This is a genomic window from Pseudomonas sp. NBRC 100443 (assembly GCF_030268185.1).
Classification (GTDB): Bacteria; Pseudomonadota; Gammaproteobacteria; order Pseudomonadales; family Pseudomonadaceae; genus Pseudomonas; species Pseudomonas citronellolis.
Genome location: NZ_BSQE01000022.1, coordinates 1 through 52,119, shown reverse-complemented (window position 1 = coordinate 52,119; position 52,119 = coordinate 1). Strand labels below are relative to the sequence as shown.

Sequence of the window (52,119 nt, the reverse complement as noted above, 5' to 3'; positions counted from 1 at the left end):
CGTTCTGCCCAACGGTCCCCTCTCCCGCTTGCGGGGGAGGGTTAGGGTGGGGGTGCGGAGTTCGGGCCAAGCGCTGGAGTGAAGACGAAGTCCGTAACCCTCTCCCCAGCCCTCTCCCTGAAGGGAGAGGGGGCCGTCCGTGCCGGCTGGGAGAGCGGCTTTAGCCGGAAATTACGGTGGGGCCGGCTGACTGCGTGGCCCCTCGTTCTGCCCAACGGTCCCCTCTCCCGCTTGCGGGGGAGGGTTAGGGAGGGGGTGCGGAGTCCAGGCCAAACGCTGGAGCAGCGGCGAAGTCCGTAACCCTCTCCCCGGCCCTCTCCCTGAAGGGAGAGGGGGCTTTCCGTGCATCGGGGAAGACTCGAGTACGCCGGCCAGCCCAGCAGGAGCCCGGCCGGCTCCGCGTTTACAGATGCGCCTCGGCGAACTCCGCCAGCACCGAGCGCGGTACCCCTTGCAGGGTCACGTGCACGCCGTGGGGGAAGTCCTTGAAGCGTTCGGTCAGGTAGGTCAGGCCGGAGCTGGTGGCCGACAGGTAGGGGGTGTCGATCTGCGCCAGGTTGCCCAGGCAGATCACCTTCGAGCCATTGCCCGCGCGGGTGATGATGGTCTTCATCTGGTGCGGGGTGAGGTTCTGGCATTCGTCGATGAGGATCAGGCTCTGCTGGAAGCTGCGGCCGCGGATGTAGTTCAGCGATTTGAACTGCAGCGGCACCTTGCTGAGGATGTAGTCGACGCTGCCGTGGGTGCATTCGTCGTCCGAATGCAGCGCTTCGAGGTTGTCGGTGATGGCGCCCAGCCAGGGTTCCATCTTCTCGGCCTCGGTGCCGGGCAGGAAGCCGATGTCCTCGTCCAGGCCCTGCACGCTGCGGGTGGCGATGATGCGCCGGTAGCGCTTGGTGACCATGGTCTGCTCGATGGCCGCGGCCAGGGCCAGGATGGTCTTGCCCGAGCCCGCGGCGCCGGACAGGTTGACCAGGTGGATGTCCGGGTCGAGCAGCGCGTACAGCGCCAGCGACTGGTACAGGTCGCGCGGGCGCAGGCCCCAGGCCTCCTGGTGCAGCAGCGGCTCCTGGTGCAGGTCGAGGATCAGCAGTTCGTCCTGCTGGATGCCCTTGATCCAGCCGACGAAGCCCTGCTCGTCGACGATGAACTCGTTGATGTGCACCGCCGGCAGGTTGTCGGTGAGCTGCACGCGGTGCCAGGTGCGGCCGTGGTCCTGGCGCGTCTCCACCTTGCTGACGCGGTCCCAGAACGAGCCGTTCAGCGAGTGGTAGCCACGCGGCAGCAGGGCCACGTCGTCGATCAGTTGGTCGGTGTGGTAGTCCTCCGCCGCCACCCCGCAGGCGCGCGCCTTCAGGCGCATGTTGATGTCCTTGGTGACCAGCACCACCCGGCGGCTGCTGTTGCGGCTCTGCAGCTCCACCAGCTGGTTGATGATCTTGTTGTCGTTGAGGTGCTCCGGCAGCCAGGTGATCGGCTCGGCGCGCTTGCTCATGAGGATCGACAGGCTGCCGCAGGGGCCGCTCTTGCCACGCTGGATGGGAACCCCGTCCTCCACCTGCTCCGGGCTCGCCTCGCCCAGCACCTGGTCGATCAGGCGGATGGCCTGGCGGCATTCGGCGGCGACGGAGTGCTTGCCGGTCTTGAGCTTGTCGAGTTCCTCCAGCACCGTCATCGGGATGGCGACGTGGTGTTCCTGGAAGTTGAGCAGGGCGTTGGGATCGTGGATCAGAACGTTGGTGTCGAGGACGTAGAAGATCGGCTGGGTGGTGCTGGAACGTCCGTGGTCATCCATACGCGTGTCACCTCATTCTGGGGGCGTTACGACGGAATGCCGTGACAGCGCTCCGCCGTGCGGTGAGACGCCGGCTCTCGATGCCGGGGCTCGAGAGAGGTGCAAGCAAGGGACGGGCCGGGGCCGCCACCTGTCTGCAGGGTTCGGCGGTCTACGGCTCCAGAAATACAGGAAAAATTGTGACGGTAGAAAGTCTTTTTCCTTATCAGACGAATTTTTTTCGCCGGCTGACGAAATACCTTGGCGCGGCTGCGTTACGGCGCTAATTTTATTAATCCGATCATCGGCTTATCCGCACCCGACGGTCTCCCCGCGCCCCTCCTCATTGGCCCCGCCTATCGTCCCCATGGGTGGAGCCGGCCCCGGCAACTCCCTACAATCGCCCGACGCTTCGAGGAGACCGCACGATGCTGATGGTGATTTCCCCCGCCAAGACCCTGGACTACGAGACCCCGCCGGTCACCGACCGCCACACCCTGCCGCTGCACCTGGACGATGCCCAGGAGCTGATCGGCGTGCTGCGCGAGATGACTCCGGCGCAGATCGGCAGCCTGATGAGCCTGTCGGACAAGCTCGCCGGCCTGAACGCCGCGCGCTACGCCAGCTGGCACCCCGACTTCAGCCCGGCCAACGCCAAGCAGGCGCTGCTGGCCTTCAAGGGCGACGTCTATACCGGCCTGGCCGCCGAGGACTTCGACGCCGCCGACTTCGACTTCGCCCAGCGCCACCTGCGCATGCTTTCCGGCCTTTATGGCGTGCTGCGGCCGCTGGACCTGATGCAGCCCTACCGCCTGGAGATGGGCACCCGGCTGGCCAACGCCCGCGGCGCCAACCTCTATGAGTTCTGGGGCGAGCGCATCAGCGCCTGGCTGAATCAAGACCTCGCCGAGCAGGGCGACGCCGTGCTGCTCAACCTGGCCTCCAACGAATACTTCGGCGCGGTGAAGCGCAAGGCGCTGGACGCCCGCATCATCGACACCGAGTTCAAGGACCTGAAGAACGGCCAGTACAAGATCATCAGCTTCTACGCCAAGAAGGCCCGCGGGCTGATGGCGCGCTACGTGATCAAGGAGCGCCTGACCGACCCCGAGGGCCTGAAGGACTTCGACTACGCCGGCTACCGCTTCGCCGCCGAGGAGTCCTCCGCCGACCGCCTGGTGTTCCTGCGCGACCAGCCCGACGCCTGACCTGCCCCCGAAAGTGGCGGCCAAACGGCCGTCACGCCCCCTCCCCCGCTACCGTCGATCCCCCTCCAGCCCCCATGTGCCGCCGAATTACCCACACGGCGAAAATGGTCAAGGCTACCGTTCGTCGGCAACAGCCAAGACATTGAAAAAATTTTTCTCGCTCCCGCGCGCCATCACCACGGCAGAAAAGCGCCTTTTTTGCCATCGCGCATGTAATCCATTGGCCATTAAAAGCACCCCGCCATTACATGCAATTCACGATTGCAAGTTGCACGAAATACCTTGAAACACCCTCCCCGTCATCCTGAACGGTAGCTGAACGAAGTGTAAAACGGCTGAATCACCGCGGAACTTTTTCCAATCCTTGCATTTTGCAAGTCCGCCAAAAACGACAGTCGTGTTTCAGCTTGATATCAAAAGCGCCTTATTTGATGGCGATTGGATATTTAATTCCGACCACTCCTCAGGATGGGTGGCAGGAACTATCGAGCGGCCTCGAACATCCTACTTCCGCAACGCCCATCATGGGTTTGTTGCCCATAACCAGGTTTTTCGAAAACGCATCGAGCGCTGCTCGAGGCCCTCGTTCAACCTGAATAATTTCAATGAGTTATGAAATTAATGCAGAACTCCAAAGCAAACTTTAGTGCATCAGAAGAGTGCAATTAGTTCTAACTTTGCAATCACCCTGAAACATTAAAGTGCATGCCGCGGAACTCTGCCCGAATTGAGTGCAGAAAATTCGAGTCACTCACGGACTGCCTGAAGCGGCGCGCCTGACAGGGGCGCCGCAGCAAAAGGGAATTGGCCAGAAGGCCAACTTTTAACAGCTCGACAAAGCAGAGGTGAATACGATGCGTATCAGCATCTTTGGTCTTGGCTACGTCGGTGCAGTATGCGCCGGTTGCCTGTCCGCCCGTGGTCACGAAGTGATCGGCGTGGACGTTTCCACCACCAAGATCGACCTGATCAACCGCGGCAAGTCGCCCATCGTCGAACCGGGGCTGGAGCCCCTGCTGGAACAGGGCATCCGCACCTCGCGGCTGTCGGGCACCACCGACTTCAAGCAGGCGGTGCTGGACAGCGACGTCTCCTTCATCTGCGTCGGCACCCCGAGCAAGAAGAACGGCGACCTGGACCTGGGCTACATCGAGAGCGTCTGCCGCGAGATCGGCTACGCCATCCGCGAGAAGGCCGGCCGTCACACCGTGGTGGTGCGCAGCACCGTGCTGCCGGGCACCGTGAAGAACGTGGTGATCCCGATCATCGAGGACTGCTCGGGCAAGAAGGCCGGCGTCGACTTCGGCGTGGGCACCAACCCCGAGTTCCTGCGCGAGAGCACCGCGATCAAGGACTACGACTTCCCGCCGATGACCGTCATCGGCGAGCTGGACGCCCAGACCGGCGACCTGCTGGAGGAAATCTACCGCGAGCTGGACGCGCCGATCATCCGCAAGTCCATCGAGGTCGCGGAGATGATCAAGTACACCTGCAACGTCTGGCACGCCGCCAAGGTCACCTTCGCCAACGAGATCGGCAACATCGCCAAGGCCGTCGGCGTCGATGGCCGCGAGGTGATGGACGTGGTCTGCCAGGACCGCAAGCTGAACCTGTCGCGCTACTACATGAAGCCCGGCTTCGCCTTCGGCGGCTCCTGCCTGCCCAAGGACGTGCGCGCCCTCACCTACCGCGCCGGCCAGCTGGACGTCGAGCACCCGATGATCGGCTCGATCATGCGCAGCAACGCCTACCAGGTGCAGAAGGCCTTCGAGATCATCACCGCCCACGGCAGCCGCAAGGTCGGCCTGCTCGGCCTGTCGTTCAAGTCCGGCACCGACGACCTGCGCGAGAGTCCGCTGGTGGAGCTGGCCGAGATGCTCATCGGCAAGGGCTACGAGCTGCAGATCTTCGACCGCAACGTCGAGTACGCCCGCGTCCACGGCGCGAACAAGGAGTACATCGAGTCGAAGATCCCCCACGTCTCCTCGCTGCTGGTCTCCGACCTCGACCAGGTGGTGAAGACCTCCGACGTGCTGGTGCTGGGCAACGGCGACGAGCTGTTCGTCGACGTGGTGAACCAGGCGCCGCAGGGCAAGAAGGTGGTCGACCTGATCGGCTTCATGTCCCACGGCTCCGACGAGCGCGCCGAAGGCATCTGCTGGTAAGCGCCGCCGGCTCTTCGCAGGAGCGAGCCTGCTCGCGAACGCTCTTCCCGGCGGTACCGGTGCCGGGGCGGTTCGCGAGCAAGCTCGCACCTACGGGAGCCCACCTGTTCCCACGAAGCCAAGACGCGACTGACGGACCTGACCATGGACGCATACAAACGAGCCCTCGGCGAAGCCACCGGCTGGCTGGCCTTCCTCTGCCTGCTGATGGGCCTGGCGCTGATCGTGCCCCCCACGGTGTTCGACCCCAATGCCCGCGACTTCCTGCTGATCATCGGCGCGGTGGGTATCTGGCGTTATTCCATGGGCGGTCTGCACTTCCTGCGCGGCATGCTCTTCCTCCACGTCGTCTACCCGCACTACAAGCGGCGCCTGCGCAAGCTCGGCAAGGCGGCGGCCCCGTCCCACGTGTACCTGATGGTCACCAGCTTCCGCATCGACGCCATGACCACCTCCATGGTCTACCGCTCGGTGATCCAGGAGGCCATCGCCTGCGGCTACCCGACCACCGTGGTCTGCTCCATCGTCGAGATGTCCGACGAGGTGCTGATCAAGCAGCAGTGGCAGAAGCTCAACCCGCCCGCCCACGTGAAGCTGGACTTCGTGCGCATTCCCGGCACCGGCAAGCGCGACGGCCTGGCCCACGGCTTCCGCGCCATCTCCCGGCACATGCCCGACGAAGGCTCGGTGGTGGCGGTGATCGACGGCGACACCGTGCTCGAACCCGGCGTGGTCCAGGCCACGGTGCGCTGGTTCAAGCTGTTCCCCCAGGTCGGCGGCCTGACCACCAACGAATTCTGCGAGGTGCAGGGCGGCTACGTGATGAGCCAGTGGCACAAGCTGCGCTTCGCCCAGCGCCACATCAACATGTGCTCCATGGCCCTGTCCAAGCGCGTGCTGACCATGACCGGGCGCATGTCGGTGTTCCGCGCCGCGGTGGTCACCGACCCCGACTTCATCGCCGACGTCGAGGCCGACCACCTGGACCACTGGCGCCTGGGGCGCTTCCAGTTCCTCACCGGCGACGACAAGTCCAGCTGGTACAGCCTGATGCGCCTGGGCTACGACACCTTCTACGTGCCGGATGCGGCCATCAACACCGTCGAGCACCCGCCGGAGAAGAGCTTCGTCAAGGCCAGCCGCAAGCTGATGTTCCGCTGGTACGGCAACAACCTGCGGCAGAACTCCCGCGCCCTGGCCCTGGGCCCGCAGCGCCTGGGCTGGTTCACCACGGTGGTGCTGTTCGACCAGCGCCTGTCCATGTGGACCTGCCTGCTGGGCCTGGTGGCGGCGATCATCGCCAGCATCAAGTACAGCATCACCTTCCTGCTGGTGTACCTGCTGTGGATCGGCATCACCCGCCTGATCCTCACCCTGCTGCTGTCGCTGTCCGGCCACCCGATCGGCCCGGCCTACCCGCTGATCCTCTATTACAACCAGATCGTCGGCGCCCTGGTGAAGATCTACGTGTTCTTCCGCCTCGACCAGCAGTCCTGGACGCGCCAGAGCACCAAGCTCGACCGCGGCCTGAACAGCTACCAGCGCTGGTTCAACACCTGGTCCTCGCGCGCCATGACCTTCTCTGCCGCCAGTGTGTTCGTCGCAGTACTCCTGACGATCGTATGACCCCTTGAGCAACCGGCCCGCGGCCGATCCGACCCGTTTCGAACATAGGACCGACTTCATGAATACCGCCGTCAACGTCAACGTCGTGCACGAATCCGAAGCCCAGCGCCAGCACGCGCGGGTCAAGCTGCCCGCGCGCATCCGCTACATCGGCGCCAACCGCGAGGGCGTCGACGCAAGGCTCTTGGACCTTTCCGCCGGCGGCTTCGCCTTCACCGCCAGCGGCGCGCCGATCCAGGTCGGCGACATCCACAAGGGCAAGCTGCTGTTCCAGATCGACAGCATCAGCTTCGCCCTGGAAGTGGAGTTCCAGGTGCGCTCCTTCGACCCGGACAGCCGCCGCACCGGCTGCGAGTTCCAGCACCTGAAGCCGCGCGAGGTCGCCGCCCTGCGCTACCTGATCACCGCGTACCTGGCCGGCGAGGTGGTCAGCGTCGGCGACATGCTCAACACCCTGCAGCGCGAGAACTTCACCAAGGCCCGCAAGCACGGCGGCGCCGGCGGCGGCATGGGCTTCTTCGGGCGCATCCGCGCGGTGACCCTGAGCACCGCCATCTTCGTGGTCGGCGTCGGCGCCTTCGCCTTCATCCTCAACCAGCTGTACAACCTGTACTTCGTCACCCATGCCGACTCCGGCGTGGTCAACATCCCCGCCCAGCAGATCACCATGCCCCGCGAGGGCACCGTCGACAGCCTGGTGCAGATGGACGCCGAAGTGGCCAAGGGCGCGCCCATCGCCACCTTCTCCACCAGCCTGCTGGACCTGCTCAAGGGCAACCTGTCCGACGAGCAGCTCAACCCCGGCAACATCGAGAAGCTCTTCGGCCACCAGCTCAAGGGCACCCTCACCAGCCCCTGCGACTGCCGGGTGATCGAGCAGCGCGTCGCCAACGGCCAGTACGCCAACAAGGGCGACGTGATCTTCACCCTGGCCCCGCGCGACGCCAGCGCCACCGTCGAGGCGCGCTTCGCCTACCGCAACGCCGCCGAACTCTCGCCGGGCACCCTGGTGCACTTCCAGGTCGCCGGCGACAGCGAAGTACGCAGCGGCCGCATCCTGCGCACCGCGCCGGTGGACGGCGACCTGTCGTCGGAGATCCGCGCGCAGATCCAGCCCGAGCAGCCGCTGGACAGCCAGCTCGCCGGGCGCCCGGCGGAAGTCAGCATCGGCGGCCTGCCCGGCCGCACCCTGCTGAACAAGGCCATGGCCATGGCCACCGCGCGCTGAGGACCCAAGCATGAACGCCATCGCCCACCATCCGCTGCGCGGCGCCGCCCTGGCCCTGGCCATCGGGCTGGCCGCCGGCTGCGCCGGCCTGCCGGACCAGCGCCTGGCCGACGAAGCCATGGCCCGCGGCGACATCGCCACCGCCCAGGCCAACTACCAGGCCCTGGCCACCCTCGGCTACACCGACGCGCAGATCGGCCTGGCCGACATGCAGGCCGCCAGCGGCGACAGCGCGGCCCAGGCCAAGGCAGAGAAGCTCTACCGCGACGCCGCCGAGACCTCGCCGCGGGCCCGCGCGCGCCTGGGCAAGTGGCTGGCGGCCAAGCCCGGCGCCACCGACGCCGAGCATCGCGAGGCCGAGCAGTTGCTCAACCGCGCCTTCAACGAAGGCGAGGACAGCGCCCTGGTGCCGCTGATCGTGCTCTACCTGCAGTACCCGCAGGCCTGGCCGGGCGTGAACCCGCAGCAGCGCATCGACCAGTGGCGCGCCCAGGGCCTGCCCCAGGCCGACCTGGCGCAGATCATCCTGTACCGCACCCAGGGCACCTACAACCAGCACCTGGGCGAGATCGAGCAGGTCTGCCAGCGCTGGCTGACGCGCATGGACGTGTGCTGGATGGAGCTGGCCACCGTGTATCAGGTGCAGGGCGACGCCGACAAGCAGAAGGCCCACCTCGACCGCCTGCGCGCCGCGCACAAGGCCGGCCGGGTGCCGCCGGAGCGGGTGGAATCGGTGGCCCAGGTGCTGGCCAACGCCGACCTCGGCAAGCCCGACCCACAGACCGCCCAGGCCCTGCTCAACGAACTGGCGCCGACCTACCCCGCGGCCTGGGTCGACCTGGCCAAGCTGCAGTACGACTACCCCGAGCTGGGCGACGTCGAGCAGATGCTCGACTACCTGAAGAAGGCCCAGGACGCCGCCCAGCCGCGCGCCGAGCTGCTGCTCGGGCGCCTGTACTACGACGGCAAGTGGATGCCCCAGGACCCGCAGAAGGCCGAGCAGCACCTGCTCAAGGCCGCCGCCAGCGAACCCCAGGCGCACTACTACCTGGGGCAGATCTACCGCCGCGGCTTCCTCGGCAAGGTCTACCCGCAGAAGGCCGCCGACCACCTGCTGATCGCCGCCCGCGCAGGCCAGGCCAGCGCCGACATGGCCCTGGCTCAGCTCTGGTCGCAAGGCCGCGGCGTACAGCCCAACCGCGTCAACGCCTACGTCTTCGGCACCCTGGCGCAGCGCCAGCAGATACCCCAGGCCGGCGACCTGATGAGCGAGCTGCAACCGCAGCTGCAGCCGGCCGAACTGAGCCAGGCGCAGCAGCTGCTCAAGCGCGAGGAACAGGCCCGCGGCGCCAACTGGCAGGCCACCGTCAGCCTCATGCAGAACGAACAGGAACAAGAAAGCCTATGAAGCGCCCCGACCCGACCTCCGCCCCGCTGTTCCAACCGATCCGCCTGGCCCGCGCCATCCGCCGCGCCCGGCTGTTCCCGGCGATGCTCGGCGCCGGCATGAGCCTGGCCGGCACCCTGTTCGCCGCCGGCGCCTGGGCCGACGACACGCCGCCGAAGAACTACGGCATCGACATCAAGATCACCGCCGAATCCGAGGACGACCGCGACCTGGGCACCGCCCACGGCGGCGACCTCAACGGCATCGGCATCGACCTGCGGCCTTGGGCCTTCGGCCAGTGGGGCCAGTGGAGCGCCTACGTGATGGGCCAGGCGGTGGCCGCCACCGACACCATCCAGACCGATACCCTGCAGTCCGACGAAGTCGACGCCAGCAGCCGCGACAGCGGCGACAACAAGCGCGAGCCGGACGACGCCTACCTCGCCCTGCGCGAATTCTGGGTGGACTACGCCGGCCTCACCCAGTACCCCGGCGAGCACCTGCGCTTCGGCCGCCAGCGCCTGCGCGACGACAGCGGCATGTGGCAGGACACCAACATCGAGGCGCTGAACTGGACCTTCGACACCACCCTGCTGCGCGCCCATCTGGGCGCCGCCCAGCGCTTCTCCGAGTACCGCACCGACATCACCGACCTGGCGCCGGAAGACGAGGACCGCACCCACGTCTTCGGCGACATTTCCACGCAGTGGGCGCCGCACCACTGGGTGGGCCTGCGCCTGCACCACGCCGATGACAGCGGCAGCCTGCCGGATGCGGGCGAAACCATAGACTCGCTGGACAAGCGCTCCACCGGCGACCTCACCTGGGTGGGCATCGAAGCCAACGGCGATGGCTACAACTACCGCTCGCAGATGCCGCTGAACTACTGGGCCAGCGCCACCTGGCTGAGCGGCAACCGCGACCGCCTGACCAGCGCCGCGGTGGACGGCGAGCGCGTGGCCACCGGCAAGCAGAGCGGCGACGTCAACGCCTACGGCATCGACCTGGGCCTGCGCTGGAACATCGACGAGCAGTGGCGCGCCGGCGTCGGCTACGCCCGCGGCAGCGGCGGCGGCCACGACGGCGAAGACCAGTACGAGCAGACCGGCCTGCAGAGCAACCGCTCCAACTTCACCGGCACCCGCGCCCGCGTGCACCGCTTCGGCGAGGCCTTCCGCGGCGAACTCTCCAACCTGCAGGACGCCACCCTGTTCGGCGCCTGGCAGCTGCGCGACGACTACGACGCCAGCGTGGTGTACCACAAGTTCTGGCGCGTGGACGGCGACTCGGACATCGGCAACAGCGGCATCACCGCGCCCCTGGAGAACAACTCCAAGGACATCGGCCAGGAAGTCGACCTGGTGGTCACCAAGTACTTCAAGCAGGGCCTGCTGCCCGCCTCGATGAGCCAGTACATCGACGAGCCCTCGGCCCTGGTGCGCTTCCGCGGCGGCGTGTTCAAGCCCGGCGACGCCTACGGCAGCCACGTCGACTCGACGATGCACCATGCCTTCGTCGATTTCATCTGGCGCTTCTGAGGATCAGGGCGATGCGAACTGGCAGTCACTGGTTCCCCGCGTTAGCGGGGATGACGGAACAACCCTCCCGCGTGCGAACAGGCACGGGGAGCGCGGGGGCTCGAAGCCCCCGCCCGGCGACCGTCACTCCCGCGCACGCGGGAGCCCAGCGCCTTCCGGCTCCACGCCCACAGGGAGAACCCACCATGAACCGCCATCCGCTACCCCTGGCCGCCCTGCTGCTCGGCGGCCTGCTGGTCGCCACGGGCCCCGCCTGGGCCTCGACCCCGGCGGCCAACGCCAAGGACGCCGAGGCCAGCGAGCAGCCCTCGCCGGCCAACCAGCCCGGCCACGTCCAGGGCCTCAAGGAAACCGGCAACTACACGGTCACCGCGCTGCCCGAGGGCCCACTGCACCTGGACCCGCCGAAGCTGCCCGACCTCTCCGGCTACACCGCCGAGGCGGTGGCGAAGAAGATCGTGCGCAAGCCCGGCGGCAAGGCCGTGGTGCAGCGCATGGTGCAGCAGCAGCCGCTGAAGGAATTCACCGGCGGGCAGAACCGCCTGGCCGAGTGGGTCAAGCGCCAGCGGCAGATGCCCCAGGCCATCTTCATCGAGGGCGGCTACGTCAACCTCGCGCAGCTGGCCGGCAAGCTCGGCAAGGCGCTGGAGCAGGTCGAGCCCGGTGTGTTCGTCGCCCGCCTGCCCATCGTGGTCAGCCAAGGCGCGACCCTCGAGGTCGACGGCAAGGTCAAGGAACTGCGTCTGTCCCAGGACCGCGGCGCCTTCCTGGTCAACGACGGCAAGCTGTTCGTGCGCGATACCAAGGTCACCGCCTGGAACGAAGCCCGCGGCGAGCCGGCCTGGTTCAAAAGCCCCAACGAGTTCCGCCCGTTCCTGGTGTCCTGGGGCGGCGCCGAGGCCTACCTGGTGAACAGCACCTTCACCAGTTTCGGCTACAACGCCTCCAAGGCCTACGGCATCTCCATCTCGCAGTACAGCCCGGGCATGGACAAGACCATGAAGCGTCCGCGGCCCAAGGGCTGGGTGATCGGCTCGACCTTCGTCGACAACTGGTACGGCTTCTACTGCTACGAGGCCGACGACCTGGTGGTGCGCGGCAACACCTACCGCGACAACGTCATCTACGGCATCGACCCGCACGACCGCTCGCACCGCCTGATCATCGCCGAGAACACCGTGTACGGGACGAAGAAGAAGCACGGCATCATCGTCTCGCGCGAGGTCAACGACAGCTGGATCTTCCGCAACAAGACCTACGACAACCACCTCTCCGGGATCGTCCTGGACCGTAATTCCGAGCGCAACCTGGTGGCCTACAACGAGGTGTACCGCAACCACTCCGACGGCATCACCCTGTACGAGAGCGGCGACAACCTGATCTACGGCAACCAGGTGCTGGGCAACCGGCGCCACGGCATCCGCATCCGCAACAGCGTGAACATCCGCCTGTACGAGAACCTCGCCGCCGGCAACAAGCTGATCGGCGTGTACGGGCACATCAAGGACCTGTCCAACACCGACCGCAACATCGACCTCGACCCCTTCGACACCAAGGTGTCGCTCATCGTGGTCGGCGGCAAGCTGGTGGGCAACGGCTCAGGTCCCTTGTCGGTGGATTCGCCGCTGTCGCTGGAACTCTACAAGGTGGCCATGCTCGGCCCGACCAAATCCTCCGGCATCAGCTTCAACGGCGTGCTCGGCGAGAAGCAGGACCAGATCCTCGACCTGCTCGTGCGCCAGCAGCGCGCCGTGCTGATCGACCCCGTGGAAAGCCAGGCCGAACTGCAGAATTGAGGACCCGTACCATGACCATCCGCCCCCATCGTCTGCTGCGCCTGTCGAGCCTCGCCGCCGGCCTGCTGCTGGCCCACGGTATTCTTGCTGCGGGCGCCGCCGGCGCCGCCGACGCCGGCGCGCCGACCTACAGCGCCCTGCCCGCCGCCGGCCTGTGCCCGGCCGCGGCCGACGACAAGGCCTACAACACCAAGTACCTGGGCTTCTTCACCCACCTGGTGCCGGCCCAGGAAGACTGGCTGTTCCGCACCACCTACGACCTGCGCACCGACTTCGGCACCACGCCCGAGGGCTGGCGCGAACTCAAGGCGCTGCGTGAGGCACTGGAGCGCCGCGGCGTCGAGCTGATGGTGGTCTACCAGCCCACCCGCGGGCTGATCAACCGCGAGAAGCTCAGCCCCGAGGAGAAGGCCTCATTCGACTACGAACTGGCGAAGAAGAACTACCTGGCGACCATCGCCAAGTTCCGCGAGGCCGGCATCTACACCCCGGACTTCTCGCCGCTGTTCGACGAGAAGGAAGCCCACCCCTACTACTTCAAGGGCGACCACCACTGGACGCCCTACGGCGCCATGCGCAGCGCCAAGATCGCCGCCGAGACGCTGAAGCAGATGCCCGCCTATGCGGACATCCCGAAGAAGGAATTCGAAAGCAAGCGCGTGGGCCTGCTGTCCAAGCTCGGCACCTTCCACAAGGCCGCCGCGCAACTGTGCGGCAGCAGCTACGCGCCGCAGTACGTCGACCGCTTCGAGACCGAGCCGGTGGGCGACAGCGGCGGCGGCGACCTGTTCGACGACGGCGGCGACCCGCAGGTGGCGGTGGTCGGCACCTCCAACAGCGGCCCGGCGTACAACTTCGTCGGCTTCCTGGAGCAGTACGGCAAGGTCGACATCCTCAACAACGCCGTCTCCGGCGGCGGCTTCGACAGCTCACTGCTGGCCTACCTGACCAGCAAGGAGTTCCACGACAAGCCGCCGAAGATCCTGGTCTGGGAATTCGCCACCCACTACGACATGGCGCAGAAGAGCTTCTACCGCCAGGCCATGCCCCTGGTGGCCAACGGCTGCGCCGAGCAGAAGGCCGTGCTCAGCCGCAAGGTCAAGCTGCACGCCGGGCGCAACGAGGTGCTGCTCAACAGCGCGGCGCTGCCGATCCGCAGCGGCAGCTACACCGCCGACGTCACCTACAGCGACCCGGGCATCCACGAGTTGAAGAACACCGTCTGGTACATGAACGGCCGCCGCGAGCAGCTGAAGATCGAGCAGTCCAAGGCCGTCGACACCGGCGGGCGCTACGTCTTCGAACTGCGCAACGACGAGGACTGGCCGGACCAGCAGTTCCTCTCCCTGGAGATCGAGGCGCCGGACGACATGCCGGCCGGCCTCGAGGTCGAGGCGAAGCTGTGCCAGACCCCGCAGATCAAGGCCACCGCCAGTACCGTGGCCGGGAGGTAATCCATGTCCATCCAGCGACTTTCCCGCAACAAGGGCCTGCGCCTGCTGTGGCCGGCCATGGCCCTGAGCAGCCTCGCCGCCCTCTACGGGCAGAGCAGCCAGGCCGCCGACCTGGTGCCGCCGCCGGGCTACTTCGCCGCGGTCGGCGAGCGCAAGGGCGACGCCGACAGCTGCCCGGCAGTGCCCACGCCCTACACCGGCTCGCTGCAGTTCACCAGCAAGTACGAGGGCTCCGACTCGGCGCGCGCCACCCTCAACGTGGCCGCCGAAGGCAAGTTCCGCGAGCAGATCAAGGACATCACCGACATGGAGCGCGGCACCACCAAGCTGATCACCCAGTACATGCGCAGCGGCCACAAGGGCGACCTGGACTGCGCGCTGAACTGGCTGACCACCTGGGCCCGAGCCGATGCGCTGGAAAGCGGCGACTTCAACCACACCGGCAAGTCCATGCGCAAATGGGCCCTGGGCAGCCTGTCCTCGTCCTACCTGCGCCTGAAGTTCTCCAGCAGCCGCCCGCTGGCGGCCTACCCGCAGCAGGCGGCGCAGATCGAGCAGTGGTTCGGCAAGCTCGGCACCCAGGTGGTCAGCGACTGGAGCAACCTGCCGCTGAAGAAGATCAACAACCACAGCTACTGGGCGGCCTGGTCGGTGATGTCCACCGCCGTGGTGACCAACCGCCGCGACCTGTTCGACTGGTCGGTGCGCGAATTCAAGGTGGCCGCCAGCCAGGTCGACGCCCAGGGCTACCTGCCCAACGAACTCAAGCGCCGCCAGCGCGCCCTGTCCTACCACAACTACAGCCTGCCGCCGCTGGCGATGATCGCCGCCTTCGCCCAGGTCAACGGCGTGGACCTGCGCCAGGAAAACAACGGCGCCCTGCAGCGCCTGGCCGAAAGGGTGATGCAGGGGGTGGACGACCAGCAGGACTTCGACCGCCGGACCGGCAACGACCAGGACATGAGCGACCTGAAGGAAAACAGCAAGTTCGCCTGGCTGGAGCCCTACTGCGCGCTCTACAGCTGCGCGCCGAAGACCCAGGACTGGCGCAGGAAGATGGAGCCGTTCAACAGCTTCCGGCTGGGCGGGGATGTGACGAAGGTGTTCAACCGGGGGAATGGCGGGAGCTGATGCGCTCAATGGGCGTGGGGTGCAGGCCGGCACGTGCCGGCTGACACAACGGTTTCCACCTGCACCGAACAGTCCCCTCTCCCTTCAGGGAGAGGGTTAGGGAGAGGGCAAGAACCTCCCCGCAACACCGAAACACCCGGCTGAACCCCGCAACGAAGACGGGCCCAGCCACCCCCGACCCAAGCGCAATAAAGACGCCGGGCGGGCGCACCACCTTAGCGACAAAACGGGGAGGAACTGGCGGGTGACACCGGCCTTTTCCTTGCGCGCCGACAGGCGCCGGAAGGGCTGGAGCCACCCTGGGTACGAAGCTCCAGAGCGAGACGGGCAATGGTCTTTTCTTCCAACGTGTTCCTGTTCCTGTTCCTGCCGATCTTCCTCGGCCTGTACTACCTGAGCGGGAACCGCTACCGCAACCTGCTGTTGCTGGTGGCCAGCTACGTCTTCTACGCCTGGTGGCGGGTGGACTTCCTCGCCCTGTTCGCCGGCGTGACCCTGTTCAACTACTGGATCGGCCTGCGCATCGGCGCCGCCGGCGTGCGCACCCTGGCGGCCAAACGCTGGCTGATCCTCGGCGTGGTGGTCGACCTGGCCGTGCTGGGCTACTTCAAGTACGCCAACTTCGGCGTCGACAGCCTCAACCAGATCATCACCTCGTTCGGCATGCAGCCCTTCGTGCTGACGCACATCCTGCTGCCCATCGGCATCAGCTTCTACACCTTCGAGTCGATCAGCTACATCATCGACGTGTACCGCGGCGACACCCCGGCCACGCGCAACCTCATCGACTTCGCGGCCTTCGTGGCGATCTTCCCGCACCTGATCGCCGGCCCCGTGCTGCGCTTCAAGGACCTGGTCGACCAGTTCAACCACCGCACCCACACCCTCGACAAGTTCGCCGAAGGCTGCACCCGCTTCATGCAGGGCTTCGTCAAGAAGGTGTTCATCGCCGACACCCTGGCGGCCCTGGCCGACCACTGCTTCGCCCTGCAGGACCCGACCACGGGCGACGCCTGGCTGGGCGCCCTGGCCTACACCGCGCAGCTGTACTTCGACTTCTCCGGCTACAGCGACATGGCCATCGGCCTGGGCCTGATGATGGGCTTCCGCTTCATGGAGAACTTCAACCAGCCCTACATCAGCCAGTCCATCACCGAGTTCTGGCGGCGCTGGCACATCAGCCTGTCCACCTGGCTGCGCGACTACCTGTACATCAGCCTGGGCGGCAACCGCGGCACGACCTTCCAGACCTACCGCAACCTGATCCTGACCATGCTCCTGGGCGGCCTGTGGCACGGCGCCAACGTCACCTACATCATCTGGGGCGCCTGGCACGGCGTATGGCTGGCCATCGAGCGCGCCCTGGGCGTGAACGCCGCGCCGCGGGTGCTCAACCCGCTCAAGTGGGCCATCACCTTCCTCCTGGTGATCATCGGCTGGGTGATCTTCCGCGCCGAGAACCTGCACGTGGCCTGGCGCATGTACGAAGCCATGTTCAGCTTCGGCGACTGGAGCCTGTCCGAGCAGAGCCGCGCCAGCCTCACCGGCCTGCAGGTGGGCACCCTGGTGGTGGCCTACGTGGTGCTGGCCGTCTTCGGCCTGCGCCAGTTCTACAACCAGCCGCTGCAGAGCAAGGCGCCCAAGGCCGCGGCCAAGACCGACGAAGTCGCCGCCGACGGCCCGGCCAGCGCCCAGCCGCGCAGCCCGCAGGACGCCGAGAACGACCCGGCGGCCATCGCCTACTCGCGCAGCGGCGCGGCGGTGTACCGCCCGCACTGGCTCACCCAGCTGCCCGTGCTGGCCACCCGCGCGGCCCTGCTGGCGCTGTTCGCCGCCTCGGTGCTGAAGCTCTCGGCGCAGAGCTACTCGCCCTTCCTCTACTTCCAGTTCTGAGCGAGGCCGGACCATGCAACCGACTCCTTACGTTTCCAAGATCAGCAAACCCCTGCAATACGCCTACGTCGCCGCCTTCGGCGGGATACTGCTGGGCCTGGCCGGCTGGTCGCTGAAGGCCTTCCCCAGCTTCGCCGCCGCCGAGGGCACCACGGTGCTCAACGGCAAGCTGGCCCACGCCTTCGAAGGCCACTACGACGACCAGTTCCCCATCAAGCGCCTGGGCACCAACCTCTGGGCCGCGCTGGACTATGCCCTGTTCGACGAAGGCCGCCCGGGCGTGGTGATCGGCAAGGACGGCTGGCTGTACACCGACGAAGAATTCAAGCCGGCGCCCAGCCAGACCCAGCTGGACGACAACTGGGCCCTGGTGCGCGGCGTGCAGCAGGAGCTGGAGCGCCGCGGCGTGAAGCTGGTGCTGGCGATCATCCCGGCCAAGGCGCGCATCTACCCCGAGTACATCGGCAAGGAACAGCCTGCCCAACTGCACGTCGGCCTCTACGACGAATTCCTGCAGCGCGCGCGCCAGGCCGGCATGGCCGCGCCCAAGCTGCTGGATACCCTGGAGCAGGCCAAGAACAACGGCCAGGTGTTCCTGCGCACCGACACCCACTGGACGCCGCTGGGCGCCGAGGCCGTGGCCCAGCGCCTGGCCCAGAGCATCCGCGAGGGGCAGAACCTCGACCTGCCGCAGCAGACCTTCATCACCGACGCCAGCAAGGCCACGCCGCACAAGGGCGACCTGCTGACCTTCCTGCCCCTGGACCCGCTGTTCAGCGAACTGCTGCCGGCGCCGGACCAGTTGCAGGCGCGCCAGACCCACCCGGCCGAAGACAACGCCGCGGCCGGCGGCGACCTGTTCGGCGACAGCGCCGAGCCGCAGGTGGCCCTGGTGGGCACCAGCTACAGCGCCAACCCGCACTGGAACTTCGCCGGCGCCCTCAAGCAGGCGCTGTCCACCGACCTGATCAACTACGCCAAGGAAGGCAAGGGCCCCCTCGAACCCATGCTCGAACTGCTCAAGGACCCGGGCTTCCAGCAGAAGCCGCCGCGCCTGCTGGTGTGGGAATTCCCCGAACGCTACCTGCCGATGCACAGCGACCTCAGCCAGTTCGATGCCGACTGGCTGGCCCAGCTGCGCGCGGCCGGCAACCGTGACGAACGCCTGGCGGCCAACCCGCCGGGCCTGACCGCGGCGCACTGAGCGCCACGCCAAGGGCGCCAGCGCGCCCCATGAAAAAGTGAAGACGGAGGTACACCCCATGACTCGTTCCAAGACCCTCGGCTGGAAATCCCCCGCCCTGGCACTGGCCCTGGGCCTGGCCGCCTTCGGCGCCCACGCCGGCGAAGCCGCGCTCTACGGCCCGCAGGCGCCCAAGGGTTCGGCCTTCGTGCGGGCCTACAACGCCGGCAACAGCGAACTCTCGGTGAGCGTCGGCAACGCCCAGCTCAACGACGTATCGCCCCTGGGCTCCAGCGACTTCAAGTTCCTCCCGCCGGGCAACTACACCGCCAAGGTCGGCAGCCAGAGCCTGCCGGTGAAACTCGACCCGGACGCCTACTACACCCTGGTCAGCCAGCCCGGCGGCCAGCCCAGGCTGGTGCCCGAGCCGCCCTTCAAGAACAAGCAGAAGGCCCTGGTGCGGGTGCAGAACCTCAGCGGCCAGGCGCTGACCCTGAAGACCGCCGACGGCAAGACCGAAGTGGTCGGCAACGTCGCCCCGCAAAGCCACGGCGACCGCGAGATCAACCCGGTGAAGGTGAACTTGGCGCTGTTCGAGGGCGGCAAGAAGGTCAGCGACCTGAAGCCCGTCACCCTGGAACGCGGCGAGGTGGTGTGCCTGTACGTCACCGGCGAGGGCGGCAAGCTGTCGCCGGTGTGGGTCAAGCGGCCGGTGAAGGCGGATTGAGATAAATGGCGATGACGTGCCGACGTGAAGCCCGCCCCCTCTCCCTAACCCTCTCCCTGAAGGGAGAGGGGACCGTTCGGCATCAAGCGCAACCCTGGCGCTCGCCGGCAGTGAAGGAGCGGCCGGTTGGCACAGTCCTCGCCGATCGCACGGATAGCCCCCTCTCCCTTCAGGGAGAGGGGGCCGTTCGGCATCAGGCGCAACCCTGGCGCTCGCCGGCAGTGAAGGAGCAGCCGGTTGGCACAGTCCTCGCCGATTGCACGGATAGCCCCCTCTCCCTTCAGGGAGAGGGCTGGGGAGAGGGGCTCTTACCCCCCCCCACACACCCAATCACCAAAACGAACACCACAAAAAGACCGGCCACACCGGCAGAAAAAAACCAGCGAGCTGCCAAGACGGCCCGCACGGAGAGGTCACCCGAAACGGTAACGGCGCCCGGCGCCCCACAGAACGCATGAACGCTTTAAGGAGAAACCCCACATGATTCCCGTCATTCTTTCCGGTGGTAGCGGCTCGCGACTCTGGCCCCTTTCCCGCAAGCTGTATCCCAAGCAGTTCCTGGCCCTGGCCGGCGAGCACACGCTGTTCCAGCAGACCCTCGAGCGCCTGGCTTTCGAAGGCATGGAGCCGCCGCTGGTGGTGAGCAACAAGGAACACCGCTTCATCCTCCAGGAACAGCTCGAACAACTGAAGCTCAAGACCCAGGGCATCCTGCTCGAACCCTTCGGCCGCAACACCGCCCCGGCCGTGGCCATCGCCGCCATGAAGCTGGTCGCCGAGGGCCGCGACGAACTGCTGCTGGTGCTGCCGGCCGACCACGTGCTGGAAGACCCGCGCGCCTTCCAGCGCGCCCTGGCCCTGGCCACCGTGGCTGCCGAGAAGGGCGAGATGGTGCTCTTTGGCGTGCCCGCCAGCCGCCCGGAAACCGGCTACGGCTACATCCGCGCCAACGCCGACGACAAGCTGCCCGGCGGCGTCGCGCGGGTCGAGCGCTTCATCGAGAAACCCGACGAGGCCCGCGCCCGCCAGTTCGTCGAGGAAGGCGGGCACTACTGGAACAGCGGCATGTTCCTGTTCCGCGCCAGCCGCTTCCTGGAAGAACTCAAGCGCCACGACGCCGACATCTACGACACCTGCCTGCTGGCCCTGGAACGCAGCCAGCACGAGGGCGAGGTGGTCAACATCGACCCGGCCACCTTCGAATGCTGCCCGGACAACTCCATCGACTACGCGGTGATGGAAAAGACCCAGCGCGCCTGCGTGGTGCCCCTGGCCGCCGGCTGGAACGACGTCGGCAGTTGGTCGTCGATCTGGGAAGTGCACGACAAGGACGCCAACGGCAACGTCACCAAGGGCGACGTGCTGGTGCACGACAGCCGCAACTGCCTGGTGCACGGCAACGGCAAGCTGGTCTCGGTGGTCGGCCTGGACGACATCGTCGTGGTGGAAACCAAGGACGCCATGATGATCGCCCACCGCGACCGCGTGCAGGACGTGAAGAAGGTGGTCAACGAACTGGACGCCGCCGGCCGCAGCGAAACCCAGAACCACTGCGCCGTGTACCGCCCCTGGGGCAGCTACGACTCGGTGGACATGGGCGGCCGCTTCCAGGTCAAGCACATCACCGTCAAGCCCGGCGCGCAGCTCTCGCTGCAGATGCACCACCACCGCGCCGAGCACTGGATCGTGGTCAGCGGCACCGCCCAGGTGACCTGCGACGACAAGGTGTTCCTGCTCACCGAGAACCAGTCCACCTACATCCCCATCGCCTCGGTGCACCGCCTGGCCAACCCCGGCAAGATCCCGCTGGAGATCATCGAAGTGCAATCCGGCAGCTACCTGGGCGAAGACGACATCGAACGTCTGGAGGATGTCTACGGTCGAACCGAAGAGAGCGGCATCCGCGCGCAGGTAGCCGCTCGCTAGTTGAAGGACGGCGTCTCCCCCATCGATGCCAATCACCCCCAGGCCTTGTGCCTGGGGGTTTTTCTTTGTGCGCGGGGCCCCCCGGAGGGTATAACGCCAACGGTTCCCGGGAAGCACGGACGTAGGACCTTGTCCGCGATAGCCGGGCGTATCGGCGCGGATCGCGGATAAGATCCGCTACGCCGCCCCACCCACGTCATTCCCATGTAGGAGCGCGCCCTGCGCGCGAATCGCGGGCAGGGCCCGCTCCTACAGGTTGCCTGGAGACATGGCATTCCTAACCGTAGGACCTTGTCCGCGATAGCCGGACATATCGGCGCGATTCGCGGATGAGATCCGCTCCTACGCCGCCCCACCCACGTCATTCCCATGTAGGAGCGCGCCCTGCGCGCGAATCGCGGGCAGGGCCCGCTCCTACAGGTAGCCTGGAGACATGGCATTCCTAACCGTAGGAGCGGACCTTGTCCGCGATAGCCGGGCGTATCGGCGCGGATCGCGGATGAGATCCGCTCCTACGCAACCCCACCCGCGCCATTCCCCTGTAGGAGCGCGCCCTGCGCGCGAATCGCGGGCAGGGCCCGCTTACACCTCCGGTATCAGCCTTCGAGCAGTTCCACGCTCTCCGGCGCGCGGCGCATCAGCACGCGGCCGTGGCGGATGGAATACAGCGCCTTGGTCTGCTGGCGCACCGCTTCGTAGTCGCTGTCCACGCCCAGCACCAGCAGGTTGGCCGGGCGGCCGGCGGCGATGCCGTAGCGCTCGCCCAGGTTCAGCGCGCGGGCGCTGTTGTCGGTGACCAGGTCGAGGCTGCGCTGCAGGTCCTCGAAGCCCATCATGTGGCAGATGTGCAGGCCGGCGTCGAGCACGCGCAGGATGTTGCCGTTGCCCAGCGGGTACCACGGGTCCTTGATCGAATCCTGGCCGAAGCACACGTTCATCCCGGCGCGGTCGATCTCCGCCACGCGGGTCACGCCGCGGCGTTTCGGGAAGCTGTCGAAGCGGCCCTGCAGGTGGATGCTCTCGGTCGGGCAGGAGACGAAGCTGATGCCCGAACGCTTGAGCAGGCGGAACAGCTTCGAGCAATAGGCGTTGTCGTAGGAACCCATCGCCGTGGTATGGCTGGCGGTCACCCGCGCCCCCATGCCACGCACCCGCGCCTCTTCGGCCAGCACTTCGAGGAAGCGCGAATTGGGATCGTCGGTCTCGTCGCAGTGCACGTCCACCAGGCAGCCAGTGCGCTCGGCCAGGTCCATGAGGAACTTGATCGAGCTGACGCCCTGCTCGCGGGTGTTCTCGAAATGCGGGATGCCACCGACCACGTCCGCGCCCAGGCGGATCGCCTCTTCCATCAGCCCGCGGCCGCCCTCGTAGGACTCGATGCCCTCCTGCGGGAAGGCGACGATCTGCAGGTCCACCAGGTGCTTCGCCTCCTCCTTCACCTCCAGCATGGCCTTGAGCGCGGCCAGCGTGGGATCGGTGACGTCCACGTGGGTGCGCACGTGCTGGATGCCGTGGGCGGCGAGCATGCGGATGGTGGTGTGGGCGCGGGACTTGGTGTCCTCATGGGTGATGGTTTCCTTGCGCTGCGCCCAGCGCTCGATGCCCTCGAACAGGGTGCCGCTCATGTTCCACTCCGGCTCGCCGGCGGTGAGGGTGGCGTCGAGGTGGATGTGCGGCTCCACCAGCGGCGCGATCACCAGTTGCCCGGCGGCGTCCAGGTCATCGCCGGCGGCAGCGACGCGGGCCGCCTGGGGCAGCACCTCGGCGATGCGCTCGCCCTCGCAGCGAATGGTGAACAGGCCTTCCTGCTTGCGCAGCTTGGCGTTGACGATCTTCATTGGGTTGGCTCCTCAGGCTGGGCGCTGCGCGGATGCCGAATGCACAGCGCCATGAACATGAATAGGTTCAGGCGCGCGGCTCGGCCACGCCGGCGCGGGCCCGGGCGATCTCGCCGAGCACGATGTAGCAGGCCGCCGAGGCGCCGATGCCCACCAGCGGCGCTATCCACGGCGAAGCGTAGGCCAGCGCCGCGCCCACGGCGTAGGACAGCAGCCCGGCGACGTTGAACGCCGGGATGTGCGGGCCGACCAGCGCCGGGTAGTTGCCGCGGTGGCGGTGCCAGAAGTCGGCCATGATCACCCCGCCCAGCGGCGGGATGATCGAGCCCAGCAGCACCAGGAAGGGAATCAGCCACTCGTACATGCCGCCGATGGCCAGGACGATGCCCACGCCCGCGGCGAGCAGCGTCATGCTGCGCCGGCGCTCGCTGCGCACCAGGTGGCAGGCCGCGGCGGAGACGTTGTAGATGGTCGGGCCCTGGATGGTCCAGAGGTTCAGGCAGAGCATGATCACCGCGGCGAACGACAGGCCCTGCAGCACCATCACTTCGACGATGTCGGCGTTCTGGTAGACGATGGCGCACCAGGCGCCGGCGACGATCATCAGGCCGTTGCCGACGAGGAAGCTGATGACGCTGGCGGCCACGGCGATGCGCCCGCTGCGCGCCATGCGCGTCCAGTTGGTGGCCTGGGTGGCGCCGCTGGCGAAGGTGCCGAAGACCATGGTCACGGCGGCCGAGAAAGTCATGCCGGTGCTCGGCTGCACCGCCAGCAGCCCGGCCCAGCCGCCGGCCTGGTGGGTGGCGATGACCATGGAGGCCACCAGCAGGATGAACATCAGCGGCACCGACACCCGCGACAGCAGGTCCAGACCCTTGAAGCCGATGATCGCGGTGATGCTGAAGCCCAGGCCGAACAGCACCATCAGCGGGATGGTCAGCCAGCCCGGCAGGGCCAGCATCTTCACCAGCACGATGGCCACGGTGGCGGTGCCCCAGGCGTACCAGCCCAGCTCGGCGAAGCCGAGGAGGAAGTCCGACAGCTTGCTGCCGCGCTCGCCGAAGCAGAAGCGCCCCATGAGCACGGTGTTCAGCCCGCTGCGCGAGGCGATCAGGCCCAGGGCGGCGGCGTAGACGGCCAGCAGCGTGTTGCCGACGACGGCGACCCAGAGCATGTCGACGAAGTCGAAGGCCATGCCGATCTTGCCGCCGGCGAACATGGTGCCGGTGAAGAAGGTGAAGCTGAACAGGACCATGGCGATGGGCAGCAGCCCTTTGCGCCCTTCCCTGGGCGTGGCGCTCAGGGGGAATTCACTGGGGGAACTCATGGATGTCTCCGCGAGGTGGGTTGGATGTCTGTCGGCCTGGAGCAAGGAGCGGGCCGGAAAAGCCGACGGGTAACGACGCGGAAACCTTTGAGCATGACGAACATCGATGAATGTTCAGAATGCACACTTCCCAGGGGAAATATGCCGCCGCGTGCCTGCTCAAATGTGCATTATGCGGATTCCGCAGATGCAGCGCAGCGTCCGACGCACCAGATTCGCGCACAATCTTGACCCAGGTCGTGTCCATCCGTCGAAGTCGTTCCAGAAGCGACGGATTTGCTAGGCTGCTGCCCCAGGCCCACCCCGGACGCATCCATGTTCTTCGGCATCCTCCTCATCGTCACCTGGATCATCCTGCTGCTGCGCTACCCCGCCCGCGCGCTGCCGATCTCGGCCGCGGCCCTGGTCGGCCTGGGCCTGGTGGTGGCCCTGGCGATCTGGCAGGACAGCCTCGACCAGCGCCGCCTGGAGCGCCTGGAACTGCGCATCCGCTACGCGCCGACGCTGTGCCCGGCCGACCGCCCGCTGCGCGTCGACCTGAAGAACGGCAGCGACGCGCCGCTGCTGGAACTGCGCTGGAAGGTCGCCGCCTACCGCCCCGGCGACACCATCGACCTCGCCGAGAACCTCTACGAAGCGCCGCGCTACCGCGGCCCCGGCGCGCTGCTCGGCGGCGATGCCTGGAGCGACTGCCTGCCGCTGCCGGCGCTGCGCCCGGGCTACCGCGCCAGCACCCTGGAGTTCCGCGCCGAGCGCATCGAAGGGCGCTTCGGCGACTGAGTTCACCCGCGCGGCGCAATCGGCTAGGGTAGGCGCCGAACACCCACGCGCCCACGCCAAGGAAAGCCGCCATGCCCCAACCCGTCGCCCTCATCACCGGCTGCTCCAGCGGCATCGGCCGCGCCCTGGCCGAGGCCTTCCAGGGCGCCGGCTACAGCGTCTGGGCCACCGCCCGGCGCGACGAAGACGTGGCCGCCCTGGGCCAGGCCGGTTTCCGCGGCGTGCGGCTGGACGTCGACGACGGCACCGCCATCGCCCGCCTGGCCGAGCAGCTGCAGCGCGAGGCCGGCGGCCTGGACGTGCTGGTCAACAACGCCGGCTACGGCGCCATGGGCCCGCTGCTGGACGGCGGCGCCGAAGCCCTGCGCCGGCAGTTCGAGACCAACGTCTTCGCCGTGGTCGAGCTGACCCGTGCCTGCTTCGGGCTGCTGCGCGAACGCCGTGGGCTGGTGGTGAACATCGGCAGCGTCTCCGGCGTGCTGGTCACCCCCTTCGCCGGCGCCTACTGCGCCTCCAAGGCCGCGCTGCACGCGCTCAACGAGGCGCTGCGCCTGGAGCTGGCGCCCTTCGGCATCGGGGTGCTGGAAGTGCAGCCCGGCGCCATCGCCTCCAGCTTCGGCGCCAACGCCGGGCGCACCTGGCAGGCGCTGGTGGACGACCGCTCGCCCTGGTGGCCGCTGCGCGAGTTCATCCGCGCCCGCGCCGGCGCCTCCCAGGACAAACCCACCCCGGCCGCCGAACTGGCCCGCCAACTGCTCGCCGCCGTGCAGCGCCAGCCACGCCCGCGCCTGCTGCGCGTCGGCCACGGCAGCCGCGCCTTGCCGCTGCTGGCGCGCTGGCTGCCCACCGGCCTGCTGGACAAGGCCCTGAAGAAACGCTTCGGCCTGGACGGGAGCCTCTAGCCATGCCCATCCGCACCCGCTACTACGCCCTGACCGGCATCCTCATCGCCATGGTCCTCAACGTGCTGCTGCGCACCCTGCTGCGCTACGGCCTGGTGCCGGTGAACCTGCTGGTGGCGCTGGCCATCGGCGCCGGCATGGCGTTCTTCTTCGCCCGCCGCGTGGGGCGCCTGCCCAGCGTCGGCGAGCGCTGGCGCCTGCTCGGCTTCTACGCCGCCGGCCTGGCCCTGCTGTACCTGGCGCTGGTGGCCCTGGCCGCCTGGCGCAACCCGCCGAGCCACGCCGCGCTGCTGCTGTACCTGGTGAACTACCTGGTCTACCCGCTGGCCGCCTGGTGGTTCTTCCGCCCGCCGGTGCAGGCGCGCTTCCTGCCCCGCTGATCGCCGCGGGGCGTCTTCACGCTTTTTTCACAATCTTTTCATCCGGGCTTTATCGCCCGCCGCCTACTGTCTGCGCTCCGCCAGCCAGGAGGCCCCCATGCGCCCCGCCCTGCCCTTTTCCTTCCTGCGCCATTGTCTGCTCGCCCTCGCCCTGGTCACCGCAGCGGCCCATGCCGACGAGCGCCCCGCCGCATGGGCGCAGCCGGTGGACAAGTCGTTCAACCTCTATCGCATGTCGCCCAGCCTCTACCGCAGCGCCCTGCCCGACGGCCAGGACCTGCCGCTGCTGCAACGGCTCGGCGTGCACACGGTGCTGAGCTTCATCAAGGACGACGACAAGGCCTGGACCGGCGCCGCACCGCTGCAGATCCTCAGCTTCCCGACCCACGCCGACCGCGTCGACGACGCCGACGTCATCCGCGTGCTCAACCTGCTGCAGGCCGCCCAGCAACAGGGCCCGGTGCTGATGCACTGCAAGCACGGCAGCGACCGCACCGGGCTGTTCTCCGCCATGTACCGCACGGTGGTCCAGGGCTGGAGCAAGGAAGACGCGCTCAAGGAAATGCGCGAGGGCGGCTTCGGCAGCGCCGACGACATGGCCGACGCCATCCACTACGTGCAGAACGCCGACGTCGACGCCATCCGCCAGGCCATGGCCGAGGGGCGCTGCAGCCCCAGCCCGTTCAGCCTGTGCCACCTGCGCGGTCTGGTGGAGGTGCCGGTGGCCCCGGCGCCGGAGAGCGTCGCCCAGGCCCGCCCGGCCAGCTGAAAGCATTCACCCGCCTGCCCGCGGTGCGCTAGGCTGGGGCTTTTCCCCGCGACAGGCTTGCCATGACCTCCCCACGCTTCAGCGCCGTCACCCACACCCGCCTCATCGACCACGCCGGCCTGGATACCTTCTGCGCCGACTACGACGGCTTCCTCCTCGACCTCTGGGGCGTGCTGATCGACGGCGCCGAGGTGTTCCCCGGCGCCCTCGCCTGGCTCCGCCGCCGCGCCGCCGAGGGCCGCCCGGTGTGGTTCCTCAGCAACGCCTCGCGCAGCGTCGTGGAAATGGCCGACACCCTGGAAAGCCTGGGCGTGCCGCGGGAGCTATACGCGGGCATCACCACCTCCGGGCAACTGACCATCGACGCCATCGAGCACGACGCCCAGCTGCAGCGCGGCGGCATCTGCATCGCCGGCGTGGCCGACGCCCTGGGCACCTGGCCGGCGCACATCCGCGAGCGCTTCGGCACGGATATCCACAAGGCCACGCTGATCCTCGGCGTCGGCAGCTTCCCCCAGGACGAGCTGGAGGCGCGTTTCGAACCGCTGCGCCACGCGCTGGACCTGCCCTTCCTCTGCGCCAACCCGGACCGCGTGGTGGTCTCCGCCGGGCGCACGGTGTTCGGCGCCGGCCGCCTGGCCGAAGCCTTCGCCGAGGAAGGCGGCCAGGTGCGCTGGTTCGGCAAGCCGGACCCGGCGGCCTTCCGCATCGCCGAGCGGCAGCTGCAGGCGCGCGGGGCGCAGAACATCCTGTTCGTCGGCGACTCCCTGGTGACCGACGTGCCCGGCGCCCTGGCCGCGCGCATCGACACCCTCTGGCTGGCCGCCACCGGCATCCACCGCCAGGCCCTGGGCGTGCCCTTCAACGGCGAGCTGGACGCCGACAAGGTGCAGGCGCTGCTCGACGGCTACGCAGTCCGACCGCACTTCGCGGCGCCCGGGTTGGTCTGAAGTCAGGACGACAGCCGCGGGAAACCGCCCCATGCACGAACTCCTCGACCTGCTGCAATGGCCGGCGATGCTGGTCACGGTACTGGCCGCCTGGCTGGTCGGCTCCCGCGAGCGCCGGCGGCGCAAGCTCGGCTTCTGGACCTTCCTGGCCAGCAACGCCCTGTGGATAGCCTGGGGCCTGCCGGCCAAGGCCTACGCCCTGGTGCTGCTGCAACTGTGCCTGGCGGCGATGAATATTCGCGGCAGCTACAAGAACCGGCGCAAGGGGCGCGATGCCTGAGCTCCGGGTTCGAATCCGCAGCGGCCGGGGGCCAAGGTCAAACGGCGGATAACGCCGTAGGCGTTATGCGCCCTACGCAACACCCAGCCATGGCGTAGGGCGAATAACCGTTCGCGGTTATCCGCCGATACACCCAAGCCCATGCCCGGCTCCACGGTCAGGATCGGAGCCCCGTAGGATGGGTCGAGCGAAGCGATACCCATCGCCATGGCCACAGCGAGATCCGCTCCCGCGGGCAGGCACGGCTTCTCGTAGGAGCGAGCAAGAGCGCTTCGGGGCTCACCAACCCTTGAGCTGGTCCCAGCGCCAGTTGCGGAACTGGTAGATCAGCGTGCCCAGCAGGCCGTAGGCGGCGGCCATGCCGAGCAGCACCAGGATGCGGTCGGAAACCGCCGAGAGCGGCAGGTTCATCTGGTTCATCTCCACCACTGCGCGGATCGCCCAGGTGGAGGGGATGCCGTTGGCCAGCCACTGCACCCACTGCGGCATGGCCTGGGGCGGCCAGGTGAAGCCGGCCATGTAGAACAGCGGCAGGGTGATGAAGGTCATGGTCAGGTACACCGCCTCTTCCGAGGGCAGCAGCTCGGCGAGGAATTCGCTCAGGGCGATCACCGCCAGCAGGAAGGGCAGCACCAGGCCCATGAGCATGAAGAACGAGGCGGTCTGCCGGTAGCCCATGATCCACGGCCAGATCACGTAGAAGAGCATGGCCAGCACCGTCCAGATCAGCAGCTGCGCGGCGTAGCGGCCGAAGCGCGTGGACGGCGGCTGGCGCAGCGAGCGCGGGGTGCCGCCGCGCAGGTTGAGGTTCACCCGGGTGCAGGACAGCAGCAGGCTGTGCTGCAGGATCAGCGTCACCAGCCCCGGCAGGACGATGGCGGCGAAGCTGGTGCCGGGGTTGAACAGGTCGGTCAGTTGGCCCACCACCGGGCTCAGCAGCACCTCGGCCTGGCTCGCGCTGAAACCGTTGTGCAGCAGCAGGTGGGCGTTGTAGCGCAGCGTCAGCTCGTTGTAGGTGGCGCTGATGTCCTGCTGGATCTGCCCGTTGGCCATGCGGTTGGTGGCGTCGCCGAAGATCGGCACGCTCACCGCCTCGCCGCGCAGCACGCGCTTTTCGAAGTCCACCGGGAGGATGACGATGCCGAACAGCCGGCGCCAGGCCAGGTCGTGCTGCGCCGTGGGCAGTTCGCTGTAGCTGCGCACGGCGATCTTGGGCGCGGCGTCGAGCAGGCGGATCAGCTCGCGGGAGGCGGCGCTGTGGTCCATGTCGATCACCGCCACCGGCAGGTCGTCCATGGTGCGGTGGGCGTAGGGCAAGGTGGTCAGCGCCACCGACAGCACGGTCAGCAGCCACAGCGGCTTGCCCAGCATGTTCTTCAGGGTCTGCCTGAGGACGCTCCAGAAGTTCTCCATGGCGCCTCCTCAGGCCGGGCTCAGGTCGAGGCGCCGGCGCAGGCGCAGCTTGGCGATCATGTAGGCCAGCAGCGGGTAGACCAGCAGCCGGCAGCAGGCGTACAGCCCGGATTCCGGCGGGGCCTGGCGCAGGAACTGGTCGAACAGGCCGTGCAGGGTGTGCGTCAACGGCTCGGCCAGGCTGATGAAGCGGGCGATCTCGGGCATCGCCAGGTCCGGCAGCAGCACCCCGGAATAGGTCTGCGCCACGCCGATCAGCAGGCCGATCAGCGAGTAGGCGCTGAAGCGGTTGGCGGTGAAGATGAACAGCACCAGGCCGACGCTCTGCGCGGCCATCACGTAGCACACGGTGATCGCCAGCATCCACAGCGGGCTGCCGTTGATCTTCGCGCCGTTGAGCGTCACCAGCAGGAACAGCTCCAGCATCAGCAGCGCGCTGAACAGCAGGGTGTAGGGCGCCAGCTTGCCCAGCAGGCGCACGCCCAGGGCCCGGGCGCGCAGGATGTGCGGCGAGGAGGCGCGCAGCTCCGGGGCCTCGCGGGCCAGCACGTGGACGGTGGCGACTATCACGAACAACTGCAGCAGGTGCACGATGGCAGCGAACTGCTGGTAGTAGATGTAGTTGCCGCTGGCGTTGAACAGGCTCTCGTAGGCCACGCTGATGCTCGCCAGCTTCGGCAGCGGGGCGCCCGCGCCGGCGGCCAGGTAGGGGCGCAGGTCCTGGTTGACGCCGGCGACCAGGCCGCTGAAGTCCTGGGTGGAATAGAAGCCGGCGGAATAGAACAGCGAGTTGTAGTAGAGCACCGCGCGCGGCTGGCGCCCGGCCAGGGCATCGGCCTCGAAGTCGCGGGGGATGTACAGCAGTGCATAGTCGTCGGCCGCGCGCAGGCGCCGCAGGCCTTCCTGCAGGCCGCCGCCGAGCACCTCGACCTGGGCGTGGGAACCGGCGTCCAGCTCGCGCACCACGCGCCGCGACAGGTGGCTGTGGTCGGCGTCGACCACGGCCACCGGCATGTCCAGCAGGGTGCCGGCCTGGTAGATGCCGCTGATCAGGGTGAACAGCAGCAGCGGCCACAGCCAGCCGAGCCAGTGAATGGTCCAGCTGCGCACCGCGATGCGCGTCTCGGTGTTGAACGCCTGGGCGAAGCGCTGCAGGTTGCGCCTTATTGCTGCCATTGCCACAGCGCGCTCATCCCCGGACGCAGGCCCGGCACCGCTTGCAGCGGGTACAGGCGGACCTCGAAGGTCTTCAGGTCGAAGTCGCCGGTGGCGCGGGTGGCGCGCTTGGTGGCGAAGTCGCCCAGCGGGGCGATGTAGCGCACCTCGGCCTCCACCTCGGCGTCTCCCAGCGCCGGGATGCGCAGCTTCACCTTGTCGCCCTTGCGCACCTTGGCGAGGATGTCCTCGCGCAGGTTGAACACCAGGTAGCTGTCGGACAGCCGCACCAGGGTCAGCAGCGGGCTGTAGGCGTTGATCAGCTCGCCCTCCTCCGCCGGGATCGGCCCGACCTCGCCGTCCACCGGGGCGAGCACGGCCAAGTCGTCGGTCTGTGCCTGCAACTCGGCGATCTGCGCGTCGGCGCGGCGCACCGCGGCCTGCAGCGCCTGGCGCACTTCCTCGCGGTCGCCGCGCTGGCCCTGGTCGAGGTTGGCCTGGGCCTCGGCCACCTGGTTGCGCGCCACGTCGCGGGCGCGCCGGGTGGTGTCGAGCTGGGCCTGGGAGACGAAGCCGCGGCCGGCCAGTTCCTCGTTGCGCTGGAAGTCCAGCTCGGCGTTGCGCAGCTCGGCCTGGGCCTGCTGCAGGCTGGCCTGGAGGGCGCGCAGGGTTTCCTCGCGGGTGCCGTGCAGGGATTCGTCGAGCTGCGCCTGGGCCTGGCTGCGCCCGGCGCGCAGGGAGTCCAGCTGGGCCTGCAGCTCCGGGCTGCTCAGGCTTATCAACAGTTGGCCCTTCTGCACGTCGTCGCCACGCCGCACGTGCAGCGTCTCGACGCGGCCCTTGGCCTTGGAGGCGACTATGACTTCGGTGGCGTCCGCCTCGCCTTGCAGCAGCAAGGGTTGGGTGTGCAGACGCAGGTACAGGGTGATGGAGATGATTACCAGGAGCAGCAGGGGTGCGAACAGCTTCCAGCCCTTCATCGTGCGGGTCTTCCCTCGGCGGCGCGAATTATTCCGATGTTAGTGCATCGCGGCCGCCAAGGGGGCCATTGCTGCTCGAAGCGCCGTCAGCGCTCGTCGTCCTGCAGCAGCGCCTGCTCGCCCTTGCCCGACGGCGCCGAGGGGAAGCGCGAGGAGGCGTAGCGTACCACCAGGATGGCCAGGGCCAGCAGCAACAGGGCCACCGAGACCAGGATGATGCCGTCGTCGGGCACGTGGTTGTGCTGGATGTCGGCGATCATCAGGCGCGTCAGCGCGGTCATCGCCACGTAGATCAGGAAGCGCACCGGCATGTGGTTGGTCTTGAAGTAGATGCCGACCATGGCGCCCAGTTCGAGGTAGATGAACAGCAGCAGGATGTCGTCGATGCTCGCGTGGCCCTTCTCGAACATCTCGACGAAGGCCACCGCCGCCGACCAGAACACGGTGCCGCCGATGGCGAACAGCGCCAGGTAGTGGAAGCCCTCCACCAGCAGGTTGCCCAGCGACTCGGCCATTCCGTGCATCTGTTGGCGCATGCGTTCGGCCCATTGCAGTTTCATCCGTCGACTCCCGGTTCGATAAAGCGATTGTTGGCTTGGTACGTGCAAGACACACGCCATTGACCCTGGGCAGCAATAGCCTGCCGAGGCTGCGGCAATATGAATGCGAACTTTGCTGACGCCTTCCAGTCCATGAAGGGTCACGCCACCACGCAGGCAGGATCGAAGATGGAAAGCCCCTTCCAGGTACTCACCGATGCATTCCAGGCCCAGTTCCGGGTCAATTTCAGCCTCGAACGGCCGGACGGCAGCATCGTGCTGACGCTTTCCACCGAAGCCGGCGTGGCGGCCAAGCGGCTCATCCGCAACGCCCAACTGCAGGACGCCGAACAGCTGCAACGCCTGATCCAGAGCATCCGCTTTGGCATCGCCATCGAGCAGGGCGACAGCGCCCCGCGCCTGCTGGCGGACATGACCGCCGGCCGCGCCCTGCGCATCGCCTCCTGAGCCTTCCCCCCGCGCGCCCGGCCAGTCTGCCGGGCGCCGCCGCCGCGCGCCATCCACCAGCCCCGCGCCAACTTGTCGCATGCCCTGCCATGGCCCCGCGTGCCCCGAAGCGGTTCGCCGGCCATACTGGCCTTCTGCGATTTCCCTCTTCCCAGGGGCCGGGCGATTGCCTTATGCTTCACTGTATAAATAAACAGTACATGTTCCCCCCAGACAGCAAGAAGGCATACGAGGTGATGAATGGCCGTCGAAGTGGTGTACCGCAGCAGCCGCGATCCGGAGCGCCTGTTCATGGATAAGGCAGAAGCCGACCGGCACGACAAGATGCTCGAACTGGCGGAGAACCTCGCCGCCGTCCTGCACAAGGCGGTGCCCTCGCTGAACGAGGAGCAGGTGGAGGAAGTGGGCATCTTCATGGCCCGCCACCGCGACACCTTCGCCCGCGCCTTCAAGAACCAGCCCGACGCCCTCGGCGAGTTGTTTGCAGAAGGGGAATAAGAGGAATGGCGCCTTCCGGCAGCTATGGTGTTTCGGGGTGACTCCGCACCCTCTCCCCAGCCCTCTCCCTGAAGGGAGAGGGGGCTTGTCCGTGCCGAGAGGAGGAATGGTTTCAGCCGGTAATTTCTGTGCTAGCCGGCTAACGCCGAAACATCAACATCTGCCCAACGGTCCCCTCTCCCTTCAGGGAGAGGGTTAGGGAGAGGGAAAGGCGCTTCCCTCATGCAGCAGCGTCCCAGGGAAACTCCATTCGCGACCCAATAGCCCCCGCTGCAGCCTGTCATCCCCCATGTCCATAGAGAATCCGCTCTGCAAGCATGTCGGCCACCCGCGCCGGCGAGCGGTGGTCGGCCTGGGCGTGGGCGAACACCTCGGTGAGGCGGTTGCCGATCTGCGCCAGGTGCGCGGTGATCGCCGGCAGCTCCTGGCCCTGGTGCTGCAGGGCGACGTAGATCAGCCCGCCGGAATTGATCACGTAGTCCGGCGCATAGAGGATGCCGCGGGCTTCCAGCTCGTCGGCCACGTCCGGGTGCGCCAACTGGTTGTTCGCCGCGCCGGCCACCACCGCGCAGCGCAGCTGCGCCACCACCGGCGAGCTGAGCACCCCGCCCAGGCCGCAGGGCGCGAGGATGTCGCAGGGGGTAGTCAGCAACGCCTCGTTGGCGATGGGCTGGGCGCCGAACTGGTCGACGGCCAGTTGCACCTTGCCCGGGTCCAGGTCGCTGACCAGCAGCTCCGCGCCGGCGGCGTGCAGGTGTTCGCACAGGGCGTAGCCCACGTGGCCCAGCCCCTGCACGGCGATGCGCAGGTCTTCCAGGTCGTCGCTGCCCAGGCGCGCCTGGGCGCTGGCGCGGATGCCGGCGAACACGCCCAATGCCGTGTGCGGCGAGGGATCGCCGCCGCGGGTGGTGCTGGTGACGTGGTCGGTGTGCTGGGCGATGCAGTCCATGTCGGCGCTGGAGGTGCCGCTGTCCACCGCGGTGACGTAGGCCCCGCCGAGGCTTTCGATGAAGCGGCCGAAGGCCTCGAACAGCGCGCCGCGGTTGTCCACATGGGGCGCGCGCAGGATCACCGCCTTGCCGCCGCCCTGGCGCAGGCCGGCCAGGGCGGCCTTGTAGCTCATGCCCTGGGCCAGGCGCGCGGCGTCGCGCAGGGCCGCCTCGTCGTTGGGATAAGGCAGGTAGCGGCAGCCGCCCAGGGCCGGGCCCAGGCGGGTGCTGTGGATGGCGATGACGGCCCGCAGCCCGGTGGCCGGGTCGTAGGCGAGGTGCAGTTTCTCTAGCCGGGTGGCTTCCATCATGTCGAACATGGCGGCGCTCCCTTGCTGGCGCGTGAGGATCGGCCGGCGGCGCCTGCCGCGGCCGGCCCCTTCAGTATAGGCAGAGGCGCCGCGGGCCAGCGGCGGCGCCGACGACCAGCCGCGGCGGCTCTGGACGACGCCCCGGCGCTGCGGGTAAAACGCAGTATCAGCCGGAGAACGCCATGGACCCGCGCCAAGCCTGCCTCGCCTGCCTAGCCCAGGAGCCACCAGCGCTGTTCGAGGCGGCCCTGTGGATAGCCGCCGAGCACGAGCCGCATCTGCCGCCCGAGCAGGCCCTGCGCGTGCTCGACGACCTGCAGCGGCAACTGCAGGCGACGCTGCCCGTGGCCGCCGGCGACATCGAACGGGCCCAGCTGCTGCTGCGCCGGCTGAACGAGCTGGGCTTCGCCGAGGACGACGACGTGCCCCTGCTGGCCCGCGCCGCCCTGCTGCCCCAGGTGCTGCAGCGCCGCCGCGGGCAACCGTTGTCGCTGGCGCTGATCGCCCTGGAACTGGCGCGCCGCCAGGGCATCGCCCTGCAGGGGGTGAACTTCCCCGCGCGCTTCCTGCTGCGCGTGCCCGGCGCCGACCACCTGCTCGACCCCGCCACCGGCCGCCGTCTCTACCCCCGCGACTGCCGCGACCTGCTGGCCCGCCACCTGGGCCCGAACGTGGAGCTGAGCGCCGCCTTCCTGCGCAGCGCCGAGCCGCGCGAAATGCTCCAGCGCCTGTCGCGCAACCTGCGCCAGCTGCACCAGGCCGCCGGCGACCACCTGGCGGCCCTGAAGGACGCCCAGCGCGTACTGGAACTGGGCGCCGCCAGCGCCGCCGACCACCTGGCCCGCGCCGACCTCTACCACCAGCTGGAATGCCCCCAGGCCGAACGCTACGACCTGGAGCGCGCCCTGCTGCTCAGCGACGACCCGGCCGAGCAACTGCGCCTGGGCCAGCGCATCGAGGCGATCGCGGTGCAGAAGAAGGCGTTGCATTGAGAAAACGAGCGCCCGAAAAGGTTGTCAGTTGACAACCCACATGTTCTTTCCTAGGCTGGAGAAGCCAATGCCTCGCAAGAAGCATCCCGACAAGGAAGTGGAAAAGGCGCTGCAATATGCGGAAAGCGCAGGCTGGACGATCATCGAGGGCGGCGGCCATGCCTGGGGCAAGTTGCGCTGCCCCTTCAACTCCAACGATTGCCGCTGCGGCATTCACTGCACGACGAGCATCTGGAGCACGCCCAAAAACCCCAGCAACCATGCCAGGCAGGTCCGCCGGGTGGTGGACAACTGCAGCGGCGGGATGACGGAAACAGCGAAAGAGGCCGAATCGGCAACAGATTCTTCCGAGACCTGAAGCGATGGATTTCGAATTCACCCTCAAGTTCAAGATCGACGCACAGACCGACGAGCAGTTCGACGAGATCGTCGAGCGCCTGGGGGCCGAAGGCTGCACCGACGCGCTCGTGGGCACGGGCATCCCAGGCCTGCTCGGCCTGGACTTCATCCGTGAAGCGAGCAGCGCAGAAGTCGCCATCGTTTCCGCCATCAAGGATGTGCAGCGGGCCATCCCGGGCGCCTCGCTGGTGGAGGTCTCCCCCGATTACGTGGGCCTGAGCGATGTCGCCAGCAAGCTCAGCGTTTCCCGGCAATACATGCTCAAGCTTAGGAACAAGTACCAGGGCACTTTCCCGGTCCCGGCCCATGGCGGCTCGACGCTCATCTGGCACCTGGCCGACATACTCAAGTTCCTTTCCAGCAGCAGCATCATGCGCATCGCCCCGGAAGAAATCGAACTGGCCACCGTGGCCGAGGCCATCAACGCCGCGCTGCTCGCCAACAAGGTTTTCGGCAGGCAGGCGTTGAGCCACGGTCTGCCGGGCTCCCTCGACCTCTAGCCCGAGATAACGGCGGATAACGCTTCGCGTTATTCGCCCTACGACATTTGGGCGTACCAGCGCGATGGGTATCGCTTCGCTCCACCCATCCTACGAAAACACGCCTGAGCCCACACCCCTACCCTCCGGCATACACGACGCCCCGTAGGATGGCGTTGAGCGAAGCGATACCCATCAGAGCAACCGCATGGGTTTCGCAAGCTCAAGCTCAACCCATCCTACGAAAAGCACCTCGGCTCAGCCGGCAAGGGCCTCCAGGGCATCAGGCTTTGAGCAGCCCCAGCTCCTTGGCCCGGGCCACGGCCTGGGTGCGGCGTTCGACGCCGAGCTTGCCGTTGATGCGCCGGGCGTGGGTTTTCACGGTGTGCAGGGAGATGAACAGGCGCTCGCCGATCTCCAGGTTGGAGCAGCCGCGGGCGATCAGTTCCAGCACCGACAGTTCGCGCAGGCTGAGCAGCGGCGCCGGGCGTTCGCCGGCCTGTTCGGCCAAGCGTTCCGGCAGGCGCTGGCGGGCATCTTCCAGTATCGCTTCCAGGCCGTGGCGGCGGGCCAGTTCCAGGCCTTCCTGCCAGCAGTCGCGGGCCTGTTCGTCGGCGCCGGCGGCGGCATGGGCCAGCGCCAGCCCCAGCAGGACCTCGCAGACCAGGGCCATGCGCCCCTGCCGCTGCATTTCCGCCAGCAGGTTCGACAAGCGCTCCAGCGCCCGTTGCGCCTGGCCGTCCTGGATATCCGCCATGGCCAGCTGGCATTCCACCCGCAGCAGCAGGTCGACCGCCGAGGCCGGCGCGCTGCGGCCTTCCTCGCGGTAGCGGCTCAGCACCCGGGTGAAGATCTCCCGGGCCTGGGCGGTCCGCCCCTGGCGCAGGCCGAGGGTGCCGCCGGCCAGCAGCAGCGGGCCGCGGTAGACCGCTTCGGGGATGTGCTGCAGTTGCATCTGCCGCTCGGCTTCGAGCAGGCGGTTGAACGCCACGTCGAACTGGCCCTGGCGCGCATCCAGCATCGCCAGGCCGATGTAGCCGTACAGGGCGCAGGGGTCGAGGTTGCGCTGCGCGCCGCGCAGGCCATCCTGCATCAGCTGGCGCGCCTCGGCCGGGCGGCCCTGGTGGTAGCACACCCAGCCCAGGCGCAACTGCGCGCGGCAGGCCACCGGGCAGCCGCTCTGGTGCCGTTCGGCCAGGGTGTCGAGCATGCGCCGCAGCAGGGCTTCGGCGCGCGGCAGCTCGCCGCGCTGGGCCAGCAGGTAGGCGTGGTCGATCTCCAGGTAGGCCTCGAAGATGGCGCTGCCGCGGGCGCGGGCCAGCTTCAGGGCATCGCGGTTGAGCAGGCGGGCCTCGTCCAGGCGGCCGTCGATCAGCGCCAATTGGCTGAGCGCGGACAGGCTGATCAGGCGCTGCGCCCAGGCTTCGTCCGGCAGGTCGTCCAGGGCGGCCTGCAGCAGCGGCGCGGCCTCGCGGCGGCCACGGGCGTGGGCGAGCATGCCGGCCAGGCCCAGCCACTGTGCCACCAGTGCCCGCTGGCGCGCCTCGCCGGGCAGCGGCAGGAAGCGCGAGAAGGCCGCCAGCTGCGCCTCGACTTCGTCCAGGCGCCCGCCGAAGAGCAGCGCCCAGGCATTGAGGATCAACAGCCGCGGCGTGCTCGCCAGCAGCTCTTGCGGCAGTTCCTCGCGCAAGCGCAGCACCCGCGCCACGTTGTGGCCTTGCAGCAGTTGTTCTTCGGTCAGGCGCTGCAGCAGGCTGGCGGCGACGTCGGGCTGCTCGGCGCGCAGCGAGTGTTCGAAGGCGGCGTGGATGTCGCCCTGCTGGCTGTACCACTGGCAGGCCCGGCGGTGCAGGCTGTAGGGCGAGCCGTGGCCCATGTCGGCGAGTTCGTCGGCCAGCAGCGGCGGCAGGCGGTACCAGGCGCCGGCGCCCTCCTCGCGCTGCAGGCCGACGCCGCGTTCGAGCAGGGCTTCGAGAACGCCGGGCTGCTCCTCGAAGAGGTATTCGGCCAGGGAGGTGCAGCAGCGGGTGAGCCGCGCCAGGTCGCAGAGCACCTCCGCCAGCGGCGCCGGCAGGGCGTCGAGGATTTCCCGCTGCAGGTATTCGCGCAGCAGCGGCCGGCCGGCCTCGGCCAGTTGCCCGGGCGAAGGCGTGCCCGCCTCGGCCGGCCAGCCGAGCAGGCGCAGGCGGATGCCGGCGCACCAGCCGTCGGTCTGCTCCAGCAGCGCCAGGCGCAGTTCCTCCGGCCAGTCGCGGCCGTTGCGCAGCAGGAAGGCTTCCAGTTCGGCGGCGTCGAAGCCCAGTTCCGCCGCGCCCAGCTCCAGCAGTTCGCCCTCCAGCAGCAGGCGCGCCAGGTTGCACGCCGGGCGCCGCCGGCTGGCCAGCCACCAGGACACCCAGGGCGAAGCCTGGGCGAGCAGACGGTCGAGGCAGGCGTCCAGCGCGGCATCGGGTTCGCGGGGGTAGTCGTCGAGCATGATCCACAGCGGCTCGCTACAGTCGCGCAGGCGGCCGAGCACTTCGACCTCGCCGACCGGCCCCAGGCCCAGGGCCTCGCCCAGGCGCCGGCACAGGGCCGCGGCGTCGAGGGCCTCGCCGCCCAGCGCCAGCCAGGCGATGCGGGTGCCCGCCGGGGCGGCGCGCGCGCACTCGCCCAGCAGCACGGTCTTGCCGTGCCCCAGGGGCGCGAGCAGCAGGCGCAGGCGGTGTTCCTCGTGCAGCAGGGCCTGGCGCAGGCGTGCGCGCGGCAGATGCTGCGGTGGCAGGCGGGGCAGCGAAGCGAGGGTGGCGACAGCGTCGATCATGGGCGGGGTCCGACCGATTCTGACGTTCGAGACTAGTCAGCAGTCGGGCCCCAGGGAAGGGCTATCAGCCGGATGTATGTAGCGACATATCACCCTTTGGCATTACAGGAAGGTACATGGCCGGCGGCAACCCCCGCCGCCGGCCATGGCCCGGCTCAGCGCACGCCTTCGTTGCGCAGCGCCGCCGGGGTGTAGTCGGCCATGCTGGCCTTGATGCCGAAGCGGTAGCCGCTCTTCTCTTCGTTGAACAGGCCCAGGGCCAGGTAGCGGCCGGCGATCACGTCGTAGATCACCTCCGGCACGTAGCCGCCGGCCTGGTGTACGTAGTTGAACATCTGGTGGCCTTCGGAAACGCGCCACAGCTGGCCGCGGCCGTCGTAGTGGTCGACTTCGGCGATCTGCCAGCTGTCCTCGTCGATGTACATGTGGCGCTTGGCGTAGATGTGCCGCTCGCCCGGCTTCACGGTGCCCACCACTTCCCACACGCGGTGCAGCTCGTAGCGCGTCAGGTCCTGGTTGAGGTGGCCGGCCTTGACGATGTCGTCGTACTTGTAGGTCGGCAGGCCCAGCTTGTAGCTGTTGTAGGGGATGTACAGCTCCTTCTTGCCCACCAGTTTCCAGTCGTAACGGTCCGGCGCGCCGGAGAACATGTCGAAGTTGTCCGAGGTGCGCAGGCCGTCGGCGGCGGTGCCGGGGCCGTCGTAGGCCACCTGCGGGGCGCGCCGCACGCGGCGTTGGCCGGCGTTGTAGATCCACGCCAGGCGCGGCTCCCTGACCTGGTCGAGGGTCTCGTGCACCAGCAGCACGTTACCGGCCAGGCGCGCCGGCGCCGTTACCGACTGCTTGAAGTACAGCAGGATGTTACTGACCTTGGCGAGGTCCACGTCGCCCATGTTCTGCGGGAAGGCCACGGTCTCCTCGAAGCGGATCGGCGTGTAACTGCCGTTGGTCTGCGGGGTGACCTGGACCACGGTGCGCGCCAGGTTGCCGCCGCGGTAGCGGGTGATGTGGTTCCACAGCACCTCGACGCCGTTCTTCGGCAGCGGGAAGGCGTAGTAGCGGCTCTTGTCGAAGTTGGCCAGGCCGTTGCCGTCGTTGATCGGCTGCACGTTCACCGCGCTGGTCTTGACCGCCTGGTAGATCTCCGCCGGCTGCGAGAAGGTGCGGTGGGTCTTGTACACCGGGATGCGGTAGGTGTCCGGGTAGCGCTTGAACAGCGCCACCTGGCCGTCGGTGAGCTTGTCCCGGTACTGGTCGACGTTCTGCGCGGTGATGGTGAACAGCGGCTTCTCGCCGGCGAAGGGGTCGCTGAGGAAGCCGCGGGCGTCCTCGCTGCCGGCGCTCTTGTCGATGCCGCCGGTCCAGGCCGGGATGCTGCCGTCGGCGTTGCCTTCCTTCTGCGCGCCCATGGGCGTGAGGCTGGTGCCGAGCTTGGCCGCCTCGTCCGCGGACACCGCCGCCATCACGGCGCCGGAGAGCAGGCTCAGGGCCAGGGCGCCGCATTGCAGGATTCGTATCTTGTTCATCTTTCCTGTCCTTGACTGACCGATCAGAAGTTCACACCGAAGCTGACGGCGATGAAGTCGCGATCGTTGATCGGGTTGTAATCGCCACCGAAGAAATCGGTATAGCTGATGCTGGCGGTATAGGTGTTCTGGTAGTCCGCATCCAGGCCGACGCTGACTGCCTTGGCGCCTTCGCTGAAGTTCGGGCCGTAGCCGTGCACGTCGTGGGACCAGGCCAGGTTCGGCTTGAAGTTGATGCCGGCGATGACGTTGGGATAGTCGAGGATGCCGCGCACGCGGTAGCCCCAGCTGCTGCTGGTGTAGAAGCCCTTGTTGTTGCACTCGCCGGGATTGGCGGTGTTCAGCAGGCCCTGGCACAGGGAGTTGTTGGGCAGCTCGCCGATGCCCCAGATGGAGTCGCGGCCGAAGCGCAGCTCGCTGTCGTCGATGCCGCTGATGTGGTTGTAGCCCACCTCGCCGACCACGGTCAGGCGTTCGGCGGCCAGCACCTGGTCGAAGAACTGCGTCACCGTCACCTGGGCCTGGGTCACCGGCTTGCGTTCGTAGCCGTGGATCACCTCGCCGGCGGTGGGGGTGGCGGCGCCGCTGGCATAGATGGGGTTGCCGAACAGGGTGGTCGGGTAGAGCGCGGCCACGGTCAGGTCGGTGCTGTTGAGCTGCAGCGGCATGTTCGGCCGGTAGCTGACCTCGCCGGCCACCGAGGTGCCGCCGATGTTGGTCTGGAAGCTCAGGCCGTAGAGGCGGATGTCCTCCGGGTACTCGATCAGGTACTGCGCACTGGCCTCGCCGGTGGCGGCGTTGGCGGTGGCCAGGCCTTGTCCGGCGATGGTGCTGAAGACCGGGTTGCGGCTGTGGTAGTTCATCACGTAGGCGCCGAACTCGGTGTCGTTCAGCTCCGCCGCGTACCAGCGCAGGGCCAGGCCCCACTGGCCGCCGTCGCGGGCGGTGTTGTCGCCGGAACGCGCCAGGTAGCGGTAGCCGCTGGCCGGGTCGGTGTCGAAGTCGCTGCCGGCGAAGACCAGGCGGTTGCAGCCGTTGGCCGCCACGTCGGTGGTGGAGAAGAAGGTGCCGCAGTTGTCCACCACGGTCTTCTCCCACTTCAGCTGGTAGAAGCCCTCGGCGGTGAGGCTGTCGGTCAGGCCCTGGGACATGTAGAACATGCTCACCGGGATCAGGCCTTCCTTGATCTCCGCGCCGGGGCGGCGGAAGGCGGCGACGTCGACCGGGTTGATGCTGTTGATGGAGTTCTGGATGAAGGTGCTCTCGCCCCAGCTCACCACCTGCTTGCCCAGGCGCACGGTGCCGGGCAGGTCGCCGATGCTGTACTTGTGGTAGATGAAGGCGTCCAGCAGTTCGGCGCCGGAGGAGCGCGCGCCCATGCTGCGGCCCTGGTCGCTGATGTCGTACAGCTCGCGGTGCTCGTCCTTCAGCTCGAAGTCGTACCAGTACTTGCCGCGGACGAAGACGCCGGTGTCGCCGTACTTCAGCTCCAGGTCGTGGATGCCCTTGAAGATCTTCGAGAAGGTCTCGCCCTTCTTGAAGTTCAGGCGGCCGTCGTCGGAGGTCTGCGACGAGGCGCGGCCGCCGTTGCGGGCCCCCACGTATTCCGAGTCGGCGTCGCGCAGCCCCCAGCTGGCCCCCACGGACAGCGTCGAATCCAGCTGCCCCTCGATTTCCCCGATGTTGAACGAGACGGCCCCGGCCTGGGTGGCGCAACCCAGGGCTACAGCAGCGGCCAGCAGTTTCGGTTGGAACGATACGCGCCTTGTTTTTGTTGTCATTCGGCACTCCTGACGGTGTCTAGGCGGCTACACGCTACTCAGCCGGCCCGGTCGCGACCAAGCGCACCAAGGAGGTATTTGCACTGTCAGCCGAAAGAGTGAATCCCCCCTCTGCGACGGCCCCGGGCGGCCACCATTGACGCCGGGCATGGCCCATCATGCAGTGCCTGGATGATAGCGGGGCCTCCCCCCTACCCGAGCGCGCCGCTCTGCGGCATCCTGTGCGCCATGCAAGCGACCCACCCGACCCCGGCCGACAGCCACCTCACCCCGAGCACCCGCGACGTGGTGCAGCGCTACCACGACAGCTGGAAGCGCCGCGACCTGGACGCGGCGCTGGCGCTCTACCACCCCGAGGTGGAATACAACGACTACTTCCAGAACCGCCGCATGGGCCTGGCGGACCTGCGCGAGTACGTCACCCAGACCATGCCCAGCCGCCCGGACGAATTCCTCGACCACATCGACCGCATCCGCGTCGACGGCGACACGGCCTTCATCCAGTACCGCACCGCCATCACCCTCAGCGGGCGCCTGGCGGTGTTCCACTCCAGCGAAGCCATCAGCGTGCGCGACGGGCTGATCTGGCGCATCAACGAATACGCCACCCTGGTCCGCGAGGACGCCCCGGGCGCCGCACGCGCCTCCGGCGACAGCCGCCCGCCGGCCAGCCGCCTGGGCCTGTCGCCGCGCCAGCTCAGCCAGTTGGCCGCGGACCTGGAGGAATACTTCCACAAGGCCCAGCCGTACCTGGCGCCGGACCTGGACCTGTCGCAGGTGGCCGGCGCCACCGGCTACACGCGCAACCAGATTTCCTACCTGCTCAACCAGGTGATGGGCCTGAGCTTCTACCAGTACGTCAACCAGAAGCGCCTGCAGCACCTGCTGGAACAGTTGCGCCCGGCCACCTCGGCGCGCATCGACGAGCTGGCCTTCTCCGCTGGCTTCAACTCGCTGTCGGCCTTCTACCGCTGCTTCCGCCAGCAGACCGGGCTGTCGCCGCGGGAATACCTCAAGCGGATGGAAAACCCGTAACGCCGAGGCGCTCTTCGTAGGATGGGTTGAGCTTGCGAAACCCATGCAGTCGCGGTGATGGGTATCGCTTCGCTCAACCCATCCTACGACGGCGTTTCTGCTGCACCTCGTAGGAGCGGACCTTGTCCGCGATAGCCGGGCGTCCCGGCGCGTTTCGCGGATGAGATCCGCTCCTACAATTGCCGTCAGCCGGCTTTTCCCCGCGTACCCGCGCGCACGACAGGAAGCCCCGGCGCTTCTAGGCTTGCGCACATTCCCCATCACCCTTCTGCCCGGAGTCGCCCCTATGTCGGCATGGCGCCATATCAGCCTGTGGATGAACCAACTGGACGACGACTTCATCGCCCGCCCGGCCCTGGAAGGCGCCCTGGAGGTCGACGTGGCCATCGTCGGCGCCGGCTATACCGGGCTGTGGACGGCCTATTACCTGAAGACCCGCGCGCCGCAATTGAAGGTGGCCATCCTCGAGGCCGAGACCGCCGGCTTCGGCGCCTCCGGGCGCAACGGCGGCTGGCTGATGGGCGCGCTGCTGGGCGAGGACCGCCTGGTGGGCCGCATGCCCGAGCCGCGCCGCCGCGAGACCTGGGACCTGCTGCACGGCATCCCCGACGAGGTGGCCAGGGTGCTGGAACGCGAAGGCATCGACTGTGACTACCGCAAGGGTGGCGTGCTCTATTGCGCGGCGCGCTACCCGGAACAGGAACGCCGCCTGCGCCAGTACCTGGCCGACCTGCGCCACGAGGGCCTGGGCGAGGACGATTACCGCTGGCTGTCGAAGGCCGAACTGGACGGCCAGCTGCGCATCCCCAGCGCCCTGGGCGCGCTCTACACCCCGCACTGCGCCACCATCGACCCGGCCAAGCTGGCCCGCGGCCTGGCCACAGCGGTGGAACGCCTGGGCGTGCAACTGTTCGAGAAGAGCCGCGTCAGCCACTGGCAGCCCGGCCTGCTGCGCACCGACAAGGGCAGCGTGAAGGCCCACTGGATAGTGCCGGCGGTGGAAGGCTACGCCGCCGCCCTGCCGCCCCTGGGCAACTACCAGCTGCCGGTGCAGAGCCTGCTGGTGGCCACCGAGCCGCTGCCCGAGTCGGTATGGGCGGAGATCGGCCTGGAGCACGGCCAGGCCTTCAGCGAATTCAGCCGCCAGGTCACCTACGGCCAGCGTACCCGGGACAACCGCCTGGCCTTCGGCGCCCGCGGCGGCTACCGCTTCGGCGGCAAGCTGCGCAGCGATTTCAGCCTCGACGACGACGAGGTCGGCCTGCGCCGCTACCTGTTCGGTGAGCTGTTCCCGCAGCTCAAGGACGTGAAGATCACCCACACCTGGGGCGGCAACCTGGGCATGTCGCGGCGCTTCCACCCGCACATGCTGATCGACCGCCGCAACGGCATCGCCCTGTCCGGCGGCTACGGCGGCGAGGGCGTGGGCGCCACCAACCTGGGCGGGCGCACCCTGGCCGACCTGATCCTCGGCAACGACAGCCTGGAGACCCGGCAGAACTGGGTGATCCACGACCGCGCCATGACCGACGCCCTGCGCGCCTGGGAACCCGAGCCGTGCCGCTGGCTGGGCTACAACGCGATCATCCGCAGCTTCGTCCACGAGGACGAGGTGCTGGCCAACCCCAACACCCCGGCCTGGCGCCGGCAGCTGGCGGAAAGACTCGCCGCCGGCATGGAAGGCCTGATGACCTGGAAGGTCGGCTGAAGCCGGCCGCCCCCTTTGCACCGACAACCCACTGGAGCCCCGATGAAGATCACCCACCTCAAGGACACCCCCAACGCGCCCCTGGGCGAAGCCAGCCCGGTCGGCGTACCGCTGGGCGAGCCGGTCTCGCACACCCGCGTGGCCGAAGTGGAACGCCCCGACCAGGTCGACACCGGCATCTGGGAATGCACCCCGGGCCGCTGGCGCCGGCAGATCGTCGAGCAGGAGTTCTGCCACTTCATCAGCGGCCGCGGCACCTTCACCCCGGACGACGGCGAGCCCATCGCCTTCAAGGCCGGCGACGCCTTCCTGCTGCCGCAGAACAGCCTGGGGGTGTGGGACATCCAGGAGACGGTGCGCAAGACTTACGTGATCATCAAGCGCTGAGGCGCTCTTCGTAGGATGGGTTGAGCTTGCGATACCCATCAGGCCATGGCGATGGGTATCGCTTCGCTCAACACCATCCTACGACGGGGTTCGTCCTGCCATGTAGGAAGCGAGCTTGCTCGCGAATGGAGTTTCCCTGGGACGCCGCTGCATGAGGGAAGCGCCTTTCCCTCTCCCTAACCCTCTCCCTGAAGGGAGAGGGGACCGTTGGGCAGATGCTGATATCTCGGCGTTAGCCGGCTAGCACAATGATTACCGGCTGAAACCATTCCTCCTCTCGGCACGGACAAGCCCCCTCTCCCTTCAGGGAGAGGGCTGGGGAGAGGGGACGGAGTCAACCCGAAACACTGCAATCACCGGGAAACTCCATTCGCGAGCAAGCTCACTCCTACGAAAAGCAACCCGGTCCCTCAAAACTTCCCATGCCGTCCCTCTCCCCGCGCGAAACGCTGCGCCCCGGCCTGGGTCTCGCCACTGAGGATCACCATCAGCCCACCCTGGAATTCATTCGCCATGGCCACGTCGAACGACTGGTTCCACTGCGCATAGACGCTGTCGCGGTCCGCCAGCATGCAGGCCTGGGGGAAGTCGGCGATCTGCCGGGCCAGGTCCTCGGCGGCGGCGCGGGCTTCGCCCTTGGCCACCACGCGGTTGGCCAGGCCCATGCCCAGGGCTTCCTGGGCGGCGACCGGGCGGCCGGTGAGGATCAGGTCCAGCGCCCGGCCCTGGCCGATGATGCGCGGCAGGCGCACGGTGCCGCCGTCGATCAGCGGCACGCCGAAGCGCCGGCAGAACACCCCGCACACCGCGTCCTCGGCCATCACCCGCAGGTCGGCCAGCAGCGCCAGTTCCAGGCCGCCGGCCACGGCGTAGCCCTCGATTGCGGCGATCAGCGGCTTGTTCAGGTGCATGCGGCTGGGGCCCATGGGGGCGTCGCCTTCCATCTCCAGGCGGTTGCGCCGCTCGCTGCCCTCGGCCACCGCGGCGAGGTCCGCGCCGGCGCAGAAGGTGCCGCCGGCGCCGGTGAGCACCGCCACCTTCGCCTGCTCGTCGGCCTCGAAGGCGCGCAGGGCCTCGGCCAGGGCGTCGGCAGTGGGCCGGTCGACCGCGTTGCGCGCCTCGGGGCGGTCGATGATCAGGGTGGTTACCGGGCCGTTGTGCTCGACGATCACGCTCATGCTGGACTCCAGGCTGACGGAAAGGACGAAGGCCGGCTTGCGCCGGCCTTCCACCTTACTGCGTCATGGCGCGCGGAGCAGCACCCTGGCCGTTCCGCCCGTCTGCCTGTCGCGATCAGCCGACGTATTTCTGCAGGTTGGCCATCATCTCGCGCAGGGCCTCGACGTTGTCCGCCGGGTGCACGGCGTTCTCGAAGCTGCTGATCTGCTGCCAGTGCGCCGCCACGTCCTCGGCGTCGAAGCCTTCGCGCGGGTCGAAGCCGAAGCCCAGGCTGCGCTCCCAGCGCACCTTGCCCATCCAGCCGCCGCCCACTTCATACAGGCCGGAGGTGTCCTGGCAGGCCTCGCTGCCCAGGTAGACCACCAACGGGCTGACCAACTCGGGCTTGAGCTGCTCGAACACCTGCGGCGGGATCAGCCCCTCGGTCATGCGGGTGCCGCCGGTGGGGGCGATGGCGTTGACCAGGATGTTGTTCTTGCGGCCTTCCAGGGCCAGGGTGCGGGTCAGGCCGTAGAGGCCGAGCTTGGCCATGCCGTAGTTGCTCTGCCCGAAGTTGCCGTAGATGCCCGAGGTGGAGGCGGTGAAGATCACCCGCCCGTAGCCCTGCTCGCGCATCAGCGGCCAGGCGGCGCGGGTCACCTTGTAGGCGCCCTCGACGTGGACCTTGTAGACCAGGTCCCAGTCGGCGTCTTCCATCTTGTGGAAGGTCTTGTCGCGCAGGATGCCGGCGTTGTTCACCACCACGTCGACGCGGCCGAAGGCTTCCACGGCCTCGCGCACGATATTCTCGCCGTCGGTCACCGAGTCGTGGTTGGCGATGGCGGTGCCGCCGGCGGCGCGGATCTCCGCCACCACGCGGTCGGCGGCCGAAGCGTTGGCGCCCTCGCCATGGGTACTGCCGCCCAGGTCGTTCACCACCACCTTGGCGCCATGTTTGGCGAACAGCAGGGCGTGGGCACGGCCAAGGCCGCCGCCGGCACCGGTGACGATCACGACCTTGTCGTCGAAACGAACGGCATCACTCATGGTTGGTACTCCCAGGCAGGTTGATGGCTACGGAGTGTCAAACAGACGTTTGACGGTCACAAGCAAGACGCCGGGCCTGAATATGCCCCGATAAGGTCCGGGGATGATGCCGGCGGCCCCTTCAGGCCGCCGGCTGCACCTGCCCCGCCAGGCGCGCGCGGAACGCCAGGTAGTGCGCCAGCACCTGCTCCGGCGCCTCGGTCTGCGGGTAGTGGCCGATGCCGTCGAGCATCACCGTGTCCGGCCGCGGGATCAGCTGGCGGTAGCGCTCGACCATGTGCGCGCCGGAGATCGGGTCCACGGGCCCGTCGATCAGCCGCAGCGGCACGGACGTGCGCTGCATGGCGCCCACCCAGCGCTCGCGGTGTTCGCGGCGGTCGAGGATGTAGTGGATCAGCCGGTGCATCACCTTCGGCCCGTCGTTGCAGGCGATCAGGCTCCAGAAAGCGTCCAGCTCCTCCTCGCTCGGCCGGGTGCGCGGGCCGAACACCTTGGCGAAGTTGGCGGCCAGCTTGCCACGGTCGAAGAGGCGCCCGAAGAAGCCGCCCAGCGGGCTGAGCAGCAGCTTCTGCGAGAGCACCGGGCGGTGCGTCTCGGGGAACAGCCCGCCATTGAGGAACACCAGCGAGGCCAGCTGGATTTGTCCTTCCAGGTGCCGCGCCAGCAGCTCCTGGCCGACGCTGTTGCCGTAGTCGTGGACCAGCAGGTGCACGGGCTCGCGCACCGCCAGATGCTCCAGCAGCGCCTGTTGCAGGTCAGCCTGTTCATGGATGCAGTAGGCGTGGTTGCGCGGCTTGGCAGAATCGCCGAAGCCGAGCATGTCGCAGGCGATCACCCGGTAGCGCCCGGCCAGCGGCTGCCACAGCTTGTTCCAGTCCCAGGAGGCGCTGGGGAAGCCGTGGATCAGCAGCAGCGGCTCGCCCGCGCCGGCCTCCCAGTAGCGGATGGCGTGGCCGTTGAAGTCGAAGGTGCGCCCCTGCACGCGCCAGTCGCGCAGGGGGATGGCGATGCCGGCCATCAGTCGCGGTAGCCGGGGTTCTGCAGGTCGAGCTTGCGCAGCAGCGCCGGCCAGGCCAGGCCCCCGCCCATGCCCTGGGAGGTCTTCATCACCCCGGCGACCATCGCCCGGGCGCCGTCGAGGATCTGCTGCGGGATGCGTATCAGCTCGCCGCCGCCGCTCTGCGCCATGATCTGCGCCTCGCAGGCGCGCTGCAGGGTGAACATGCCGAGGAAGGCGTCGGCCACGGTGCCGAAGGCGGTGAGCAGGCCGTGGTTGGGCAGGATCATGAAGTGCTTGTCGCCCAGGTCGGCCTGCAGGCGGGCCTTCTCGTCGTGGTTCAGGGCCACGCCCTCGTAGCCGTGGTAGGCCAGGCTGGAGAGCACGAACAGCGACTGCTGCGACAACGGCAGCAGGCCGTTCCTCTGCGCCGACACGGCGATGCCGGCGGGGGTGTGGATGTGCAGCACGCAACCGACGTCGTGGCGCACCTCGTGCACGGCGCTGTGGATGGTGTAGCCGGCGGGGTTGATGTCGTAGGGGCTGTCCATCAACTTCTTGCCGGCCAGGTCCACCTTCACCAGGCTGGAGGCGGTGATCTCGTGGAACATCATGCCGTAGGGGTTGATGAGGAAGTCCTCGGTGCCCGGGACCTTGGCCGAGATGTGGGTGAAGATCAGGTCGTCCCAGCCGTACAGGGCGATCAGCCGGTAGCAGGCGGCGAGGTCGACGCGGGTCTGCCATTCGGCCTCGGAGACCTGGTCTTTCACGGAAGGTGCGGGAGCGGCGGCGTTCATGGGGCGGTCCTCATCGGTTGTTGTTGTTCGATGGGGCCAGTCTAGTCAGGCGAAGGCCGCGGGACTGTCGGGGGTCTGACAGTCCTATCCTACGCGGCAAATGACGACACCCCGTAGGATGGGTTGAGCGAAGCGATACCCATCACCGCGACCGCATGGGTTTCGTAAACTCAACCCATCCTACGAAAGGCACCTCGGCGCGGCTCGCTCCTACAGGACCAGCGCGACGGCGGGCGCCAGCAGCAGGTTGAACAGCCCGGTGAGAACCATCAGCAGCCCCGCCGTGGAGCCCTCCTCGCCGCCGAACTCGTAGGCCCGGCTGGTACCCGCGCCGTGGGCGCCGACGCCCAGCAGGGCGCCGCGGGCGAGGGTCGAGCGCAGCGGCAGCAGCTTCATCAGCAGGCCGCCGGCCAGGGCGCCGAACACCCCGGTGATCATCACGAAGGCGGCGGTCAGCTCCGGCACGCCGCCCAGGTCGTGGGACATCTCCATGGCCAGCGGCGTGGTGATCGAACGCGGCACCAGCGACAGCGCCACCTGGCCGTCCAGCGCCAGGGCGTTGGCCAGCATCCAGGAACTGCCGATGGCCACCGCGGAGCCGGCGCACATGCCCGCCAGCAGCGCCGGCCAGTGCCGCGCCAGCAGCGCGCGCTGCTGCCAGATGGGCACGGCGAAGGCCACGGTGGCCGGGCCGAGCAGCGCCACCAGCCAGTTGGTGTCGCGCGAGTAGTCGGCGTAATGGGCGTGCAGCGGGATGGCCACGGCGAACAGCAGCACCGGCACGAACACGATGGGCGCGAAGCCGTACCAGCGCACGCGCTTGTACAACTGGCGGCTGAACAGGTAGCCGCCGAGGGTCAGGGCCAGCCAGAACAGGGCTTGCTTATCGAGACTCATGGCGCGACCTCCAGCGGTACATGCCCTCTACCGACAGCGCGGTGACCAGCATCACCAGCAGGGTGCTGCACATGATCACCAGCAATATCTTCCAGCCCTCGCTGCGCAGCAGCGGGCCATAGTCCAGCAGGCTCATCAGCGCGGGGATGAAGAACAGCAGCATCTCCGCCAGCAGCAGCCCGGCGCCGCCCTGCAGCAGGGCCGGGCGGATCGCCCCGCTGGCGAACAGCGCCAGCAGCAGGCCGAGCCCCACCACCCCGCCGGGCAGCGGCAGGCCGGTGGCCTTGGCCAGCCAGCCGCCGAACCAGCAGAAGGCGATGAGGACGGCGAGTTCGAAGCCCAGTCGGGCGATGCGGCGGATCATTTCGGGTGCCTGCGTGGCGGTGTGCTGTGGATGGCGCTCAGGTTAAGCCCGGAGCTACTATCCCCAAAGCGAATTGTTCGAATCGAGGCCATTCCAAAATGGAATTCAAGCAACTGCGCAGCTTCGTCGAAGTGGTGCGCCAGGGCAGCTTCACCCAGGCCGCGCAGCGCCTGCACGCCAGCCAGTCGGCGATCAGCAAGCAGGTGGCCCAACTGGAGCAGAGCCTGCACGTGCAACTGCTGGAACGCAGCGGCCCCCACGTGCGCCTGACCGCCGCCGGCGAAGTGGTGCTGCGCCGCGCCGAGGACATGCTGCGCCTGCGCCGCGAACTGCTGATCGAACTGGACGACCTCAGCCAGATGCGCCGCGGCGAACTGCGCCTGGGCCTGCCGCTGCTGGGCGCCGACGCCCTGTTCGCCTGGCGCTTCGCCGAATACCGCAAACGCTACCCGCACATCCAGGTGCACCTGGTGGAAGGCGGCAGCAAGAGCCTGGAACAGGCGCTGCACGCCGGCGAACTGGAACTGGCCGGCGCGCTCACGCCGAACGACCCGGCCTTCGACTGGCAGCCGTTCTGCAACGAGCCGCTGGACGCCCTGCTGCCGGCCGAACACCCGCTGGCCGGGCGCGAAAGCATCGCCCTGGCCGAACTGGCCGACACGCCCTTCCTGCTCTACCAGCAGAGCTTCACCCTCAATGACCGCCTGCTGCGCGCCTGCCGCGAGGCCGGCTTCGAACCCCGCGAGGGCGGGCGCAGCGGCCAGGCCGACTTCCTCGGCGCGCTGGTGGCCGCCGGGCAAGGCGTGGTGCTGCTACCACGGGTGGTGGCGCAGGAGGTGGAACGGCCGGGGGTGGCGCGGGTGCTGCTGAGCGAGCCGGACCTGCGCTGGGACATCTGCTTCATCTGGCGCCGCGACGCCTACCTGTCCCACGCGGCCAAGGCGTGGCTGGCGCTGCTGGAGGAGTTTCCGCTGCACCCCATGGGCTGAGCGGGCATCGCGGACAGAGTCCGCTTGTGTCAGCGACTTTCGATAGGATCGAAGATGAGAGCGACGGGAGGCAAGCTGCAGGTCCGCGGTGTTGCGAGCACGAGTAGGAGCCCAAGCTGCCTCCCGCCGTCCTCTGACTCAAGCC

The 52,119-nt window shown here is 68.0% G+C and carries 45 protein-coding genes; 28 read left to right on the top strand and 17 right to left on the bottom strand.

Features of this window, described 5'->3' with window-relative positions; translation table 11 throughout:
- Window positions 1-403: 403 nt before the first annotated feature.
- Entirely contained in the window at window positions 404-1,795 is a 1,392-nt protein-coding gene (locus QSJ95_RS25070) for a PhoH family protein (RefSeq protein WP_009616091.1), read from the bottom strand.
- A 407-nt stretch (window positions 1,796-2,202) separates the two neighbouring features.
- On the opposite strand from QSJ95_RS25070, the gene yaaA reads away from it, so the two are divergent.
- The 13 genes from yaaA (at window position 2,203) to QSJ95_RS25005 (ending at window position 21,036) form a co-directional block, all read left to right on the top strand.
- Window positions 2,203-2,982, top strand: coding sequence for a peroxide stress protein YaaA (gene yaaA, locus QSJ95_RS25065; protein ID WP_285646039.1), 780 nt, complete (start codon window positions 2,203-2,205; stop codon window positions 2,980-2,982).
- An 854-nt stretch (window positions 2,983-3,836) separates the two neighbouring features.
- Window positions 3,837-5,147 (top strand): GDP-mannose 6-dehydrogenase, encoded by a 1,311-nt coding sequence (gene algD, locus QSJ95_RS25060; protein ID WP_043312658.1) that lies wholly within the window; start codon window positions 3,837-3,839, stop codon window positions 5,145-5,147.
- A 144-nt stretch (window positions 5,148-5,291) separates the two neighbouring features.
- Window positions 5,292-6,773, top strand: a complete 1,482-nt coding sequence (alg8, locus tag QSJ95_RS25055) for a mannuronan synthase (RefSeq protein ID WP_285646029.1) — start codon at window positions 5,292-5,294, stop codon at window positions 6,771-6,773.
- A 58-nt stretch (window positions 6,774-6,831) separates the two neighbouring features.
- The gene (locus QSJ95_RS25050) at window positions 6,832-8,001 is read left to right on the top strand and encodes an alginate biosynthesis protein Alg44 (protein ID WP_009616087.1); all 1,170 of its coding nucleotides are present in this window, start codon (window positions 6,832-6,834) and stop codon (window positions 7,999-8,001) included.
- A 10-nt stretch (window positions 8,002-8,011) separates the two neighbouring features.
- Window positions 8,012-9,409, top strand: a complete 1,398-nt coding sequence (gene algK / locus QSJ95_RS25045; protein ID WP_285646025.1) for an alginate biosynthesis TPR repeat lipoprotein AlgK — start codon at window positions 8,012-8,014, stop codon at window positions 9,407-9,409.
- An 83-nt stretch (window positions 9,410-9,492) separates the two neighbouring features.
- Complete coding sequence (locus QSJ95_RS25040; protein ID WP_502945319.1) at window positions 9,493-10,926, top strand: alginate export family protein; 1,434 nt, start codon at window positions 9,493-9,495, stop codon at window positions 10,924-10,926.
- Between the two features lie 185 nt (window positions 10,927-11,111).
- Window positions 11,112-12,722 carry a mannuronan 5-epimerase AlgG gene (gene algG / locus QSJ95_RS25035; protein WP_285646023.1) on the top strand — a complete coding sequence of 537 codons (1,611 nt, stop codon included), beginning with the start codon at window positions 11,112-11,114 and terminating at the stop codon, window positions 12,720-12,722.
- Between the two features lie 11 nt (window positions 12,723-12,733).
- Window positions 12,734-14,176: an alginate O-acetyltransferase gene (locus QSJ95_RS25030; protein ID WP_285646021.1), complete on the top strand. Its 1,443-nt coding sequence runs from the start codon at window positions 12,734-12,736 to the stop codon at window positions 14,174-14,176.
- Window positions 14,177-14,233: 57 nt separating this feature from the next.
- A complete protein-coding gene (locus QSJ95_RS25025) occupies window positions 14,234-15,307 on the top strand; it encodes a mannuronate-specific alginate lyase (protein WP_285646141.1) in 1,074 nt (357 codons plus the stop codon).
- Between the two features lie 330 nt (window positions 15,308-15,637).
- Window positions 15,638-17,200, top strand: coding sequence for an MBOAT family O-acyltransferase (locus QSJ95_RS25020; protein ID WP_285646019.1), 1,563 nt, complete (start codon window positions 15,638-15,640; stop codon window positions 17,198-17,200).
- 13 nt (window positions 17,201-17,213) lie between these two features.
- Window positions 17,214-18,404 carry an alginate O-acetyltransferase gene (locus tag QSJ95_RS25015; protein WP_009616080.1) on the top strand — a complete coding sequence of 397 codons (1,191 nt, stop codon included), beginning with the start codon at window positions 17,214-17,216 and terminating at the stop codon, window positions 18,402-18,404.
- Window positions 18,405-18,462: 58 nt separating this feature from the next.
- Window positions 18,463-19,110, top strand: coding sequence for an alginate O-acetyltransferase AlgF (gene algF / locus QSJ95_RS25010; RefSeq protein ID WP_009616079.1), 648 nt, complete (start codon window positions 18,463-18,465; stop codon window positions 19,108-19,110).
- Window positions 19,111-19,590: 480 nt separating this feature from the next.
- Entirely contained in the window at window positions 19,591-21,036 is a 1,446-nt protein-coding gene (locus QSJ95_RS25005) for a mannose-1-phosphate guanylyltransferase/mannose-6-phosphate isomerase (protein WP_009616078.1), read from the top strand.
- A 596-nt stretch (window positions 21,037-21,632) separates the two neighbouring features.
- Here QSJ95_RS25005 and codA read toward each other — a convergent pair.
- Window positions 21,633-22,874: a cytosine deaminase gene (gene codA, locus QSJ95_RS25000; protein ID WP_285646014.1), complete on the bottom strand. Its 1,242-nt coding sequence runs from the start codon at window positions 22,872-22,874 to the stop codon at window positions 21,633-21,635.
- A 67-nt stretch (window positions 22,875-22,941) separates the two neighbouring features.
- On the bottom strand, window positions 22,942-24,201 hold the full coding sequence (gene codB / locus QSJ95_RS24995) for a cytosine permease (RefSeq protein ID WP_285646012.1): 1,260 nt from the start codon (window positions 24,199-24,201) through the stop codon (window positions 22,942-22,944).
- Window positions 24,202-24,516: 315 nt separating this feature from the next.
- On the opposite strand from codB, the gene QSJ95_RS24990 reads away from it, so the two are divergent.
- From QSJ95_RS24990 to QSJ95_RS24965, 6 genes are all read left to right on the top strand, one after another.
- Window positions 24,517-24,981: a multidrug transporter gene (locus QSJ95_RS24990; protein WP_285646009.1), complete on the top strand. Its 465-nt coding sequence runs from the start codon at window positions 24,517-24,519 to the stop codon at window positions 24,979-24,981.
- A 71-nt stretch (window positions 24,982-25,052) separates the two neighbouring features.
- Window positions 25,053-25,883: an SDR family oxidoreductase gene (locus QSJ95_RS24985; protein ID WP_285646007.1), complete on the top strand. Its 831-nt coding sequence runs from the start codon at window positions 25,053-25,055 to the stop codon at window positions 25,881-25,883.
- 2 nt (window positions 25,884-25,885) lie between these two features.
- Complete coding sequence (locus QSJ95_RS24980) at window positions 25,886-26,263, top strand: hypothetical protein (RefSeq protein ID WP_285646005.1); 378 nt, start codon at window positions 25,886-25,888, stop codon at window positions 26,261-26,263.
- 97 nt (window positions 26,264-26,360) lie between these two features.
- Window positions 26,361-27,032, top strand: a complete 672-nt coding sequence (locus tag QSJ95_RS24975) for a tyrosine-protein phosphatase (protein WP_285646003.1) — start codon at window positions 26,361-26,363, stop codon at window positions 27,030-27,032.
- A 62-nt stretch (window positions 27,033-27,094) separates the two neighbouring features.
- A complete protein-coding gene (locus tag QSJ95_RS24970; protein WP_285646001.1) occupies window positions 27,095-27,982 on the top strand; it encodes a TIGR01459 family HAD-type hydrolase in 888 nt (295 codons plus the stop codon).
- A 31-nt stretch (window positions 27,983-28,013) separates the two neighbouring features.
- Window positions 28,014-28,262, top strand: a complete 249-nt coding sequence (locus QSJ95_RS24965) for a hypothetical protein (protein ID WP_009616070.1) — start codon at window positions 28,014-28,016, stop codon at window positions 28,260-28,262.
- A gap of 279 nt (window positions 28,263-28,541) precedes the next feature.
- Here the strand turns inward: QSJ95_RS24965 and QSJ95_RS24960 are convergent, their stop codons facing one another.
- The 4 genes from QSJ95_RS24960 to QSJ95_RS24945 all read right to left on the bottom strand — a co-directional run bounded on the left by QSJ95_RS24960 (window position 28,542) and on the right by QSJ95_RS24945 (window position 32,370).
- Window positions 28,542-29,675, bottom strand: coding sequence for an ABC transporter permease (locus QSJ95_RS24960; RefSeq protein ID WP_043312643.1), 1,134 nt, complete (start codon window positions 29,673-29,675; stop codon window positions 28,542-28,544).
- Window positions 29,676-29,684: 9 nt separating this feature from the next.
- Window positions 29,685-30,857: an ABC transporter permease gene (locus QSJ95_RS24955; RefSeq protein WP_043312641.1), complete on the bottom strand. Its 1,173-nt coding sequence runs from the start codon at window positions 30,855-30,857 to the stop codon at window positions 29,685-29,687.
- Window positions 30,839-31,810 carry an HlyD family secretion protein gene (locus QSJ95_RS24950; RefSeq protein ID WP_285645999.1) on the bottom strand — a complete coding sequence of 324 codons (972 nt, stop codon included), beginning with the start codon at window positions 31,808-31,810 and terminating at the stop codon, window positions 30,839-30,841. Before QSJ95_RS24950 ends, QSJ95_RS24955 begins: the two co-directional genes overlap by 19 nt.
- A gap of 86 nt (window positions 31,811-31,896) precedes the next feature.
- Complete coding sequence (locus tag QSJ95_RS24945; protein WP_009616066.1) at window positions 31,897-32,370, bottom strand: phosphate-starvation-inducible protein PsiE; 474 nt, start codon at window positions 32,368-32,370, stop codon at window positions 31,897-31,899.
- Window positions 32,371-32,538: 168 nt separating this feature from the next.
- Here QSJ95_RS24945 and QSJ95_RS24940 point away from each other — a divergent pair, with 168 nt between their 5' ends.
- Entirely contained in the window at window positions 32,539-32,817 is a 279-nt protein-coding gene (locus tag QSJ95_RS24940) for a DUF3509 domain-containing protein (protein ID WP_024128466.1), read from the top strand.
- Window positions 32,818-33,057: 240 nt separating this feature from the next.
- A complete protein-coding gene (locus tag QSJ95_RS24935) occupies window positions 33,058-33,315 on the top strand; it encodes a YebG family protein (RefSeq protein WP_009616064.1) in 258 nt (85 codons plus the stop codon).
- A 280-nt stretch (window positions 33,316-33,595) separates the two neighbouring features.
- Here QSJ95_RS24935 and QSJ95_RS24930 read toward each other — a convergent pair whose 3' ends face one another.
- The gene (locus tag QSJ95_RS24930) at window positions 33,596-34,624 is read right to left on the bottom strand and encodes a Glu/Leu/Phe/Val dehydrogenase family protein (RefSeq protein ID WP_043273133.1); all 1,029 of its coding nucleotides are present in this window, start codon (window positions 34,622-34,624) and stop codon (window positions 33,596-33,598) included.
- Window positions 34,625-34,797: 173 nt separating this feature from the next.
- On the opposite strand from QSJ95_RS24930, the gene QSJ95_RS24925 reads away from it, so the two are divergent.
- The 3 genes from QSJ95_RS24925 (at window position 34,798) to QSJ95_RS24915 (ending at window position 36,506) form a co-directional block, all read left to right on the top strand.
- Window positions 34,798-35,607 carry a SirB1 family protein gene (locus QSJ95_RS24925; protein ID WP_285645994.1) on the top strand — a complete coding sequence of 270 codons (810 nt, stop codon included), beginning with the start codon at window positions 34,798-34,800 and terminating at the stop codon, window positions 35,605-35,607.
- A 67-nt stretch (window positions 35,608-35,674) separates the two neighbouring features.
- Window positions 35,675-35,965, top strand: coding sequence for a hypothetical protein (locus QSJ95_RS24920; RefSeq protein ID WP_285645992.1), 291 nt, complete (start codon window positions 35,675-35,677; stop codon window positions 35,963-35,965).
- A gap of 4 nt (window positions 35,966-35,969) precedes the next feature.
- On the top strand, window positions 35,970-36,506 hold the full coding sequence (locus QSJ95_RS24915) for a helix-turn-helix transcriptional regulator (protein WP_043273136.1): 537 nt from the start codon (window positions 35,970-35,972) through the stop codon (window positions 36,504-36,506).
- A 262-nt stretch (window positions 36,507-36,768) separates the two neighbouring features.
- On the opposite strand, the gene QSJ95_RS24910 is transcribed toward QSJ95_RS24915, so the two are convergent.
- The 3 genes from QSJ95_RS24910 to QSJ95_RS24900 all read right to left on the bottom strand — a co-directional run bounded on the left by QSJ95_RS24910 (window position 36,769) and on the right by QSJ95_RS24900 (window position 42,595).
- Window positions 36,769-39,288, bottom strand: coding sequence for a LuxR C-terminal-related transcriptional regulator (locus tag QSJ95_RS24910; RefSeq protein ID WP_285645988.1), 2,520 nt, complete (start codon window positions 39,286-39,288; stop codon window positions 36,769-36,771).
- 155 nt (window positions 39,289-39,443) lie between these two features.
- Entirely contained in the window at window positions 39,444-40,814 is a 1,371-nt protein-coding gene (locus QSJ95_RS24905; RefSeq protein WP_009616060.1) for a DUF1329 domain-containing protein, read from the bottom strand.
- A 23-nt stretch (window positions 40,815-40,837) separates the two neighbouring features.
- Window positions 40,838-42,595 (bottom strand): DUF1302 domain-containing protein, encoded by a 1,758-nt coding sequence (locus QSJ95_RS24900; RefSeq protein WP_269962431.1) that lies wholly within the window; start codon window positions 42,593-42,595, stop codon window positions 40,838-40,840.
- Between the two features lie 228 nt (window positions 42,596-42,823).
- Between QSJ95_RS24900 and QSJ95_RS24895 the strand changes: the two genes are divergently transcribed.
- The 3 genes from QSJ95_RS24895 (at window position 42,824) to QSJ95_RS24885 (ending at window position 45,725) form a co-directional block, all read left to right on the top strand.
- Complete coding sequence (locus tag QSJ95_RS24895) at window positions 42,824-43,630, top strand: AraC family transcriptional regulator (RefSeq protein ID WP_043273144.1); 807 nt, start codon at window positions 42,824-42,826, stop codon at window positions 43,628-43,630.
- 286 nt (window positions 43,631-43,916) lie between these two features.
- Window positions 43,917-45,338, top strand: a complete 1,422-nt coding sequence (locus tag QSJ95_RS24890; protein ID WP_285645984.1) for an NAD(P)/FAD-dependent oxidoreductase — start codon at window positions 43,917-43,919, stop codon at window positions 45,336-45,338.
- Window positions 45,339-45,380: 42 nt separating this feature from the next.
- The gene (locus QSJ95_RS24885; RefSeq protein WP_285645982.1) at window positions 45,381-45,725 is read left to right on the top strand and encodes a cupin domain-containing protein; all 345 of its coding nucleotides are present in this window, start codon (window positions 45,381-45,383) and stop codon (window positions 45,723-45,725) included.
- A 410-nt stretch (window positions 45,726-46,135) separates the two neighbouring features.
- Here the strand turns inward: QSJ95_RS24885 and QSJ95_RS24880 are convergent, their stop codons facing one another.
- The 6 genes from QSJ95_RS24880 to QSJ95_RS24855 all read right to left on the bottom strand — a co-directional run bounded on the left by QSJ95_RS24880 (window position 46,136) and on the right by QSJ95_RS24855 (window position 50,985).
- Window positions 46,136-46,903, bottom strand: coding sequence for a crotonase/enoyl-CoA hydratase family protein (locus QSJ95_RS24880; protein WP_285645980.1), 768 nt, complete (start codon window positions 46,901-46,903; stop codon window positions 46,136-46,138).
- Window positions 46,904-47,018: 115 nt separating this feature from the next.
- On the bottom strand, window positions 47,019-47,930 hold the full coding sequence (locus tag QSJ95_RS24875; RefSeq protein WP_285645978.1) for an SDR family oxidoreductase: 912 nt from the start codon (window positions 47,928-47,930) through the stop codon (window positions 47,019-47,021).
- A gap of 121 nt (window positions 47,931-48,051) precedes the next feature.
- Window positions 48,052-48,948, bottom strand: a complete 897-nt coding sequence (locus QSJ95_RS24870) for an alpha/beta fold hydrolase (RefSeq protein ID WP_285645976.1) — start codon at window positions 48,946-48,948, stop codon at window positions 48,052-48,054.
- A complete protein-coding gene (locus tag QSJ95_RS24865) occupies window positions 48,948-49,724 on the bottom strand; it encodes a class II aldolase/adducin family protein (protein ID WP_285645974.1) in 777 nt (258 codons plus the stop codon). Before QSJ95_RS24865 ends, QSJ95_RS24870 begins: the two co-directional genes overlap by 1 nt.
- A gap of 210 nt (window positions 49,725-49,934) precedes the next feature.
- On the bottom strand, window positions 49,935-50,621 hold the full coding sequence (locus QSJ95_RS24860; protein WP_285645972.1) for an LrgB family protein: 687 nt from the start codon (window positions 50,619-50,621) through the stop codon (window positions 49,935-49,937).
- On the bottom strand, window positions 50,608-50,985 hold the full coding sequence (locus tag QSJ95_RS24855; RefSeq protein WP_285645970.1) for a CidA/LrgA family protein: 378 nt from the start codon (window positions 50,983-50,985) through the stop codon (window positions 50,608-50,610). The genes QSJ95_RS24860 and QSJ95_RS24855 overlap by 14 nt, the downstream gene beginning before the upstream one ends.
- A 98-nt stretch (window positions 50,986-51,083) precedes the next feature.
- On the opposite strand from QSJ95_RS24855, the gene QSJ95_RS24850 reads away from it, so the two are divergent.
- Window positions 51,084-51,974, top strand: coding sequence for a LysR family transcriptional regulator (locus QSJ95_RS24850; protein WP_285645968.1), 891 nt, complete (start codon window positions 51,084-51,086; stop codon window positions 51,972-51,974).
- Window positions 51,975-52,119: the final 145 nt, after the last annotated feature.

Excerpts from the sequence above, each read along its gene's own strand:
- QSJ95_RS25070 (WP_009616091.1), bottom strand. The coding sequence starts at position 1,795 with ATGGATGACCACGGACGTTCCAGCACCACCCAGCCGATCTTCTACGTC.
- yaaA (WP_285646039.1), top strand. The coding sequence starts at position 2,203 with ATGCTGATGGTGATTTCCCCCGCCAAGACCCTGGACTACGAGACCCCG.
- algD (WP_043312658.1), top strand. The coding sequence starts at position 3,837 with ATGCGTATCAGCATCTTTGGTCTTGGCTACGTCGGTGCAGTATGCGCC.
- alg8 (WP_285646029.1), top strand. The coding sequence starts at position 5,292 with ATGGACGCATACAAACGAGCCCTCGGCGAAGCCACCGGCTGGCTGGCC.
- QSJ95_RS25050 (WP_009616087.1), top strand. The coding sequence starts at position 6,832 with ATGAATACCGCCGTCAACGTCAACGTCGTGCACGAATCCGAAGCCCAG.
- algK (WP_285646025.1), top strand. The coding sequence starts at position 8,012 with ATGAACGCCATCGCCCACCATCCGCTGCGCGGCGCCGCCCTGGCCCTG.
- QSJ95_RS25040 (WP_502945319.1), top strand. The coding sequence starts at position 9,493 with ATGCTCGGCGCCGGCATGAGCCTGGCCGGCACCCTGTTCGCCGCCGGC.
- algG (WP_285646023.1), top strand. The coding sequence starts at position 11,112 with ATGAACCGCCATCCGCTACCCCTGGCCGCCCTGCTGCTCGGCGGCCTG.
- QSJ95_RS25030 (WP_285646021.1), top strand. The coding sequence starts at position 12,734 with ATGACCATCCGCCCCCATCGTCTGCTGCGCCTGTCGAGCCTCGCCGCC.
- QSJ95_RS25025 (WP_285646141.1), top strand. The coding sequence starts at position 14,234 with ATGGCCCTGAGCAGCCTCGCCGCCCTCTACGGGCAGAGCAGCCAGGCC.
- QSJ95_RS25020 (WP_285646019.1), top strand. The coding sequence starts at position 15,638 with ATGGTCTTTTCTTCCAACGTGTTCCTGTTCCTGTTCCTGCCGATCTTC.
- QSJ95_RS25015 (WP_009616080.1), top strand. The coding sequence starts at position 17,214 with ATGCAACCGACTCCTTACGTTTCCAAGATCAGCAAACCCCTGCAATAC.
- algF (WP_009616079.1), top strand. The coding sequence starts at position 18,463 with ATGACTCGTTCCAAGACCCTCGGCTGGAAATCCCCCGCCCTGGCACTG.
- QSJ95_RS25005 (WP_009616078.1), top strand. The coding sequence starts at position 19,591 with ATGATTCCCGTCATTCTTTCCGGTGGTAGCGGCTCGCGACTCTGGCCC.
- codA (WP_285646014.1), bottom strand. The coding sequence starts at position 22,874 with ATGAAGATCGTCAACGCCAAGCTGCGCAAGCAGGAAGGCCTGTTCACC.
- codB (WP_285646012.1), bottom strand. The coding sequence starts at position 24,201 with ATGAGTTCCCCCAGTGAATTCCCCCTGAGCGCCACGCCCAGGGAAGGG.
- QSJ95_RS24990 (WP_285646009.1), top strand. The coding sequence starts at position 24,517 with ATGTTCTTCGGCATCCTCCTCATCGTCACCTGGATCATCCTGCTGCTG.
- QSJ95_RS24985 (WP_285646007.1), top strand. The coding sequence starts at position 25,053 with ATGCCCCAACCCGTCGCCCTCATCACCGGCTGCTCCAGCGGCATCGGC.
- QSJ95_RS24980 (WP_285646005.1), top strand. The coding sequence starts at position 25,886 with ATGCCCATCCGCACCCGCTACTACGCCCTGACCGGCATCCTCATCGCC.
- QSJ95_RS24975 (WP_285646003.1), top strand. The coding sequence starts at position 26,361 with ATGCGCCCCGCCCTGCCCTTTTCCTTCCTGCGCCATTGTCTGCTCGCC.
- QSJ95_RS24970 (WP_285646001.1), top strand. The coding sequence starts at position 27,095 with ATGACCTCCCCACGCTTCAGCGCCGTCACCCACACCCGCCTCATCGAC.
- QSJ95_RS24965 (WP_009616070.1), top strand. The coding sequence starts at position 28,014 with ATGCACGAACTCCTCGACCTGCTGCAATGGCCGGCGATGCTGGTCACG.
- QSJ95_RS24960 (WP_043312643.1), bottom strand. The coding sequence starts at position 29,675 with ATGGAGAACTTCTGGAGCGTCCTCAGGCAGACCCTGAAGAACATGCTG.
- QSJ95_RS24950 (WP_285645999.1), bottom strand. The coding sequence starts at position 31,810 with ATGAAGGGCTGGAAGCTGTTCGCACCCCTGCTGCTCCTGGTAATCATC.
- QSJ95_RS24945 (WP_009616066.1), bottom strand. The coding sequence starts at position 32,370 with ATGAAACTGCAATGGGCCGAACGCATGCGCCAACAGATGCACGGAATG.
- QSJ95_RS24940 (WP_024128466.1), top strand. The coding sequence starts at position 32,539 with ATGGAAAGCCCCTTCCAGGTACTCACCGATGCATTCCAGGCCCAGTTC.
- QSJ95_RS24935 (WP_009616064.1), top strand. The coding sequence starts at position 33,058 with ATGGCCGTCGAAGTGGTGTACCGCAGCAGCCGCGATCCGGAGCGCCTG.
- QSJ95_RS24930 (WP_043273133.1), bottom strand. The coding sequence starts at position 34,624 with ATGTTCGACATGATGGAAGCCACCCGGCTAGAGAAACTGCACCTCGCC.
- QSJ95_RS24925 (WP_285645994.1), top strand. The coding sequence starts at position 34,798 with ATGGACCCGCGCCAAGCCTGCCTCGCCTGCCTAGCCCAGGAGCCACCA.
- QSJ95_RS24920 (WP_285645992.1), top strand. The coding sequence starts at position 35,675 with ATGCCTCGCAAGAAGCATCCCGACAAGGAAGTGGAAAAGGCGCTGCAA.
- QSJ95_RS24915 (WP_043273136.1), top strand. The coding sequence starts at position 35,970 with ATGGATTTCGAATTCACCCTCAAGTTCAAGATCGACGCACAGACCGAC.
- QSJ95_RS24910 (WP_285645988.1), bottom strand. The coding sequence starts at position 39,288 with ATGATCGACGCTGTCGCCACCCTCGCTTCGCTGCCCCGCCTGCCACCG.
- QSJ95_RS24905 (WP_009616060.1), bottom strand. The coding sequence starts at position 40,814 with ATGAACAAGATACGAATCCTGCAATGCGGCGCCCTGGCCCTGAGCCTG.
- QSJ95_RS24900 (WP_269962431.1), bottom strand. The coding sequence starts at position 42,595 with ATGACAACAAAAACAAGGCGCGTATCGTTCCAACCGAAACTGCTGGCC.
- QSJ95_RS24895 (WP_043273144.1), top strand. The coding sequence starts at position 42,824 with ATGCAAGCGACCCACCCGACCCCGGCCGACAGCCACCTCACCCCGAGC.
- QSJ95_RS24890 (WP_285645984.1), top strand. The coding sequence starts at position 43,917 with ATGTCGGCATGGCGCCATATCAGCCTGTGGATGAACCAACTGGACGAC.
- QSJ95_RS24885 (WP_285645982.1), top strand. The coding sequence starts at position 45,381 with ATGAAGATCACCCACCTCAAGGACACCCCCAACGCGCCCCTGGGCGAA.
- QSJ95_RS24880 (WP_285645980.1), bottom strand. The coding sequence starts at position 46,903 with ATGAGCGTGATCGTCGAGCACAACGGCCCGGTAACCACCCTGATCATC.
- QSJ95_RS24875 (WP_285645978.1), bottom strand. The coding sequence starts at position 47,930 with ATGAGTGATGCCGTTCGTTTCGACGACAAGGTCGTGATCGTCACCGGT.
- QSJ95_RS24870 (WP_285645976.1), bottom strand. The coding sequence starts at position 48,948 with ATGGCCGGCATCGCCATCCCCCTGCGCGACTGGCGCGTGCAGGGGCGC.
- QSJ95_RS24865 (WP_285645974.1), bottom strand. The coding sequence starts at position 49,724 with ATGAACGCCGCCGCTCCCGCACCTTCCGTGAAAGACCAGGTCTCCGAG.
- QSJ95_RS24860 (WP_285645972.1), bottom strand. The coding sequence starts at position 50,621 with ATGAGTCTCGATAAGCAAGCCCTGTTCTGGCTGGCCCTGACCCTCGGC.
- QSJ95_RS24855 (WP_285645970.1), bottom strand. The coding sequence starts at position 50,985 with ATGATCCGCCGCATCGCCCGACTGGGCTTCGAACTCGCCGTCCTCATC.
- QSJ95_RS24850 (WP_285645968.1), top strand. The coding sequence starts at position 51,084 with ATGGAATTCAAGCAACTGCGCAGCTTCGTCGAAGTGGTGCGCCAGGGC.